Source organism: Burkholderia sp. A2 (assembly GCF_001729305.1).
Lineage (GTDB): Bacteria > Pseudomonadota > Gammaproteobacteria > Burkholderiales > Burkholderiaceae > Burkholderia > Burkholderia sola.
In genome coordinates, this window is record NZ_LZXX01000118.1 from 1 (window position 1) to 57,671 (window position 57,671).

Annotated in this window: 48 protein-coding genes (1 of these 48 running past the window's edge); 16 read left to right on the forward strand and 32 right to left on the reverse strand. The window is 67.0% G+C overall.

Translation table 11 applies throughout. The features are described from left to right. Positions 1-55: 55 nt before the first annotated feature. From A9Z05_RS26755 to A9Z05_RS26770, 4 genes are all read left to right on the forward strand, one after another. Complete coding sequence (locus A9Z05_RS26755) at positions 56-1,420, forward strand: efflux RND transporter periplasmic adaptor subunit (protein WP_084044460.1); 1,365 nt, start codon at positions 56-58, stop codon at positions 1,418-1,420. After that, positions 1,417-2,955 (forward strand): DHA2 family efflux MFS transporter permease subunit, encoded by a 1,539-nt coding sequence (locus tag A9Z05_RS26760; protein WP_069620757.1) that lies wholly within the window; start codon positions 1,417-1,419, stop codon positions 2,953-2,955. Before A9Z05_RS26755 ends, A9Z05_RS26760 begins: the two co-directional genes overlap by 4 nt. A gap of 59 nt (positions 2,956-3,014) precedes the next feature. Continuing rightward, positions 3,015-3,446, forward strand: a complete 432-nt coding sequence (locus A9Z05_RS26765; protein WP_069620849.1) for a hypothetical protein — start codon at positions 3,015-3,017, stop codon at positions 3,444-3,446. A gap of 85 nt (positions 3,447-3,531) precedes the next feature. Beyond that, the gene (locus A9Z05_RS26770; protein WP_084044462.1) at positions 3,532-4,266 is read left to right on the forward strand and encodes an autoinducer binding domain-containing protein; all 735 of its coding nucleotides are present in this window, start codon (positions 3,532-3,534) and stop codon (positions 4,264-4,266) included. Here the strand turns inward: A9Z05_RS26770 and A9Z05_RS26775 are convergent. The 6 genes from A9Z05_RS26775 to A9Z05_RS26800 are packed head-to-tail and all read right to left on the reverse strand — an operon-like array spanning position 4,189 to position 9,622. Then, on the reverse strand, positions 4,189-4,977 hold the full coding sequence (locus A9Z05_RS26775; protein WP_069620759.1) for a glutamine amidotransferase: 789 nt from the start codon (positions 4,975-4,977) through the stop codon (positions 4,189-4,191). The genes A9Z05_RS26770 and A9Z05_RS26775 overlap by 78 nt on opposite strands. A 20-nt stretch (positions 4,978-4,997) precedes the next feature. Continuing rightward, positions 4,998-5,642, reverse strand: a complete 645-nt coding sequence (locus tag A9Z05_RS26780) for a glutathione S-transferase family protein (RefSeq protein ID WP_069620760.1) — start codon at positions 5,640-5,642, stop codon at positions 4,998-5,000. After that, a complete protein-coding gene (gene metC / locus A9Z05_RS26785) occupies positions 5,636-6,874 on the reverse strand; it encodes a cystathionine beta-lyase (protein ID WP_069620761.1) in 1,239 nt (412 codons plus the stop codon). The genes A9Z05_RS26780 and metC overlap by 7 nt, the downstream gene beginning before the upstream one ends. Beyond that, a complete protein-coding gene (locus tag A9Z05_RS26790; protein ID WP_084044463.1) occupies positions 6,865-7,518 on the reverse strand; it encodes a pyridoxal 5'-phosphate synthase in 654 nt (217 codons plus the stop codon). The genes metC and A9Z05_RS26790 overlap by 10 nt, the downstream gene beginning before the upstream one ends. Positions 7,519-7,526: 8 nt before the next feature. Then, entirely contained in the window at positions 7,527-8,429 is a 903-nt protein-coding gene (locus A9Z05_RS26795; protein ID WP_069620763.1) for a CoA ester lyase, read from the reverse strand. A gap of 50 nt (positions 8,430-8,479) precedes the next feature. Continuing rightward, a complete protein-coding gene (locus A9Z05_RS26800) occupies positions 8,480-9,622 on the reverse strand; it encodes an acyl-CoA dehydrogenase family protein (RefSeq protein WP_069620764.1) in 1,143 nt (380 codons plus the stop codon). A 243-nt stretch (positions 9,623-9,865) separates the two neighbouring features. Between A9Z05_RS26800 and A9Z05_RS26805 the strand changes: the two genes are divergently transcribed. Further along, complete coding sequence (locus A9Z05_RS26805) at positions 9,866-10,879, forward strand: hypothetical protein (protein ID WP_069620765.1); 1,014 nt, start codon at positions 9,866-9,868, stop codon at positions 10,877-10,879. A gap of 651 nt (positions 10,880-11,530) precedes the next feature. Here the strand turns inward: A9Z05_RS26805 and A9Z05_RS26810 are convergent. The 14 genes from A9Z05_RS26810 to A9Z05_RS26875 form a co-directional block, all read right to left on the reverse strand. Then, positions 11,531-14,251, reverse strand: coding sequence for a TonB-dependent siderophore receptor (locus A9Z05_RS26810; protein ID WP_069620766.1), 2,721 nt, complete (start codon positions 14,249-14,251; stop codon positions 11,531-11,533). An 830-nt stretch (positions 14,252-15,081) separates the two neighbouring features. Continuing rightward, positions 15,082-18,243, reverse strand: a complete 3,162-nt coding sequence (locus tag A9Z05_RS26815; protein WP_069620767.1) for a multidrug efflux RND transporter permease subunit — start codon at positions 18,241-18,243, stop codon at positions 15,082-15,084. Between the two features lie 46 nt (positions 18,244-18,289). Then, positions 18,290-19,933 (reverse strand): ABC transporter ATP-binding protein, encoded by a 1,644-nt coding sequence (locus A9Z05_RS26820; protein WP_069620768.1) that lies wholly within the window; start codon positions 19,931-19,933, stop codon positions 18,290-18,292. Continuing rightward, the gene (locus A9Z05_RS26825) at positions 19,930-21,045 is read right to left on the reverse strand and encodes an ABC transporter permease (protein WP_069620769.1); all 1,116 of its coding nucleotides are present in this window, start codon (positions 21,043-21,045) and stop codon (positions 19,930-19,932) included. The genes A9Z05_RS26820 and A9Z05_RS26825 overlap by 4 nt, the downstream gene beginning before the upstream one ends. Continuing rightward, on the reverse strand, positions 20,999-22,051 hold the full coding sequence (locus A9Z05_RS26830) for a microcin C ABC transporter permease YejB (protein ID WP_069620770.1): 1,053 nt from the start codon (positions 22,049-22,051) through the stop codon (positions 20,999-21,001). The genes A9Z05_RS26825 and A9Z05_RS26830 overlap by 47 nt, the downstream gene beginning before the upstream one ends. Positions 22,052-22,063: 12 nt before the next feature. Beyond that, positions 22,064-23,938: an extracellular solute-binding protein gene (locus A9Z05_RS26835; RefSeq protein WP_069620771.1), complete on the reverse strand. Its 1,875-nt coding sequence runs from the start codon at positions 23,936-23,938 to the stop codon at positions 22,064-22,066. A 240-nt stretch (positions 23,939-24,178) separates the two neighbouring features. Then, positions 24,179-26,995 (reverse strand): TonB-dependent receptor, encoded by a 2,817-nt coding sequence (locus tag A9Z05_RS26840; RefSeq protein ID WP_069620772.1) that lies wholly within the window; start codon positions 26,993-26,995, stop codon positions 24,179-24,181. Positions 26,996-27,328: 333 nt separating this feature from the next. Beyond that, positions 27,329-27,904: a helix-turn-helix domain-containing protein gene (locus A9Z05_RS26845; RefSeq protein ID WP_069620773.1), complete on the reverse strand. Its 576-nt coding sequence runs from the start codon at positions 27,902-27,904 to the stop codon at positions 27,329-27,331. A gap of 305 nt (positions 27,905-28,209) precedes the next feature. Next, the gene (locus tag A9Z05_RS26850) at positions 28,210-29,400 is read right to left on the reverse strand and encodes a tetratricopeptide repeat protein (protein ID WP_069620774.1); all 1,191 of its coding nucleotides are present in this window, start codon (positions 29,398-29,400) and stop codon (positions 28,210-28,212) included. A gap of 16 nt (positions 29,401-29,416) precedes the next feature. Continuing rightward, positions 29,417-29,848: a biopolymer transporter ExbD gene (locus A9Z05_RS26855; RefSeq protein WP_069620775.1), complete on the reverse strand. Its 432-nt coding sequence runs from the start codon at positions 29,846-29,848 to the stop codon at positions 29,417-29,419. A gap of 81 nt (positions 29,849-29,929) precedes the next feature. After that, a complete protein-coding gene (locus A9Z05_RS26860; protein WP_069620776.1) occupies positions 29,930-30,352 on the reverse strand; it encodes a biopolymer transporter ExbD in 423 nt (140 codons plus the stop codon). A gap of 20 nt (positions 30,353-30,372) precedes the next feature. After that, positions 30,373-31,278: a MotA/TolQ/ExbB proton channel family protein gene (locus tag A9Z05_RS26865; RefSeq protein WP_069620777.1), complete on the reverse strand. Its 906-nt coding sequence runs from the start codon at positions 31,276-31,278 to the stop codon at positions 30,373-30,375. Between the two features lie 86 nt (positions 31,279-31,364). Beyond that, positions 31,365-32,063, reverse strand: a complete 699-nt coding sequence (locus tag A9Z05_RS26870; RefSeq protein ID WP_069620778.1) for an energy transducer TonB — start codon at positions 32,061-32,063, stop codon at positions 31,365-31,367. Between the two features lie 932 nt (positions 32,064-32,995). Then, the gene (locus tag A9Z05_RS26875; RefSeq protein WP_027784485.1) at positions 32,996-33,484 is read right to left on the reverse strand and encodes an aminoacyl-tRNA deacylase; all 489 of its coding nucleotides are present in this window, start codon (positions 33,482-33,484) and stop codon (positions 32,996-32,998) included. 467 nt (positions 33,485-33,951) lie between these two features. On the opposite strand from A9Z05_RS26875, the gene A9Z05_RS26880 reads away from it, so the two are divergent. Continuing rightward, positions 33,952-34,245, forward strand: coding sequence for a YciI-like protein (locus A9Z05_RS26880; protein ID WP_069620779.1), 294 nt, complete (start codon positions 33,952-33,954; stop codon positions 34,243-34,245). 7 nt (positions 34,246-34,252) lie between these two features. On the opposite strand, the gene corA is transcribed toward A9Z05_RS26880, so the two are convergent. Continuing rightward, positions 34,253-35,230: a magnesium/cobalt transporter CorA gene (gene corA, locus A9Z05_RS26885; protein WP_069620850.1), complete on the reverse strand. Its 978-nt coding sequence runs from the start codon at positions 35,228-35,230 to the stop codon at positions 34,253-34,255. Between the two features lie 200 nt (positions 35,231-35,430). Here corA and cydX point away from each other — a divergent pair, with 200 nt between their 5' ends. Both cydX and A9Z05_RS26895 read left to right on the forward strand, forming a co-directional pair. Then, positions 35,431-35,577: a cytochrome bd-I oxidase subunit CydX gene (gene cydX / locus A9Z05_RS26890; RefSeq protein WP_063772904.1), complete on the forward strand. Its 147-nt coding sequence runs from the start codon at positions 35,431-35,433 to the stop codon at positions 35,575-35,577. Next, positions 35,574-36,191 (forward strand): ATP-binding protein, encoded by a 618-nt coding sequence (locus A9Z05_RS26895; RefSeq protein WP_069620780.1) that lies wholly within the window; start codon positions 35,574-35,576, stop codon positions 36,189-36,191. The genes cydX and A9Z05_RS26895 overlap by 4 nt, the downstream gene beginning before the upstream one ends. Before the next feature lie 116 nt (positions 36,192-36,307). Here A9Z05_RS26895 and A9Z05_RS26900 read toward each other — a convergent pair whose 3' ends face one another. Then, positions 36,308-37,408 carry a saccharopine dehydrogenase family protein gene (locus tag A9Z05_RS26900; RefSeq protein ID WP_069620781.1) on the reverse strand — a complete coding sequence of 367 codons (1,101 nt, stop codon included), beginning with the start codon at positions 37,406-37,408 and terminating at the stop codon, positions 36,308-36,310. Between the two features lie 513 nt (positions 37,409-37,921). Continuing rightward, complete coding sequence (locus A9Z05_RS26905; RefSeq protein WP_006481526.1) at positions 37,922-38,386, reverse strand: Lrp/AsnC family transcriptional regulator; 465 nt, start codon at positions 38,384-38,386, stop codon at positions 37,922-37,924. Positions 38,387-38,634: 248 nt separating this feature from the next. Here A9Z05_RS26905 and A9Z05_RS26910 point away from each other — a divergent pair, with 248 nt between their 5' ends. Continuing rightward, positions 38,635-39,186 (forward strand): Spy/CpxP family protein refolding chaperone, encoded by a 552-nt coding sequence (locus A9Z05_RS26910; protein WP_069620782.1) that lies wholly within the window; start codon positions 38,635-38,637, stop codon positions 39,184-39,186. Between the two features lie 126 nt (positions 39,187-39,312). After that, positions 39,313-39,744: a PGDYG domain-containing protein gene (locus A9Z05_RS26915; RefSeq protein ID WP_069620783.1), complete on the forward strand. Its 432-nt coding sequence runs from the start codon at positions 39,313-39,315 to the stop codon at positions 39,742-39,744. Positions 39,745-39,777: 33 nt separating this feature from the next. Here the strand turns inward: A9Z05_RS26915 and A9Z05_RS26920 are convergent, their stop codons facing one another. The 8 genes from A9Z05_RS26920 to A9Z05_RS26955 all read right to left on the reverse strand — a co-directional run bounded on the left by A9Z05_RS26920 (position 39,778) and on the right by A9Z05_RS26955 (position 47,577). Further along, on the reverse strand, positions 39,778-40,140 hold the full coding sequence (locus A9Z05_RS26920; RefSeq protein ID WP_050015466.1) for a DUF3022 domain-containing protein: 363 nt from the start codon (positions 40,138-40,140) through the stop codon (positions 39,778-39,780). Positions 40,141-40,152: 12 nt separating this feature from the next. Beyond that, positions 40,153-40,941 (reverse strand): YhfC family intramembrane metalloprotease, encoded by a 789-nt coding sequence (locus A9Z05_RS26925; protein WP_069620784.1) that lies wholly within the window; start codon positions 40,939-40,941, stop codon positions 40,153-40,155. A gap of 55 nt (positions 40,942-40,996) precedes the next feature. Next, positions 40,997-42,040 carry a LacI family DNA-binding transcriptional regulator gene (locus tag A9Z05_RS26930; RefSeq protein ID WP_069620785.1) on the reverse strand — a complete coding sequence of 348 codons (1,044 nt, stop codon included), beginning with the start codon at positions 42,038-42,040 and terminating at the stop codon, positions 40,997-40,999. A gap of 332 nt (positions 42,041-42,372) precedes the next feature. Beyond that, positions 42,373-43,338: a D-glycerate dehydrogenase gene (locus A9Z05_RS26935; RefSeq protein WP_069620851.1), complete on the reverse strand. Its 966-nt coding sequence runs from the start codon at positions 43,336-43,338 to the stop codon at positions 42,373-42,375. Between the two features lie 4 nt (positions 43,339-43,342). Next, complete coding sequence (locus A9Z05_RS26940; protein WP_069620786.1) at positions 43,343-44,623, reverse strand: MFS transporter; 1,281 nt, start codon at positions 44,621-44,623, stop codon at positions 43,343-43,345. A 112-nt stretch (positions 44,624-44,735) separates the two neighbouring features. Continuing rightward, entirely contained in the window at positions 44,736-45,728 is a 993-nt protein-coding gene (locus tag A9Z05_RS26945) for a sugar kinase (protein ID WP_069620787.1), read from the reverse strand. Positions 45,729-45,756: 28 nt separating this feature from the next. Then, a complete protein-coding gene (locus A9Z05_RS26950) occupies positions 45,757-46,521 on the reverse strand; it encodes a TIM barrel protein (protein ID WP_069620788.1) in 765 nt (254 codons plus the stop codon). A 162-nt stretch (positions 46,522-46,683) separates the two neighbouring features. Further along, a complete protein-coding gene (locus A9Z05_RS26955; RefSeq protein WP_069620789.1) occupies positions 46,684-47,577 on the reverse strand; it encodes a LysR family transcriptional regulator in 894 nt (297 codons plus the stop codon). A 112-nt stretch (positions 47,578-47,689) separates the two neighbouring features. Here A9Z05_RS26955 and A9Z05_RS26960 point away from each other — a divergent pair, with 112 nt between their 5' ends. After that, a complete protein-coding gene (locus tag A9Z05_RS26960; RefSeq protein WP_069620790.1) occupies positions 47,690-48,766 on the forward strand; it encodes a YeiH family protein in 1,077 nt (358 codons plus the stop codon). Between the two features lie 115 nt (positions 48,767-48,881). Next, positions 48,882-50,615 carry a ClcB-like voltage-gated chloride channel protein gene (locus A9Z05_RS26965; RefSeq protein ID WP_212195489.1) on the forward strand — a complete coding sequence of 578 codons (1,734 nt, stop codon included), beginning with the start codon at positions 48,882-48,884 and terminating at the stop codon, positions 50,613-50,615. 27 nt (positions 50,616-50,642) lie between these two features. On the opposite strand, the gene A9Z05_RS26970 is transcribed toward A9Z05_RS26965, so the two are convergent. Continuing rightward, positions 50,643-51,263 (reverse strand): TetR/AcrR family transcriptional regulator, encoded by a 621-nt coding sequence (locus tag A9Z05_RS26970; RefSeq protein ID WP_069620792.1) that lies wholly within the window; start codon positions 51,261-51,263, stop codon positions 50,643-50,645. 189 nt (positions 51,264-51,452) lie between these two features. Here A9Z05_RS26970 and A9Z05_RS26975 point away from each other — a divergent pair, with 189 nt between their 5' ends. The 4 genes from A9Z05_RS26975 to A9Z05_RS26990 all read left to right on the forward strand — a co-directional run. After that, positions 51,453-52,562 carry an efflux RND transporter periplasmic adaptor subunit gene (locus A9Z05_RS26975; RefSeq protein ID WP_050015485.1) on the forward strand — a complete coding sequence of 370 codons (1,110 nt, stop codon included), beginning with the start codon at positions 51,453-51,455 and terminating at the stop codon, positions 52,560-52,562. After that, positions 52,559-55,705, forward strand: coding sequence for an efflux RND transporter permease subunit (locus tag A9Z05_RS26980; RefSeq protein ID WP_069620793.1), 3,147 nt, complete (start codon positions 52,559-52,561; stop codon positions 55,703-55,705). Before A9Z05_RS26975 ends, A9Z05_RS26980 begins: the two co-directional genes overlap by 4 nt. Before the next feature lie 2 nt (positions 55,706-55,707). Further along, a complete protein-coding gene (locus A9Z05_RS26985; protein ID WP_069620794.1) occupies positions 55,708-57,276 on the forward strand; it encodes an efflux transporter outer membrane subunit in 1,569 nt (522 codons plus the stop codon). A 123-nt stretch (positions 57,277-57,399) separates the two neighbouring features. Continuing rightward, positions 57,400-57,671, forward strand: the 5' portion of a protein-coding gene (locus A9Z05_RS26990; protein WP_069620795.1) for a MerR family transcriptional regulator. The gene runs 757 nt beyond the window's last position; 272 of the gene's 1,029 nt are visible here — the first part of the coding sequence; its start codon is at positions 57,400-57,402; its stop codon lies off the right edge, out of view.

Genomic DNA, 57,671 nt, shown 5'->3' on the forward strand with positions numbered 1-57,671 from the left:
GCCGGACGACGTCGCGCTCGCCGCCACTCCCTCCCACCGTCCTTGACATCGAACCATGAGCAGCGACAACACCCTGCAGACTCCCGCGCGGCCCGCAGCCGCCGATCCGGCCCATGCCCGCCAGCCCCCGTCGGCCGACCACACCGGTGCGCCGCGCGCGCCGGGCGGGTCGGACGCCCGCACACAACCGGCGCCGGGCGGCGCCGCACCGGCCACACCGCCGCCCGCACGACGCAAGCACCTCGTGCGGGCGCTCGTCGCCGTGTTCGCGCTCGGCATCATCGGCTGGGGCATCTGGTACGGGATCGTCGGCCGCTGGTACGAATCCACCGACAACGCGTACGCGCAAGGCAACGTCGTCGAGCTGACACCGCAGGTGACGGGCACCGTCGTGTCGATCGATGCGGACGACGGCAATCTCGTTCGCGCCGGCACGCCGCTCGTCCGTCTCGACTCAAGCGACGCGCAGATCGCGCTCGTGGCCGCGCAAGCCGATCTCGCGGCCACGGTGCGCAAGGTGCGTGGCCTGTACAGCAACGAGCGCGGGCTCGCGAACAGCATCGATGGCGCACGCGCCGACCTCGACGCGCGGCGCACCGCGCTCGACAAGGCGAAGGCCGACTACCGGCGCCGCGAGGATCTCGGCCGCTCCGGCGCGATCTCGCGCGAGGAGCTCGCGCATGCGCTCGACACGCTGACGTCCGCGCAAAGCGCGTACGCCGCCGCGCAAAGCGCGCTCGCGACGTTGAGCGAACAGCACCAGACGAGCAAGGCGCTCGTCGACGACACCGCGGTCGCGTCGCATCCCGACGTCCAGGCCGCGGCGTCGCGGCTGCGCGCCGCTTATCTGGCCCGTGCGCGCACCGACATCGTCGCACCCGTCACCGGCTATGTCGCGAAGCGCACAGTGCAGGTCGGGCAGCGCGTGTCGCCGGGCGTGCCGCTGCTCGCGGTCGTGCCGCTGCGCCAGTTGTGGGTCGACGCGAACTTCACCGAAAAGCAGCTCGAGCACATGCGGATCGGCCAACCGGTCGAGCTGACCGCCGACCTGTACGGCGACGCCGTGCGTTATACGGGCCGCGTGCAGAGCCTCGGCGTCGGCACCGGCAGCGCGTTCTCGCTGCTGCCCGCGCAGAATGCGACCGGCAACTGGATCAAGATCGTGCAGCGATTGCCGGTGCGCATCGAACTGACGGACCCGTCGCAACTCGACGCGCATCCGCTGCGCATCGGCCTGTCGATGCATGCGCGCGTCGACCAGCACGACCGCAGCGGTGCGATGCTGTCGCATCGCGCGCAGGATGCGCCGGTGTTCCGGACCGACGTGTACCGCGACGAGCTCGCGCGCGCCGACAGCCTGATCGCCGACGTCGTGCATGCGAACCTGCCGGCGGCCGTGCGTGCGGAGCGTGTGCGATGAGCGGCCCGATGCCGGCCGCCGACGCCGGCTTTCGTCCGTCGAACGTCGCGCTGACGACGTTCGGCCTCGCGCTCGCGGTGTTCATGCAGGTGCTCGACGGCACCGTCGCGAACGTATCGCTGCCGACGATCGCCGGCAACTTCGGCGTCAGCACGACGCAGAGCGCATGGGTCGTCACGACGTTCTCGGTCAGCAATGCGATCGCGTTGCCGCTGACCGGGTTTCTCGTCAAGCGCATCGGGCAGGTCCGGCTGTTCGTGTGGGCGACGCTGGCGTTCACGTTCGCGTCGCTGCTGTGCGGCTTCGCGCAAAACCTGCCGCAACTCGTCGCGTTCCGCGCGCTGCAGGGTCTCGTGGCCGGGCCGATGATCCCGACCACGCAGGCGCTGATGCTGTCGATCTACCCGCCGCAGCGGCGCGGCTTCGCGCTGTCGATGATCGCGATGGTGACCGTCGTCGCGCCGATCGCGGGCCCCGTGTTCGGCGGGTGGGTGACGGAACATTACTCGTGGCGCTGGGCGTTCCTGATCAATCTGCCGATCGGCGTGTTCGCCGCGATGTGCGTGTTCGCGCAGATGCGCGCGCGCGTCGAGACGACGGTCGCCGCGCGTGTCGACTATGTCGGCCTCGCCGCGCTCGTCGTCGGCGTCGGCGCGCTGCAGATCGTGCTCGACAAGGGTAACGAAGCGGACTGGTTCAACTCGACGTTCATCGTCGTGATGTCGGTGGTCGCCGCGTTCGGGATCGCGCTGTTCCTGATCTGGGAGCTCAACGAGCCGAACCCGATCGTGAACCTGCGGCTGTTCGCGCATCGCAACTTCGCGGCCGGCACGCTGACGCTCGTGCTCGCATACTCGGCGTTCTTCGCGGTCAACGTGATCGTGCCGCAATGGCTGCAGCGCACGCTCGGCTATACGGCGTTCTGGGCCGGGCTGGCCGTCGCGCCGATGGGCGTGATCCCCGTGCTGATGACGCCGTTCATGGGCAAGTACGCGCCGCGCTTCAACATGCGCGTGCTCGTGTGCTGCGCGTTCGCGATCCTCGGCACGTCGTCGTTCCTGCGCGCGGGCTTCGTGCCCGACGTCGACTTCACGCACATCGCGCTGATCCAGCTGCTGCAGGGCCTCGGCCTCGCGCTGTTCATCATGCCGATCAACAGCATCCTGCTGTCCGACCTGAAGCCGGACGAGATCGCCGCGGGCTCCGGCCTGTCGACGTTCCTGCGCACGCTCGGCGCGAGCTTCGCCGTGTCGATCACGTCGTTCCTGTGGGACCGGCGCGCGATCCTGCATCACGCGCAGCTCAGTGAACACCTGAGCCAGTTCGATCCGGCCGTTCGCGCCGAACTCGCACAGCTCGGCGGCGGCGATCCGCAACGCGCGGCGACGCTGCTCGGCAACCTGGTCGACGCGCAGGCGTACCAGATTTCGTTCAACGACGTGTCGTTCGCGCTCGGCTGCGTGTATCTCGCCGTGATCGCGGTGGTGTGGCTCGCCCGTCCGCCGTTCGGCCCCGGCGCCGCCGCGAAACGATGAAGCGGGCGCCGCGCGGCCCGTTCCGACCCATGCTGTTCAATTCGATGGAGATTGACCCGATGCCTACCCACCACGCTGAAAACGCCACCTCCGCACTGGCGGCGTTCGCCGTGTTCGACGTCACGGAATTTCCGCTCGTCATCGTCCGCAACGATGCCATTGCATCCCGCGGCTACGCGCAGCGCTGGCTCGACGACATGCACGCGCTGATGCGGCACGGCGAGCCGTTTGTCATGATCTTTCCGCCGGCCCGGCCCGACGAGCAGCATGACGACCGCAAGGAACGCGGCATGTGGCTCAAGCAGAACCGCGCCGCGCTCGCCGCGGTTTGCCGCGCGCTCGTGTCGGTCGAACCGGACCCGAACGAGCGGGAAGCGGCCATCGCCAACGCGGCCGGCATCGAAAAGGCGTTCGGGATTCCGTTCGACGTGACCGCTTCGCTCGACGATGCGAAGCAGGCCGGCCGGCGACGCCTGATGGAGGCGGTCTAGCGCGGCCCGTTCGCGCGCAACGCCTCGAACCGGTTGCGCAAGTCCGCCTGATTGCAGATTCCAACAAATAAACGGGGTGGCTTGTATGAAAGGACTGGATTGTCTGAAATGGTTGGTACCCGGCGACACGGATGCGTCATGGCAGCGGATGACCGACGCGGCCGCCGGCATGGGATTCGACAAGGTCGTGCTGATCGTGTTGCCGTTTACCGGCGCATCGTTCGATCTCGCGCGCAAATGGAGCAGCGGCGTGCCGGGCTGGACGGCGCTGTACCGGCAGCGGCAATTCGACCGCATCGATCCGACGCTGCAACATTGCTTCCGCTCGGCGCTGCCGCTCGTCTGGGACGACACGCTGTTCGGGCTGGCCGGGCAACGGCCATGCTACGAAGCGGCGGCCGCATACGGCATGCGCAGCGGCGTCGTGCTGCCCGTGCGCGGCCCGAAGGGGGAGGTCGGCATGCTGTCGTGCGCGAGCGCGGACGATCTCGCCGCCACGCGCGAGCGCTGCGACCGGCATCTGGCGGCGCTCACGCTGTTGCGCGACATCGCCTGCGAAGCGATCGCGGGCACGCGCTGCCACGCACCGCCCGACAGCGTGCCGCGCCTCAGCCGGCGGGAGGTCGAATGCCTGCGCTGGCATGCGGCCGGCAAGACCTCCTGGGAAATCGGCCACATCCTGAACGTGACCGAGTCGTGCATCAACTTCCACTTCATGAACATCCGTCGCAAGTTCAACGTGTCACGTCGGCACGAAGCCGTGCTGCGCGCGGTGGAGTGGGGGCTGATCAGCATCTCCGACGTGACGGTGTCCACCTGACGCCGATGCCGGCGTCTCGTCGAGCCAGCGGTCGAGAAACGCGCTGAGCCACGCGGCCGTCGTGCGGTCGTGCCGGCGGCCTTCGCTGGCCTGCGTCGCCAGGTCCTGCGCGCCGGGCACCGTCAGCTTGTGCGCGGCCGCCGTGCTCCAGCGCCGCATCATCGGATAGCTCACTTCCGGATGGAACTGGACACCGTACGCGCGCGGCCCGTAACGGACGGCCTGGTTCTCGAAATGCTCGCCGGTCGCGAGGATCTCGAGCCCGGCCACGCGCTCGAAGCCCTCGCGATGCCACTGGTACACGTGCGACGGCCATGAACCGAGTCGCCGGCCGGCCGGCGTCGCGGCGATCGGCCAGTAGCCGATTTCCGCGCGTCCGTCGCGATGCACGTTCACGCGACCGCCCAGGTGGCGAATCATCATCTGCGCGCCGAGGCAGACGCCGAGGAACGGCGCCGCTTCGCGCAGCGGCACACCGATCCAGTCGATCTCGTCGCGGATCCAGCGATCGTCGTCGTTGGCGCTCATCGGCCCGCCGAACACCACGGCGCCCGCATGGTCGGCGAGCGTCGCCGGCAACGGATCGCCGAGCGGCGGGCGGCGGATGTCGAGCGGATGGCCGCGGGCGGCGAGCAGCCGGCCGATCCGGCCGGGGCTCGACTGTTCGCGATGCAGCACGATCAGGATCGGACGAAGGGCTAAGTGCGTCATGTCGGATGGTCGGTAGAAGGTCAGCCCGGCTGGCCGCGCAACGCGTCGAACGACACCATCACCTGTTCGCGATAGGCGGGCCGCCGGCACAGGCGGGCGTACCAGGCCTCGACGTGCGGCAACGGCGGCCGCTCGACGTCGAGCGAGAAATAGCGGAACAGCGTCGTGCCGGCCGGAATGTCGGCCAGGCCCGGCGACGCGCCACCGAGAAACGGCTGGGTCGACAGCAGCCGGTCGAGCAGCCGGTAATGCGTCGCGCTGCGCGCGGCCTTGTCGAGCACCATCGCTTCGTCGCGCCGCTCCGGCGGCGTTCGCACGAGTGCCCAGAACAACCCGGTCATCACGTCGGGTTCGAGCGTGGTCTGCGACCAGTCCATCCAGCGCTCCGCGCGCGAACGGGCGAACGTGTCGCGGCACCAGAACGGATTGTTCGGCACGCGCGCGGCGAGATAGCGCAGGATCGTGTGCGACTCCCACACGACGTCGCCGTCCCAGTCGATCACCGGAATCCGGCAGGTCGGATTCAGCGCGGCGAACGCGGGCGTCTGCAGCGAGCCGTGCTCGCCGCCGACCGCAATATGCCGGTAAGGCAGGCCGAGCTCGCCGATGAGCCACAACACCTTCTGCACGTTGAACGACGTGCGGCGGCCCCAGACGGTCAGCATCGCGCGGCATCCTCGCAGGCGGCGATCGACGCGCAAGCCGCGTAGCGGTCGAGGCCCGCCGCAAGATCGGCGATCAGGTCGTCCGCATCCTCGAGCCCGATGTGCAGGCGCACGCCGCGGCTGCCGGACGGCCAGCGCGCCGCGAGACCGTGCGCGTCCAGCTCGAACGGCAGCGCCAGGCTCTCGTAGCCGCCCCACGAATAGCCAAGCCCGAACAGCGTCAGATGATCGAGAAACGCGTCGATCGCCTGCGCGGGAGCCGGCTGCAGCACGACCGAGAACAGCCCCGACGCGCCGCGGAAATCACGGCGCCACAGCGCGTGGCCGTCATCCCCTGGCAACGCCGGATACAGCACGCGCTGCACCTCGGGACGCCGCGCGAGCCAGCTCGCGACCGCGAGCGCGTTGCGCTGGTGCTGCCGCAGCCGCACGCCGAGCGTGCGCAGCCCGCGCAGCGCGAGATAGACGTCGTCGGGGCCCGCGCACAGTCCGAGATCGCCATGCAGCTGCTTCAGCGCGGGCCACGCGCGCGCGTTGGCCGATACCGTGCCGAGCATCGCATCCGAGTGCCCGACCAGATACTTCGTGCCGGCCTGGATCGACACGTCGATCCCGAACGCATGCGGCTGAAAGAACAGCGGCGTGGCCCAGCTGTTGTCCGCGATGACCTGCGCGCCGTGCGCGTGCGCGAGCCGCACGAGGGCAGGGATGTCGTGCATGTCGAACGTGTAGGACCCGGGCACCTCGACGTACAGTGCGCGCGTGTTCGGACGAAACGCGGCCGCGACGGGCGTGCTGCCGTCGTACCACGTCGTCTCGACGCCGAGCCGCGCCAGCACGCCTTCGCATGCGTGACGCACCGGGCCGTAGACCGACGCGGTCATCAGCAGATGGTCGCCGGGCGTCAGGCACGACAGCAGCGCGAGCGTGCACGCGGACAGGCCCGACGGGCACAGCACCGCGCCGGCGCCGCCTTCGAGGCTCGTCACCGCACGCTCGAGCGCCTCCGTCGTCGGCGTACCGCGACGGCCGTAGATATACGGCTGCGTGCGGTTCAGCAGATCCGACACCGTCGGGCTGAGCACGGTCGACGCATGGTAGACGGGCGGATTGACGAAGCCGTGCCACGCGGCGCTGTCGCGGCCCGCGTGCGCGAGCCGCGTGTCGTCGTGCAGGCGGTCGTGCGCGCCGTCGCGCGGCAGCGACGGCGGTTCGTCACGCTTCACGGCCATAGCGCACACCGCTCCCAGCGCTCGCCGACGCGACGATAAGCCTGCCGCGCGAAACGGCGCGAACTGTCGGCCCGCCAGAACTCGACGTCGTCCGGCGCCAGCGTATACAGGTGCCAGTCGTCCGACACGAGCGCCGGATCCGCGGCCAGCCGTTCGAGCTGCGCGTCGATCGCACGCGTCAGATCGGCCGGATCGTCGAGCCGTTCGCTTTGCCGTCCGGCCAGGATGCTTGCGCGCGACCGCTCGGGGCGACTCGCGAAATCGGCATGGCCTTCGGCGTCCGGCAAGCGCTCGACCGGGCCGCTCAGCCGGATCTGGCTCGCGATCGCGGGCCAGTAGAACGTCAGCGCCGCGAATGGCCGGTTCGCGAGCTGGCGCCCCTTGGGACTGCGCGCGTTCGCCGCGAAATGCCAGCCGCGCGCGTCGAGGTTCAGCAGTACGACGGAACGTGCATCGGGCCGTCCGTCCGGGCGGACCGTCGACAGCGTCGTCACCTGCGGTTCGAGCGCGCCCGCGGTCACGGCCTCGTCGAGCCAGCGCTCGAACTGCGCGTGCGGCGTGGCGGCCCAGTTGTCGGCCGGCACGTGCGGCGCGGCATGCGCGAGGGTTTTCAGCGCCTTCAGGCGCGTGGCGATCGTATCCATGGCGACACTCATGCGATGCCGAATTGCGTCGCGCGGGCGATCAGCCGATGCGCGGCGAGATAGTCGGGGACTTCCGCGAGGAAGCCGTCGACGACGGCGGCGGCCACACGGCGACCGCCGGAGGTACGCCGCGCGTGATCGAATGCGTCGATCACGCGGCGGGCGAGGGCGACTTCATCGGCCGTCGGCGTCAGCACGCGATTGACGACCGGCACGAACTGTGCGTTGACGATCGCTTTCGCCTGGTAGCCGAAGCCGCGCGACACGTGCATGTCGCGTTCCGCGCCTTCGTTGTCGGCATAGCTGTACGGGCAGTCGATCGCGGTCACGCCGACCGCCGCGCATTCGACACGAAAGCGCGAGCGCACGTAGTCGAGCTCGCGGCCCGCACGGGTGCGCTCGGCGCCCATGTCGGCCACCATGTCCTCGGTCGCGACGAGCACGGCCGACACGCGCGGGCTCGAGCGCGCGATCGCCATCGTGTTCACGAGGCCGAGCGTCGTCTCGACGTTCGGCACCAGTTCGGTCGAGCCCGGCGCGATGTCGTATTCGCGCTCGAAGCGCGTGACGGCTTCGTCGAGCGCGACGACCTGCTCGGGCGTCGCGACGTACGACATCATCACGATGTCCGGACGGCCGCGCATCGCGGCGCGCAGGTCGTCGATGCCGCCTGCGTCGAGCGGATTCACGCGCACGGAGGCCAGCACGCCGGCGTCGCGCCAGCCCGTGAGCACCCGCTCGCTCAGTTCGCGCGCAGCCGGGCGCCGGTCGGGCGGGGTAAAGGTTTCGAGTTCCTGGATCAGCACATCCGCTCCGCTCGCGGTGCCGTCAACGAGCGCATCGTGATCGGCGCCGGCGAGAAAGAGCCAGGAGCGGCGCAGGCGGGAAGGGCGTCGGTTCGTCGGTGTCATGCGTGGTTTCCTGTAGGGCGCGGGGCTGCGCGTGGCGATGGCGCGGGCACTCAGCCGGCGCGCATCATCTGGTTGAAGATGTTCTTGCGATGCATTTCCTCGGTGCCGCCGACGCTCATGAAGCCCAGCGCGTCCGACGCGAACGCGGCCACGGGCCCGGCCTGATAGCCGAGACTGCCGTACAGCCGCACGAGACCGATCGCGCCGTCGACGAGATCCTGTGCGCCGACCAGCTTCGCGACCGAGCACGTCATCAACGCCTGCGGGTGATCCGTCAGCAATTGCGCGAGCGCGCCGCGGGCGAGCCACGTACCGCGCTCGATGCCGATCTGCAGGTCGACGAGACGGCGCTGCACGTACTGGTGAGCATCGATCGTGCTGTCGAAGCTGCGTCGCTCGCGGCAATAGCCGATCGCATCGCGCAGATAGGGCGCCGTCACCTGGGCCGCGACGAGGCCGTAATAGAGACGGCCGAGCGAGATGATGTCGATCAGGTTGCCGAGCCCGGCGCCCGGTTCGCCGAGCAACTGGCCGCGCGTGATCGGACAGTCGTCGAAATGCAGCGCCCCGGTGGGCAGGTCGTTGAGGCCCAGCTTGCGGTCGGGCGGGGCCACCGTCATGCCTGGCTGGTCGCGATCGACGATCACGAGCGCGGTGTTGCGCCGGCCCGGCGTTTCGATGCGCGTGACGACGAGGATGAAGCGCGCGAGCGGCGCATGCGCGATATTGAATTTGCTGCCGGTCAGCCGGTAGCCGTCGCCGTGCTCGGCGAGCGTCGTCGCGATGCTGCGCACGTCGGTGCCGGTGCCCGGCTCGGCAATCGCGGTCGCGCTCAGTTCGCCACGCAGGATCGAGCCGAAATAGCGGTCCTGCTGCGCCGCCGTGCCATGGCGCTCGAGTGCGCGCACCATGCCGGCCTGCGCGATCACCGACAGCAGCAGCGCCGGGCGGCGGATCGACGACGCAAGCCCTTCGAGCGCCGCGGAAAAATGCCACCAGCCGTGACCGTCGCCGCCATACGTCTCGGGCACGATCATGTCCCACAGTCCTTCGTGCCCGAGCCGCGTCCAGCCGGTTTCGTCGAATTCGGCGGGCGTGCGGCCGTCCTGCTCCACGGCGATGGCGATCTCCGCGCCGATATCGCGAAACCGCGCACGCGTCGCGTGCTGTTCCTGTGTCCAGTCGAATGGCATCTGTTCGTGTCTCCGGTCGAAGCGGCGCGGCCTTCGACGGCGCGCCAGCGATGACGACAAGGTTACGGGGGCAGGGACAGTGCAGGTACTGGCAGTAGTGGTAGTTGCAGGGTAAATGAGCGGTTTGGCGGGATCGGGAGGGTAGGTCGGCATGCGATACACGTCAGCCGACTGACCGGACGCCGCCTATAATCGCTATCAGCTTGTCCACGAAATCGTGGTGACCGGGGTGAGGGTGTCCAGATGGAAAAGTGCCGTCGCATCTGTTCGCGCTTCATCCTTGCAAGCTCGATCGCTGGTCTGACAATACTGGCGTGCCCGGCACACGCGCACGCCGAGGACGGTCCTTCAAGCTCGCCGATCGGGCCCAAACCATCGGAGCGAGCGCTCAACGTCTATGCGGTGTATGGCGACGGACGCGCGACCGAGGGCGGCGACATGCATTGGCGTGCTTACGAAGTCGGCTTCGGTGACGTCTTGAACGATTACCTGTCGGTCTACCTCGCGTACATGAACGAGGGGCATCCGCTGGATCACCACCGTGACGGTTTCGCCGCCCTGGGTTCGTTTCGTTGGCCGGTCGGCAGTCGTCTGGCGCTCGAATTTTCGGCGGGCCCGTATTTCAGCATGGACACGACACATGTCGACGACCAGCCACGCAATGAAAAGCGCTGGGGCGTGCGTGCGTCGGCAGCGGTGCGGTATTACGTCGTTCCCAACCGCTTCTTCCTCAAGCTGCAGTACAACCACGTCCAGATGATCGGCGGATTCAACTCCGACGCGGTGCTCTTCGGTATCGGCTCGGATTTCGGCGGCGATCCTCGCCCGGCGTTTTCGGACGGCAAGACGCAGGTCGGCGTTTGGGCCGGGACGTCGCAGACGAACCGTCCGCAAGTGCCGATCGAAAAGGGATACATGGTCGAAGTCAAGCGGCCGCTCGGCAATGCGTGGGCGTATTCGGCGAGCTTCATCTATGAAGGCAACAATGGTGTTGCCGGCCGACGAGGCGTGGCCGCGCAATTCTGGTACGTCGCGCCGATCAAGAACAAATGGACGCTTTCGGCAGGCGTCGGTCCGTATCTCTCGCGGGATCGGAACGATGTTTCGGGCACGACACGGCTCAATGCGTTGCTCAGCGCGCAAGTGGCCTATCAGATCACGAACGACTGGGCGGCAAGCTTGCGCTTCAATCGTGTCGCAACCGGCAACGACAAGGACCAGGACATGTTCATGGTCGGCGTGGCGCGCAATTTCTAGTTCCATACTACAAACGATGTCATACCCGGATTCAGATGTCGTAGCGCCAGCTAAATTCAGATGTCGCATGTTTCATCGGCCTTTCCATCCTTTAACTTTAACGTTGAAGCGCCAAGCCCGAAGCAGCAGGGCGCTTACGTTCGCCCGCGGGCCTTCGCAGACCGCCGCTCAGTTTCTGCTTTTGACGCAACTTCCAGATTCAAACCCATATCCACCACGGCCTGGATCACCTTGAGTCGATCAAGCTCTCGCATCGTCAGTGTCACCAATCCGGCTGGCTGCATGGTCGGCTCCCGCGCTTGCTCAACGAGCCGTCCAGCATGCCAGCAGTCAAAAACACGACATCTGTAAATAGCCAGAACACGACATTAGGATATGGCTGCCACAAAATTTGACATTGATAATTGCGATTATGTCAAATTGAAAGCATGAAGAAGATACTCCGGCCACCGTCGTTCGTGCTGCAACCCGGTATTCCCTGGGAAATGCTTCCGCAGAACGCCGACAAGGTGCGCCACAAGAGCGGATCGAACGTGTGTATCTCACCACCGTACTTCTGCTCGATGTAGCCGATCTGATCCCCGCTCATCCTTCGTCGTCCCGGCGCGCGCCGCGCGCCGGGACCGTTGCCGCCTGACGGCTTCCTCGCCGTCAGAACCGGTACGTCGCCCCGATCTGGAAGAATCGGCCGAGGTCCGTGTAGAGCGACTGGTCATAGCCCGTAATGTCGGGCACGGCTTGCCACTCGACGTCGAACGGCGGCTTCTTGTCGAAAAGGTTCGTGATGCCGCCGTAAATCGTCCAATGCTTGAAGCCGCGGTAGTTGAACATCAGGTTGAACTGGCTGTACGACGCCACCGAGCCCGTGCCGCCGTCGCCGAATTCCGCGGCCACGGCGTTCGTATAGGGTCCCGTGTATTGCCAGGTCAGCGTGGTGGTCAGTTGCCGGTAGTCCCAGCTCAGGCTCGTATTGCCCTTCCAGCGCGGGTTGCTCGCGCCGAACGGCTGCAGCAGCGCAAGGTTGTTGCCGGCGAAGTCCTGCGGTGCGGTTCCGGGGCTGTGCAGCTTGAAGTGCCACACATAAGCCCAGTCCCCTGCGAGCGTGAACGTGCCGTACTTGGTGCGTAGCGCCTTGCGGAAGTTGAGATCGAAACCATCGGTGTCGAGCGCGCCGAGGTTCACGAAGTGCTGCACAAGGTAACGCACCGACCCGTCGGCGTTGCGTACGACGCGGGAGGGATCGTTGGCGACGAGCACCGCGTTCGGATCGTCGGTGCCGATGACTCCGTCGATGCGGACCTTGTAGAACGCCGCGCCGATATCGGTCATCGCGTCGGGCGAAAGCTGGAAGCCGATGTTGTAGTTCTTCGTGTGCTCGGGCTGAAGATTCGGATTGCCCGCGACTTGCTCCGTCGTGAAGTGCTTGGTCGGCACACCGCTCGGATCGTTCGGATCGACGAGGTTCTGGTGAGAGAGATAGACGGCCTGCGAGTTTTCGACGAGGGTCGGCGCGCGGAAGCCGCGACTATACGATGCATACGTCGTCAGCATTTGCACGGGCTGGAAACGCAGCGCAAAGCTCGGCGAAAACGCCCCGCCGAAGTCGCTGTAGTGATCGTAGCGGCCCGCCTGCGTGAACGTCAGGTTGTGCAGGATCGGAATGTCGACCTGGTAGAACGCGGCGGCGACGTTGCGCGAGCCCTCCACCGTCTGCACGTTCGCGGGCGCGGATACGCCTTGCGACGCGAGCGTCTGCGGGTTGATCGTCGACGATTCGTGGCGGAACTCGGTGCCCAGGCCCAGACCGACCGCGCCCCCGGGCAGCGTGAAGAGATTCGCCGTCGAGGCCTTGGCCGTCACGCTGTCGACCTTCGAGATGGCCTGCTGATCGTCGTCCGTGAAAACGCCCTTCAGGCCATTTGGCGTGGAGGCCGGGTTCGAGAAGTTGTAGCTGCCGCTGGCGAGCATGTTCTCGAGGCCCGCGACGTTGATCCGGTTGCGATACGTCGTATCGACGGTGCTCTGCGAGTGGCCGTAATCGGCCGACCAGTCCCACGCGCCGAACCTGCCCGCGTCGAACGCCCCCTTGACGCCCGTGTTCGCCATCCAGAACGTCGATACCGTGTCCGCCCCCACGACGTTGCCCGGGAAGGTCAGGTTGATCGCCGTCGGCACGCCGAACGGGTTATAGGGGTTGCTCACCGGTACGGTGCGCGGCAGCGGCGAAACGGACCCGGTCGAAGGGTTGTAGATGTTCGTCGTGCTCGAGATCGAGGCCGGTCCCTGCAACTGGACCGTTTCATCGCGGCTCACCCAGAAGCCCGCATAGGCCTGCGTGTTGTCGTCGATCTTGAAGGTCGCGCGCACCTTCGCGTTCAGGCGCGTCGTGGAGGGAACGAGCGATGTCGAGGCGGCCGGGTTGTACGTGCAATTGGTCGCGCTCGTCTTGCTGCCCGGCGGGCACGGCGAAAGCGGCACCTTCGAGCCGTCCGCCAGCGACCAGTACGACTGCTGGTTCGGCCCGAGCGGCGCGGCCAGCCCGCCGGGATATTGCGTGAAGTCTTGCGCCGACGTCATGTCGCGATCGCCGAGCGTCGAGCCCGAATCGCGGTAATAGCTGGCGGCCGCGGTGACGTTGAAGCGATCCGAATTCAGATCGCCGAAGCCGGCCAGTACGCTGAAGTTGCCTTGCCCGTCGCCCGGATGCTGCGCCTTGCCGAGTTGGCCGTCGATCTGCAGGCCCTGAAAGTTCTTCTTCGTAATGATGTTGACGACGCCCGCGATCGCGTCCGACCCGTAGACGGACACCGCGCCGGTCTTGACGATCTCGACGCGCTCCACCATGTTCAGCGGGATCGCGTTGACATCGAAGAACGTGTCGGTGAAGTTCACCGACTGCGCATAGTTCGCGACACGCTGGCCATCAACGAGCACGAGCGTGTATTTCTCGCTGAGCCCGCGCAACGCCATGCCGGCGCCACCGGGGGCCGAGCTGTTCATCGTCGTCTGGCCCCAGCTGCTTGCGGAATTGGCCGAGGTCGAACGCAGGAAATCGGCGACCGTCGTGTATCCGCTTTGCTGGATTTCCTTCGCGGTGATGACCTGCACTTCGGTGTGGCCGACCTTGTCGGACGTGCGGATCAGCGAGCCCGTCACTTCGAACTTGTCGAGCTTTTTCACGGTCTGCCCGCCCGCGGCGGTGCCCGATGCCGGCGCGGGCGCGGTGGCGGCAGTGCTGCCGGTTTGCTCGGCGGCGACGCTCCCGTCGACTGGCGTTGTCTGCGCGTAAGCGGAGGTACCCAAAGCCGCCGTCAACGCGACTTCAGCCCATGCGATGCTTCGTATTGCCGATCCCAAAGCCGTTGGTTTCATAACACCCCTTTGTCGTCGCAAGGCCTGACCTTTTTGTATGCACGGAGATTCGCCGGCCTTTAAATAGCGTTGCCCCGCGTTGCTGATCCGTCATCTGGTGCTCACAACCATTCCATTCGCTTGCTTATTTCTTTCAAATTTATTTATTCTTTTTCCAAGGAAATTAAGCTTAAGTACAAGAAATCAGTACCTCTAATTACATGGATCGATCCATCCATGCATCGGACGGTTGCATGCCAGCCGCACTACAAGCTGCACCTGGCACATTGTCGCCATCGGCTTCATCAACTACGGCGCATGCGCTGCGCGGGAAGGCAGTCGCCCGTTGAAGGGTTGCTTTACGTCTTCACTTTAAAAGTCTTAATGCACGGAATCTTCGTTACCGTTCACTACCAAAGTTTTACGTTGGACGCGAACATAGCAGGACAGAATAGACGCGTCAAAAAATATTTGATGCCACATAACTTTGTTTAGGTGCATTAAATGCACTGGGTTGGTGCCGAATGGAAATCGATATGGTTCATCAACCGCTACCCTAGCCTTTCTTGCTTGTTCTTCTGCTTTTTTCAACCGATCGCGAATGCGCCGCAATGGAGCACACGGCAGGCGCTCGCCGGTCCGAACTGTTTTGTTTAGCCGAGACGGACACCCGTCAAGAACGGGATTCCCCGGTCGTGCCCGTGTGGTGTTCCCCGAATAGCCGATAGGATTCCTGATAGAACCGCCCTTCGAGCACGTGCGTGGCGTCGCGCACCGCCGAATTGACGGCTTTCGTGTGTTATTCACACATCGTCGTCCCTTGATCCCTCCGCAACACCCCGTCTCGACCATCAATCGACCTCCAGATTCCCAGCCGCTTCCACGCGCTTCGTCACCGCCGCACGTCGCCCGCGCCGACCTAGGGACACGACTACCCGAAACGCCACCGGCGCGAACACGAGCCCGAACATCGTCGCCGCCAGCACGCCCCCGAACGCGCCGGTCCCGATCGAACGCCGGCTTTCCGCGCCCGCGCCGGTCGCCAGCACCAACGGCACGACGCCGAGCAGAAACGCCATCGACGTCATCACGATCGGCCGAAACCGCGCGGCCGCCGCCTCCACCACCGCCGGCCGCAGCGGCACACCGCGCGCGACGAGTTCGCGCGCGAACTGCACAATCAGAATCGCATTCTTCGCCGACAATCCGATCACCGTAATCATCCCGACCTTGAAGTACACGTCGTTCGGCATCCCGCGCGCGAGCGCCGCCGCCAACGCGCCCACGATGCCGAGCGGCACGATCGTCAGCACCGACAGCGGAATCGTCCAGCTTTCATACAGCGCGGCCAGCGCCATGAATACCGCGAGCACCGACAACCCCACCAGCAGCGGCGTCTGCCGCTCGGCGATCCGCTCCTCGCGCGCCGCGTCGACCCAGTCGTAACCGATCCCGGCCGGCAGCATGGCGGCCAGCCGCTCCATCTCCGCCATTGCCGCGCCCGAACTGGTGTGGGCCGCCGCCCGCCCGCTGACGTCGAGCGACGGGTAGCCGTCGTAGCGATTCAGCATCACGGGCCCGACCGTCCAGTGCGGCGCGGCAATGGCCGACAGCGGCACCATGTCCCCCGTCCGGTTTGGCACCGTCAGCGCCATCAACTGCGCGTCGGTCGCGCGCGCGGCCGGATCGGCCTCGATGATCACGCGGCGCATCCGGCCCGACGCCGGAAAATCGTTGATGTAGTTCGAGCCGAACGTGCCACCGAGCAGCCCAGCGATGCGCTCGAACGGCACGCCAAGCGCATATGCCTTCGCGCGATCGACGTCGAGTTCGATGCGCGGCGCATCCGGCAGGTCCTCGACATGCACGGAAGCGAGCGCCGGGTCCGTCTTCGCACGCGCGGCCAGTTGCTCGCGAGCGGCTTTCAGCGCGTCGAGCCCGACCCCGCCACGATCCTCGAGACGGAACGTGAAGCCGTCCGCGTGACCGATGCCGGGCACCGACGGCGGCAGCGTCGCTTGTACGTCGCCGTCGAGAATCGCGTCGAAACGCCGGTTGAGGCGATCGCGCAACGTCATCGCATCGGCGTCGCGCTGCGCCCAGTCCTTCAGCTCGACGAACGCCATCCCGACGTTCTGCCCGCTGCCCGCGAAGCTCCAGCCGATCACGCTCGTCACGTTCGCGACGGCCGGCTCCGCTCGCAGGATCGCCTCGACGCGCTGGACGACCGCGACCGTGCGCGCCTGCGTGGCGCCAGCCGGCAACTGGATCATCACCTGCAGTTGTCCCTGGTCCTCGGTCGGCAGAAAACCGCCCGGCATCATCCAGGACAGCAGCCCGCAAGCGGCCACGAGCGCGACGTAGATGCCCGCGACCGCGCCCGTGCGGCGTACCGCCGACACGGTCATGCGCCGATAACCGGCCTCCGCGCGCGCGAACGCGACGCCGAAGCGGTCGGCCACGCGCGCGCCGATGCCGCGTCGCGGCACGCGGCCACCCCCGCCTTCGCGACGGCCGACCGGTTTCAGCAGATTCGCGCACAGCGCCGGCGTGAGCGACAGCGCCATGAACGACGACACGAGCATCGACGCGATCATCGACACCGCGAACTGCCGGTAGATGCCGCCGACGCTGCCCGGGAAGAACGCCATCGGCACGAACACGGCGGTCAGCACCGCCGTCACGCCGACGATCGCCCCGCCGATCCGCTTCATCGCGCGGCGCGTCGCATCGCGCGGCGACACGCCCTCCTCCATTACGCGATGCACGCTCTCGACCACGACGATCGCATCGTCGACGAGGATGCCGATCGCCAGCACGAGGCCGAACATCGTGAACACGTTGATCGACAGCCCGAACGCCCACATCGCGACGAACGCGCCCATCAGCGTGACGGGAATCACCACGGTCGGCACGAGCGTGTAGCGCAGCTCGCGCAGGAACAGCCACATCACGCAGAACACCAGCACGACGGCTTCGGCGAGTGTCAGCACGACTTCCCGGATGGCGATCGTAACGAAATGCGCGCCGTCGAACGGAATCTCGATCGCGACGCCCGGCGGCAGCGTCTTCGACAGCTCGGCAAGCCGCGCGCGAATCGCGTTCGACGTCTCGAGCGCGTTGCCGCGCGGGCCGAGCTGGATGCCGACGGTGGCCGCGGGACGGCCGTTCAGCCGGGAATAGAACGAATAGTCGTCGCGGCCGATTTCGACGCGGGCGACGTCGGCGACGCGCACCACCGAACCGTCCTGCTTCGACTTCAGCACGATCCGGCCGAACTCCTCCGGCGACGTCAACTGCCCCTTGACGACGATCGTCGCGGTGAGCTGCTGGCCGTGCACGAACGGCGCATCGCCGATCGCGCCGGCCGTCACCGTCGCGTTCTGCACGCCGATCGCCGCGATCACGTCGTCGGCGCCCAGGTCGTATTCGCGCAACTTGTTCGGATCGAGCCAGACCCGCAGCGCCTCGTCGGCGTCCCATAGCTGGGCCGCACCGACTCCCGGCGCACGTTTCAGTTCGCGCAGCACGTAACGGTTCAGATAGTCGCCGAGTTGCGCGGAATCGCGCGTGCCGTCGGTCGACGTCAGCGTGACGAGCATCAGGAACGTGTTGGCGGCCTTGAACACACCGATGCCCTGCTGCACGACCTGCTGCGGCAGCCGCGGCTCGACCTGCTTCAGCCGGTTGTTGACGTCGACGAGCGCGATGTCCGGATTGGTGCCGGGCGCGAACGTCACGTCGATCTCGAGATTGCCGTGACCGTCGCTGCTCGTCTCGTAGTACTGCAGCCCGTCGGCGCCGTCGAGGCTTTCCTCGATGATGCTGCCGACGTTGCCGTCGACCGTCTCGGTCGACGCGCCCGGATAGGTCGCGGTGATCACGACGCGCGGCGGCGCAAGGCGCGGATACTGCGCGATCGGCAATTGCGGAATGGCAAGCACACCCGCGACGACGATCGCGAGCGCGACGATCCACGCAAACACCGGGCGGTCGATGAAGAACGACGGCATCGAGATGCGTCAGCGAACGGCACGGGCGCGCCGCGCCCGGTTCACGTCAATCATCCGCGCCCCCTTCCCGCTGCAGCGGGCCCGGTTCCGGCGCGAGCATCGACGATGCGAGCAGCGCCTGCGTATACGGGTGGGACGGCGCGTGCAACACGTCGAGCGTTTCGCCCTCCTCGACCACGCGCCCCGCCTTCATCACGATGACCCGATGGGCCATCGCGCGCATCACCGCCAGATCGTGCGTGATGAACAGGTAGCTCAGTTCGTACTTCTTTTGCAGGTTCGTCAGCAGGTTCAGCACCTGCTTCTGGATAGACACGTCGAGCGCGCTCGTCGGTTCGTCCAGCACCAGCAGTTCCGGCTCGACCGCCAGTGCGCGCGCGATCGCGATGCGCTGGCGCTGGCCGCCGGAAAATTCGTGTGGATAGCGCAGCATCGCGTCGGCCGGCAGGCCGACCTCCTGCAGCAGGGCCGCGATCCGCGCACGCCGCGCGGCGCCGGCCACCGTCGGCCGGTGCACGGCGAGACCTTCGCCGACGATCTGCTCGACCGTCATGCGCGGCGACAGCGAGCCGAACGGATCCTGGAACACGACCTGCATGCGGCCGTACAGCGCGCGCCGGCCGCGGGTCGTGCGCAGCGATGCCAGCGGCATGCCGTCGATCTCGATGCCGCCCGACGCCGGCCGCTGCAGGCCGAGCACGGCCGCCGCCAGCGTCGATTTCCCCGATCCCGATTCGCCGACGATGCCGAGCGTCTCGCCGCGCCGCAGGCTCAGCTGCACGTCGTGCACGGCCCGGAACGCCGTCTTGCCGAACACCGCGCGCCAGCCCTTCGCCGCGATGCGGTAATCGACGGCGAGTTGCTGGACGTCGAGGATCGTCCGCGCGCCGGCCGCGACCGGTTCGACCGCGCGTTGCGGCGCGCTGTCGAGCAGCCGGCGCGTGTACGCGTGTTGCGGCGCGGCGAACAGCGCGCCGGTCGTGTTCGTCTCCACGAGCACGCCCTGCTCCATCACGGCCACGCGCTGCGCGAAGCGCCGCACGAGGTTCAGGTCGTGCGTGATCAGCAGCACGGCCATCCCGCGCGCGGCGGCCTCCTGCTCCTGAAGCTCGATCAGCAGGTCGACGATCTGCTGGCGCACCGTCACGTCGAGCGCCGTCGTCGGTTCGTCCGCGAGCAACAGCCGCGGCCGGCACGCGAGCGCCATCGCGATCATCGCGCGTTGCCGCTGGCCGCCCGACAACTGATGCGGAAAACTGTCGATGCGCCGCTCCGGCTCCGGAATCCCGGTGCGCCGCAGCAGCGCGATGCCGCGCTCGCGCGCGGCGCCCGGCCGCAGCCCCTCGTGCAGCCGCAGGCTCTCGGCGATCTGCTTGCCGATCGTATAGAGCGGATTGAGTGCCGTCATCGGCTCCTGGAACACCATCGCGATATCGGCGCCGCGGATGCCGCGCATCTGCTGCTCGGTCTTCGCGAGCAGATCCTCGCCGTCGAACAGCATTTGTCCCGACAGCGTCGCCTGCTGCGCGAGCCGCAGGATCGACAGGGCCGTCACGCTCTTGCCCGAGCCCGACTCGCCGACGAGCGCCACGCGCTCGCCGCGCCCGACCGCGAGACTCAGGTCCTGCACGGCGGCTTTCGCGCCGAAGTGCGCGGAGAACCGTCGAATGTCCAACAAAGGGGCCGTCATCGCTGCTCCCCGCCGAAGGCCGAGCCGCGCGCGCGCGTGTCGAGCGCATTGCGCAACGCGTCGCCCATGAACGTGAGCAGCAGCAGCGTAACGACCAGCGCCGAGAACGCGGAGATCGAGATCCACCACGCGTCGAGGTAGTTCTTGCCTTCCTGCAGCAGCTCGCCGAGGCTCGGCGTCGGCGGCTGCACGCCGAGGCCGAGGAAGTCGAGGCTCGTCAGCGACAGGATCGCCGCGCTCATCCGGAACGGCAGGAACGTGATCACCGGCGTCAGGCTGTTCGGCAGCACGTGCCGCCACATGATCTGCCAGTTCGACAGCCCCATCGTGCGCGCGGCCTTCACGTAGTCCAGCGCGCGGTTGCGCAGGAACTCCGCGCGCACGTAGTCGGACAGCACGAGCCAGCCGAACATCGACAGCAGGACGAACAGCAGCCACAGCGACGGCTCGAAGATCGACGCGAAAATGATCAGCAGGTACAGGTCGGGCAGCGCGCTCCAGATCTCGATCAGGCGCTGCCCGACGAGATCGGTGCGTCCGCCGTAGAAGCCCTGCAGCGCGCCCGTCAGCACGCCGAGCGCGACACCCGACACCGTCAGCGCGAACGCCATCAGCACCGACAGCCGAAATCCGTACAGCAGCCGCGCCAGCACGTCGCGGCCGAACTGGTCGGTGCCGAGCCAGTTGCTCGCGGACGGCGGCGCCGGATACGGCCGCGACGCGAAATAGTCGATCGTGTCGTAGCGGTAGCGGTTCGGCGGGTAGATCGCGAAGTTGCCGTGCGATTCGATCTTCGCGCGGATGTACGGATCGAGATAGTTGGTCTTCGCCGGGAAATCGCCGCCGAACTGCGTTTCCGGATAGTTCTTCACGATCGGGAAATAGAAGTGCCCGTCGTAGCGCACCACCAGCGGCCGGTCGTTCGACAATACTTCGGCCAGCAGACTGAGCGCGAACAGCGTGGCAAAGATCACGAGGCTCCAGTAGCCGAGCCGCTGCGTGCGAAACCGCAGCCACGTGCGTCGCCATGGCGACGGGGACGTCGCGCATGCGACGGCGGCCGGATCAGTGATCCAGGCGGTTGAACTGGATGCGGGGGTCGACGAGGACATAGCAGACGTCAGCAATGAGTTTGGTCAGGAGGCCGATGAGCGTGAACAGGAACAGCGAGCCGAGCACCACCGGATAGTCGCGGCGAATCACCGAGTCGTACGAAAGCTGCCCCATGCCGTCGAGCGAGAACAGCGTCTCGATCAGCAGGTTGCCGTTCAGGAAGGCACCGACGAACGCGGCCGGCAGCCCGGTGAGCAGCGGGATCGCGGCATTGCGCAGTACGTGCTTCCACAGCACGTCGCGCTCCGGCGCGCCCTTCGCGCGTGCGGTCAGCACGTATTGCCGGCCGATTTCGTCGAGGAACGTGTTCTTCGTGAGGATCGTGACGATCGCGAAATTGCCGACCACCGAGGCCGTCACCGGCAACGCGATATGCCACAGATAGTCGAGGGCCTTGCCGATCAGCGTCAGCTCGTCGAAGTCGTCCGAGGTCAAGCCGCGCATCGGAAACACCTGCCAGAACGTGCCGCCGCCAAACAGCATCAGCAGCAGCACGCCAAGCACGAAGCCCGGAATCGCGTAGCCGCCGAGCACGAGCACGCTCGTCACCGTGTCGAAGCGCGAGCCGTTGCGCACGGCCTTCGCGATGCCGAGCGGCACCGACACGAGGTACGTGAGGAACACCGTCCACAAGCCGAGCGTGATCGACACCGGCAGCTTCGAGCGGATCACGGCCCATACGCTGCGGTGCGCGAAATAGGACTGCCCGAGGTCGAACGTCGCATAGCTTTTCAGCATCAGCGCGTAGCGCTCGAGCGGCGGCTTGTCGAAGCCGAACTGCTTGCGGATCTGCTCGATCTGCTGCGGATCGACGCCCTGGCTGCCGTGGTAGCCGCCCCCGCCTCCGCCCGCCTCCCCGCCGCGCGCGCTGCCGTGGCGCAATTGCGCGAGCACCTGCTCGACCGGGCCGCCCGGCACGAACTGCGTGACCGCGAACGTGATCGTCACCACCCCGATTAGCGTGGGAATCATCAGCAGCAGTCGCTTGAGTATGTATGCCAGCATGGTCGTTCTCCGTCAGGCCGCCGGAGCGGGTTGGGCCGCCGGCCGCTTCACGTACCAGTAGTCGATGATCCAGTCCTCGTACTGATAGGAAGCCGGCACGACTGGCGGATGGCCGAGCGTCGTCTTGTACGCGATCCGTGCGTTCGGCATGTAGTACTGCGGGACCAGCACGTACAGGTTGATCAGCACGCGGTCGAGCGCGTGCGTGGCCGTCTCGAGATCGTCGAGCGTGTTGGCCGCGAGCGCCGCGCGGATCAGCGCGTCGACGGCGTTCGACTTCACGCCCGGATAGTTCTCCGAACCAGTCTGCGAGGCGGCCGCGCTGCCGAAACGGCGCGTCAGCTCCGCGCCCGGGATCGTCACGGGCGAGTAGATATACGTCGTCATGTCGTACTCGAAATTGTCGAGCCGCTTCTGGTAGAGCGCGCTGTCGATCTCGTGCAGGTACGCGTGGATGCCGAGCGTCGCGAGCGCCTGCGTGTAGGGCAGGATCAGGCGATCCATGCCGGGCTGGTCGTCGATGATCTCGATCGTCATCGGCGTGCCGCTCGCGTCGCGCAGCGCGCCGTCGCGGTAATGCCAGCCGGCCTGCGCGAGCAGGTCGCGCGCTTGCCTGAGGTTCGCGCGCAGCGAGCCCGGCGGCAGCGTCGACGGCTGCTTGACCATCGGGCCGAACACCTCCGGCGGCAGCGTCGAGCGGTACGGTTCGAGCAGCGCGAGCTCCTTCGCGCTCGGCATGCCGGACGCGGCGAACGGGCTCGCGTCCCAGAAGCTGTTGGTGCGGCGGTACTGTCCGTAGAACATCATCCGGCTCATCCAGTCGAAGTCGAATGCCAGCGCGAGCGCATGCCGCACGCGCACGTCCTGGAACATCGGCTTGCGCAGGTTCATCAGGAAACCCTGCATCTGCGCGGGGCCGTCCGGGAATTCCCCCCTCTTCAGCGTGCCGTTGCCGAAATTCTTGCCGACGTACTTGCGCGCCCACTGCGTCGAGCTGTACTCCATCCGCGCGTCGACATCGCCGGCCTTGAACGCCTCGAGTGCCGTGTACTGGTCGAGATACAGCTTGAACGACACGCGTGCGAAACGGAACATCCCGCGCCGCGACGGCAAGTTCGCCGCCCAGTAGTGCGGATTGCGCACATAGGCGATCTGCTTGTCGTTCCTGCGCTGCTCGATCAGGTATGCACCGCTCGCGATCGGCGGCACGTTCGCGATCTGGTCGAACGGCGGCCGCGTACCGTCCGCGCGCTGCCCCCATTTCGGCGAGAACACCGGCAGGTCGCCCGCGATCAGCGCGGCGTCACGCTCCGCGTGCTTGAACTCGAAGCGGATCGTGTGACCGTCGACGACCACCGCGCGCCGGATGATCGAGAACTGCGCGTTGTACAGCGGCGACGCCTGCGGGCTCGTCAGCGTATCGAACGAATACTTGACGTCGGCCGCGGTGATCGGGTCGCCGTTCGAGAAGCGCGCGGCCGCGTTGATGTGGAATGTGGCCGACAGCCCGTCGGGCGCCACCTCGACGTCGTCGGCGATCAACGCGTATTCGGACGCGAGTTCGTCCCAGCTGCGCTGCATCAGCGTGTCGAACATCAGGTTCTTGATGTCCGGTGCGGGCGAGCCGCGGGTCAGAAACGGGTTGAGGGAGTCGTAGCTCTGTGCCTGATCGTAGTTTTCGAAGTTGAGCGTGCCGGTGTCCGGCGCGTCGGGATCGGCATAATCGAAATGCGTAAAATTGGCCGGGTATTTGGGTTGGTCGTATTGCGCGATCGCCGACACCGCGAGCGCCGCACGTGGCATGGCGCTGCCCGACACGAGCAGCACGGCGCATGCGAACAGCGCCGCGCGCGGCACGCCTGCCCATCGCCATTTCAACAGTTTCATGGTCCGTCTGTCCGAAAACGCGCGGGCGCGATGCCTGCGCGCGGTAGATGCCTGTGCAGGATGCCGCGTGCCACCTGCACCCCACTGGTTGTTCGTGCTGAAAACGATCCTGCAAACTGCATCGCCGCACGTCCCGGTTGCAGGCCGTCGTGGCGCCAGGCGAAAAAGGGCCGCTCCAAAAAATGGGGAGGTGGACGTGGAGCGGCCGGTCTAAAGCCCATCAGTGCATCGCAATCGCCATCAGAACTTGTAGGTCGCGCCAACCTGTGCGAATCGACCGACATACGTGTACAGCGACGTGTCGTAGCCCGTCTGGTAACTCGCGTTCATATAAACCGGGTCGAACGGCGGCGCACGATTGAAGATGTTGTCGATGCCCGCGTAGATCGTCCAGTGCTTGAAGCCGGTGTAGCTGACCATCAGGTTGAACTGGCTGTACGAAGCCACGCTGTCCTGCATGTTCGGATATTGGCCCGGCGACAGGATGGCCTGGCTGTACGGCCCCGTGAACATCCACGTCAACGTTGCGTTCCATTGGTTGTGGTAGTTCCAGTTCAGACTCGTGTTGCCCTTCCAGCGCGGGAAACTGCCGCCGAACGGCTCGTTCAGCGAACCGTTGTTGCCCGCGAAGTCGGTCGTCTCGCCGCCCACCGGCATCTTGAAGTGCCACACGTAGGCCCAGTCGCCCGACAGCGTGAAAGTGCCGATCTTGGTCGACACTGATTGGCGGAAGGTGGTCTCGAAGCCGTCCGTATCGAGCGACGACAGGTTCATGTACGGCAGCAGCACGTACGCGATCGAGCCGTTCGGGTTACGGATCACCTTCGACGGATCATTCTGGTCGACCACCGTCTGGATGTCTTCCGTGCCAATCACGTTGTCGATGTGGATCTTGTACCAGTCGAAGCCGAAATCGGTATTGCGGGTGGGCGACAGCTGGAAGCCGATGTTGTAGTTCTTGGTCCGCTCCGGCTGCAGCTTGCTGTTACCGGTCTGCACTTCCTCAACGAGGTTGTATGCGTTCGGGTTGTTAGGATCGTTCGCATCGACCGCGCCTTGCGCGCCGTAGGTCCGCGACGAGGTGTTTTCGATCAGCGTCGGTGCGCGGAAGCCACGGTTGTAGGAACCGTACATCGTCAGCTCGCGGATCGGCTGGAAGCGCAACGCGAAGCGCGGCGAGAACGCGCCACCGAAGTCGCTGTAGTGGTCATAACGCCCCGACTGGCTGAACGTCAGGTTCTTCAGGATAGGAATGTCGATCTGGTAGTAGACCGCCGCGACGTTGCGCTCTCCGTTGACCGATTGCAGCGACGGCTGGATGAGCGTGCCATTCGCGTAGTCCGCGCCCGTACCGATGTACTGGCTCTGGTGCGTGAATTGCGTACCGAGACCCAGGCCGACGTTACCCGTGGGCAACGTGAACAGGTTCGGCGTCGACAGCGTCGCGTCGACAGCGTCGAGCTTCGTGATGGCCTGTGTCGACGTGCTTCCGTACAGCCCGTTCAACCCGTTCGGTGTCGACGATGGATTGGCGAAATTGAATACGCCGTTCTGGACGATATTCTCCAGTGCGGCCGCGTTGATCAGGTTCGAATAGTTGTTCGACACCGTGTCCTGCGAATGCGTGTAGGACGCCGTCCAATCCCAATCCCCCACGCGCGGCGTGCTGAACGAGCCTTTCACGCCGGTCGCGGCACGCCAGAAGTTGGAGCTCGTATGCACGGCCTGCGCGGCCGGGAACGCGTAGACCAGCTTCGCCGGCACGCCAAACGGGTTATACGGGTTGCTGCCCGGTACAAGGTTCGAAATCGGGTTGAGACCGCCCGTCGCCGGATCATAGGTCTGCGTGCTGTTACCGAGGCGGCCGACGAAGTTGTTCGTGACCGTCGTATTGTTGCTTTCCCACAGATCGGCGAACGCCTGCATCGCGTCGTTGATCTTGAAGTCGGCGTGCACCTTCGCGCTCAGACGTTCAGTCCACGGCGACAGCGACGATGCGTACGCGGTGTTGTTTGCGCAGACCGTGCCGGGCCCGTTGACCTGCGCGACGGAGGTGCCCGGCACGGCCTGGCCTCCGTTCGGACACGGGCTCAGCGGCACCTTCGCGCCGGTGGTCGGATTGCGCCAGTAGGAGACGCTCTGGTTCGACAGGCCGCCCGGGAAATTGGAGAAGTTCTGGTTCTGCGTCGTGTCGCGATCTGCGATCGAAATGCCGTTCGACTTGTAGTAGCTGAGCGCCGCCGTCACGTTGAAGCGGTCGGCGTTCAGGTCGCCGAAGCCGCCGAGGATGCTGAACTTCGTCGTGCCCTGGCCGCCTTCACCGTTCGTCGCGCCACCGTAGCTGCCACCCAATTCAAGACCCTGAAAGTTTTTCTTCGTGATGATGTTCACCACGCCCGCGATTGCGTCGGAACCATACTGAGACACCGCACCGGTCTTGACAATTTCGATACGGTCGATGATGTTGAGCGGCAGCGTGTTCAGGTCGAAGAACTGATCGCTGCCGTTCACCGCGAACGCATACGGCGACACCCGCATGCCGTCGATCAGCACCAGCGTGTATTTCTCGCTGAGGCCGCGCAGCGCGATACCTGCGCCGCCCGGCGCGAAGCTGTTCGTCGAGCCTTCGCTCCAGCTGCTTGCCGAATTCGCCGAGGTGCTGCGCAGGTAGTCAGCGACGCTGGTCTGGCCGCTGTTCTCGATGTCCTTGCTCGTGACGGTCTGCACCTGGTTGAAGCCGACCTTGTCGGCCTGCCGGATCAGCGAACCGGTCACTTCGAACCGCTTGATCTGCGCGACCTTGCCCTGTCCATTCGCGCGGGGCGTCGCCACGGGTGCCGCTCCGGATCCCGCAGCCCCCGTGGCAGCGACAGCACCCGCCGCACCGTCCGCCTGTGCAACGGTCATCGGTGCGCCGTTCGCGACTGCGTCCGCGATCGATGCGGCTCCCGGCGCCGGCTGGCTCTGGGCGAACGCGGGCGGCACCAGCGCGGCCGTCAGCGCCAGCTCCGCCCAGACTATCCGCTTGATGGCCAACGCCAAAACTCTCTGCTTCATCTTGTTCCCTCTCGCTCGTAGTAAGACCCCACCTGCTGCACTCCTTGCTCGCCCTGGGCGCCCGTGTAACGGAACCCGCGATAGCCACGCTTCCGACTGCCACGACTCGAACGGATCGGCCTCGGGGTACCCGTGCCACTCAGCATCACCGTCTCTATAATTTGATTCGTCTTACTTACTACATGGAATGAGCGCACTTCCTGCTACTTCCGATTCGATGGACGACGGGCCCGCCCTGTCGGCAGCGAAAATGTTCGCCCGCCGTATTGCGTGCGGCCTTCCATCGATCGGTGACTTCTCCTGCATCGCGGCGTACGGCGCCTGCCGCCTCGGCTAGAACAGCCGCGGCGTACCAACCCAGACGATCACCGCCTCTTCGTCGGCCGTGTTGTGCCACGCATGCGGCATCGTCGACTCGTAGTGCGCGGTGTCGCCCGGGCTCAACACGAACGTGCAATCCTCCAGCGTGAGCGCGACCCTTCCACGCATCACATAGAGGAACTCCTCTCCTGCATGCGTCGTCACTTCCGACGGCGACTGCCCCGCCGGTATTCTGACGAGAATCGCGTCGAGCTTGCGGCCGTCCACGAGATTCGTCAGCCGGGCAAAGGAATTCGCCGAGTTCGTGAACTGGAAATACCGCAGTGCATCGCCGCGGCACACCGAGCGCGCCTCGGTCGGCGTGTCGATGAAGTACTGCATCGTCACACCGAGCGCCTTCGCAATCCGGACCAGCGACGTGATCGACGGCGTCGCGCGCCCGCGCTCGACCTGCGACAGGAACGGCTTCGATATCCCTGCCGTCGTGGCCGCTTCGTCGAGCGTGAGTTTCAGCCGCTGCCGAAGCGCGCGGATCTTGTTGCCGAGCGAAACCGCGACGAGCACCGATTCATCGGGAGGCAAGACCATGGAAGAACGGACCCTCTCAATCGAAATCGGTTTGATGTCGGCAGGCCTTGCCCGACGCCATGAGGCTGCCGCCGCGGCGCGAGGCTCCGCTGCCCTTTGCCGCCGCGCGCACGTCGCACGCCGAGCGAAACGGGATTCCCGCTTCGCGGTCTCGCGATTCGCGCTCATTTCATTCGGCTTACTAATTAACAAGGCTGCCCCTTTTCGTCGTCCAGTCAGACTTCCCTTCCTTCAGGTGGCGCAATGGCACGTGTATGCGGTACGGCGCCCATCCCGCGTTTGGCCCCCGCGTCCCCAGCGTCGCCTTACCGCGACGCGACGACCGTCCAGAGCTTCGCCAGATCCGCCGATCCGTCGGTACCCTTCACCGTATGCAGCACCTGGACCGCATGCGCCTTCTGGCCCGCCACGTAGTACGCCTCGCCGAGCCGCAGCCGCGCCGCATCGGGATGCTCGAGCCCGCCCTTCGCGATCGCCTGCTCCATCATCGACAGCCCCTGCGCCGCGTGGCCCGCGAACACCAGATTCATGCCGGCGTCGATCGGCGCCACCGGGTCGGCAGCGTCCGCGCCCGACTGCGCGCGCCTCGCGGCCAGCGCCTGCAGCCGTTTCTCGCGGTCCGCCTGCGCGTCCTTGCCCAACACGCCGGACGCGAAGCCCTGATCGATCACCTGCCGGCCTTCGGCCGGCGTGCCCGCCACCAGCGCGAGCTGCGTCATCTCCATATAGGCGTCGGCCGTCGTCAGCGAGCCCGTCGCCCTGCGCAGCCGATAGATGTCGAGGTCGAGCGACGACAGATAACCGGGGCTGCCGCGAATGGCCGAAACCATTTCCTCCCAGTACGCGGGGCTCGGATGATAAGCCACCAGCATGCCGAGCGCGCTGCGATACGCACCGGAATCCTTGCTCTTTTGCGCACAGGTCGCCAGCATCTGCAACTGCCCTTCGTCCGGCGCGTGGCCGGCCTTCACCTGTGCGTCCGCGCCCGCCTTCAACTGGCTCACGACCTGGCTGCAATCGTTCGACAAGTAATACGACTGCGTGAGCAGCGTGTGCATTTCCGGATCCGTGCCGCCCGCCTTCAGGTAGCGCTGCGCGACGCGGATCGCCTGCGGATAGTTCTTCTGCTGGAAGTAGATTCCCGCGAGCGCCGCTGTCGTCCGCTGCTCGTCCGCACCCGACAGGCGTCCCGAGTTCAGAACGGTTTCGTAGGCCTGCGCGGCCACGCCGGTATCGCCGGCCGCCATCGCCGCCGCGCCGCGCGTCGCTTCCACCATGTAGGTCTCATACGGCGTGCGGTTGGGCACGGCGGCCGCCTGCGCGATCTTGCCGAGCGCGTCGCGATACTTGTGCGCGCGATACAGGTCCTGCGCCGCCGCCAGCGGCTTCGCCACCTCGGGCCGCAACGCGTCGGCCGTCCACGCCGGCCGGCCGAGCATGCAGGCCGCACCGAGCGCCGTCAGCGCCATCATCCGTTTCCATCGTCGCTGGTTCATCGGTTGGCCCGTTCCGTCATTGCATGAACTGCTCGTTTCCGATCAGGCCGATCTTCGTCGCGCCCACGCGCTGCGCGGACGCCAGTACGGCCGCCACGTCCTTGTACGGCGCCAGCTTGTTCGGTCGCAGATGGATCTCCGCCTGCACGGGCTCGTGCGCGACCTGCGTCAGCTTCGCCTCCAGTGCCGCGCGGTCCGGCACCGGTGCGCCGTTCCACGTCGTCGTGCCGTCGAAGTCGATGTCGATCTGCACGACTTCCGGCTGTGTGGCCGGCGGCGGCGGATTGCCCACCGGCAGGTCCATCTTCACCGAATGCATCTGGATCGGGATCGTGATGATCAGCATGATCAGCAGCACCAGCATCACGTCGATCAGCGGCGTGGTGTTGATGTCGACCATCACGTCCGGCTCGCTGCCGCCCCCGCCCGAAGGCACGTTCATTCCCATCGTCTGCTCCTGTCGATGCCTGCTCCGATCCCTTGCGTCGCCGTCGATCGACAGCGGCGCGCGTGCCGTCCCCACGCAACGTTAACCACCACGCGCCGGCGGTTCCGTAATGAACGACACCTTCGCGATACCTGCGCGCTCGCACATCGTGATGACCCGGCCGATGAACTCGTAGCGCGTGTTCTGGTCGCCCCGCACGTGCACGCTCGGCTGCGGCTGCTGCTGCGACACACCCTTCAGCTTCGCGAGCAAAGCCGATGCGTCCACCCGTTGCTCGCCCCAGAAGAAATCGCCGTCGCGGTTCACCGCGATCTCGACGCTCTTCGGCGTGGTCTGCAGCGGCTGCACGACCTCCTTCGGCAACTGCAGCTGGATCGTGTGCGTGACGACCGGAATCGTGATCAGGAAGATGATCAGCAACACCAGCATCACGTCGACGAGCGGCGTCGTGTTGATGTTCGCGATCACCTCGTCGCTTTCGTCCTGCCCGACGTTCATGCCCATCGCGCGCCTCCGTCAGCCGGTCAGTTCACGAGCGACGCGGCCGCCGACGGCACGCGAGCAGGACGCTTGCTGCCGGCCAGCAGCACGGTATGCAGCTGCGCGCCGAAGTTGCGGACCCGCTCCATCACCGACTTGTTGCGCCGGACCAGGAAGTTGTAGCCGAGTACGGCAGGCACGGCGACCGCCAGGCCGATCGCCGTCATGATGAGCGCCTCGCCGACCGGGCCCGCGACCTTGTCGATCGACGCCTGGCCGGCAATCCCGATCGCCGTCAGCGCGTGATAGATCCCCCAGACCGTGCCGAACAGCCCGACGAACGGCGCGGTCGAGCCGACCGTCGCCAGGAACGCGAGCCCGTCCTGCATGCGGTTCGACACGTTCGTGATCGAGCGCTCGACGGACACGTCGATCCACGTGTTGCGGTCCACTGCTTCGAGCAGCGCCTCGTCGTGATGCTCGCCCGCCTCGATCGCCGTTTCGGCGATGAAGCGGAACGGCGATGCCTCGTCGAGCAGCTTCGCGCCCTCGGCCAGCGACGGCGCGCTCCAGAGCTGCGCGTCCGCAAGCTTCGCGCGGCGGTTCGCTCGCAACTGCTCGACGAACTTCGTGACCATGATGTACCAGCTGCCCATCGACATGATCACGAGCAGGATCAGCACGAACCGCGCGACGAAGTCGCCGTTCTTCCAGAGCGCCCCGAGCCCGTACGGATTCTCGACGGCTTCGGTCGCGGCCGGCGCCGGCGGCGGGGCCGGCTCGGCGGCGGACGGCGCCGGCGTCGCCGTCGCGGCCTGTGTCGACGCGTCGGATGCCGCCGTGGCTCCGCTCGCTTGCGCGTAAGCGAATTGCGGTGCAACGAGCCCGTCGATTGCAGCGACGGACATCAACAGGCTTGCCGCCAGCGCGGCCAGAGAACGCTTGGTCATACCCCACTCCAATTATTTCGTTGAACTTACAATGAAGGTTCAAGCCGGTTTTCCCCGGTCCGGCGCCCGCCGGACCGCCCACTGCATCAATTCAGGTTGAACGAGAACGGTACCTGGACCCGCACTGCCTGGCCTTGCGCCACGCATTTGAACCGCTTCACGGTGTTGTAGGCCGCACGATCGAGCACCGGATCGGCCGACTGGGCCACGCGCTCGTTCGTGATGTTCCCTTCCGCATCCACGACGAACTCGATCGTCACGTCACCCGTGATGTTGTTTTCCTGCGCTTCCTTCGGGTACTGCATCGACGCGCGAATCGTGTCCGAATTCGGGCAGACGACCCCGACTTCGTGACTGACCGGCTTGGCAGGCGCGGGCGGTGCGATGACCGGCGCCTGCACGGCCGGCGCGGACGGCGCCGGTGCCGACTGGTGCGTGATGGTCGCCTGCGGCGGCGCCTGCACCGGCACTTCGGGCGGAGGCACGAACGGCGGCGGCGGCGGCGCGAACTTCGGCGGCGGAAGCTTGACGACCGGCATCGGCGGCGGTGGCGGCGGCTTCACCGGCTCGATGATGCGGGTTTCGATCGGATGCTGGATCACCTGCACGACTTTGGTCGCGAGGCCATTGAGCAATGCGTAGATCAGCACTGCATGCAACAGGAGGACGACTGCGATGCCGCCGAAACGGCGCACCGGATTCTGCTGCTTCTTGCCGAATTCCCGCGGACGCCCCAGCGTGGCCAGTCCGCTGTTCGAAGCAACCAGATGCTCTTCGACTTTCATGCCCACTATCCTTCCCCCAAGCGAATCGCCCAGTTTCGCGATGATGGCCGACGCCGGAACCCGGTCGGTTCCGTCTCCGCCTCAACGCGAAATTTCATTTTTAATTCAATCTGCAATCCGAATCGAAAGCATCGAATCCGGATCCCGATTTATTCAATTTCAAGGAATCGTTTCAACCGCAACGGGATAGCCGCCCTATCCGGCGTCTACCCGCACCAGCGTGGTCAGGCAATTGTCAGCTACGTCGACACGGGCACATTTCTCGTATGACGGTTGGATCCTTCGTTACACGCCGATGTCAGCCGGGCCGTTCGTCTTGGGTGCAGAAGATAGCAAGGAAAAAATTTGGGCGTCAAACTTTATTTGATGCCCGAATACAAAGTTTGGAGACATTACTCGAATAACGAGTTAGTAAACTTCATTAACCATTTCCGATTGATTTAGTAATTGATTTGTATGGTTATCGCACTCATTCGGTGATTCGCGCACAAATAATCACCACTTTAGTGCGTCGCACCGAATTGACACGCGCGTAAGAATTTTCCGGATGCGTTTCGTTGGGGGCGGCGAGGGACGGCAGCCAGTGACCCACTGCCGCGCATGCATCCCGTGTGAGGTCACGGCCCACGCATGCCAAGAAGGGCTTGCATCAGCGCGAACAGGCTCTAGCCGATTCCACGGCGGCCCCACGATGCGCGGATGGCGCTCGCATCGCCTATATATCAAGGATTACAAATCAAATCCGATAAATCCGGTCGCTCGTCCGCGCTCCGTTAAATGATTTGCACAACCAATCTATTTTTCGAAGCAGAACACCACTGCATCAGCATGAATCCATTGCCCGCCCCCCCTGCGCGCACCGGCATCTCCCCTCACCTAACCCGGCGGCAAATGCCTGCGCGCATGCTTCCTCGACGAACCACCGGCATCGCTCAGGACAGCATCATTCCCTGCATCCTGTGCGAGAAATGCGCGCGCTCGGCCGTCTCCATCAGCATCAGGAATTCGTCCTGCGTCATGTGAATCAGCGCCTCGTGATCGCCGGCCTCGAAATAGACTTCCGGCTGCTGCGCGAGACGCTCCTCGAGGAACGTCTTCATCCCGTACGCCATGCAGACCGGCGGCAGCGCGCCCATGTCGCAATCCTTGAACAGCTCGCGCAATTCGACCTCGCGGGCGAGCACGAGATGGCGTCCCGTCTTCACCCAGAGATCCGACAGACGCACGGCATGCGTCGTCGGCAATACGGCGGCGACGTAGCCCTCGGCGTCCTCGAGGAGCACGGTTTTCGCAAGACGGTCGCCGGGAATATGCGCGGCGGCGGCCGTCTCCATGCTCGTATGGCTATAGGGGTGGTACACGACTTCGTACCGCGATGACTTCTGGCGCAGGCAATCCTGCAGGGTGGCTGAGACCGGCATGGCGCACCTCGTCTGGGCGAATCGGGTCAATCGGGCGAACGGCGTTCGCTCCGGATTCGTTCAGCATAGGTCGCATTTCGGCCCAATGGAAACGCTCACGTGCGACGCCCGACGGAGATGGCCGGCCGCCGGCCGCCTGTCGCTTTTCATCCGCTCGCCGCCCTCGCCGGCTTGCGAAATCCGGACCGGCACAGGCTTGGAGGGCCCTCATTTCTGTAGACGAACTTTAGGGGACGCCTATGTAAAGGCGGATAAGCTCGACAATTGGATGATGACGAGATGCTAGACTGTTAGTTGCATTTTTTGCAGAAACCAACGAGATCCCCGCCTGGATGCGTTGTTCAAAAAAGCGAGCCGCCAATGCCCGCACGCACGCCGGCCAACCCCGTCGCCAACGGCTTTCCCGGTGCCCTATACTGACCCGGCCGCCCACTGTCCCGCGGCGGAAACCGACTCCTGGAGCGACCATGCATTACCAGTTGATCTACGAACTCGTCGACGATTACCTGTCGCGGCGCGAGCCGTTCCGTGCGGAGCACCTCGCGCTCGCGCAGGCCGCGACCGAGCGCGGCGAACTCGTGCTCGCGGGTGCGCTGGCGGAGCCGGCCGATCAGGCCGTGCTCGTGTTCGAAGGCGATTCGCCGGAAGCGGCCGAATCGTTCGCACGCGCCGATCCGTACGTGCAGAACGGCCTCGTGAAATCGTGGCGCGTGCGGCCGTGGCGCGTCGTGGTCGGCAAGCACGCGCCGCGTCCTGCGTGAAATCGGGCTACAGCCACCCTGCCCGCTTGAAGCGCCACCACAGCGCGAGATCGGCGATGGCCATCACCGCGATGCAGCCGTAGAACCCGTATTTCAGGTGCAGCTCGGGCATGTTCGCGAAGTTCATCCCGTAGATGCCGGCAATCATCGTCGGTATCGCGAACAGCGCGGCGAACGAGCCGAGCCGCTTGGTCACCTCGTTCTCCGCGAGCGATATCATCCCGAGGTTGACCTGGATCGCGGTGACGACCATCTCGCGGCGCCCTTCGATCGTCTTCACGATCCGCTGCAGATGGTCGTACACATCGCGGAAGTAGGCCGCCATCCCACTGCAGACCTGCGGCACGCGCCCGCCGGTGAGCTTCGCGAGCGGCTCCATCAGCGGTGCCGTGTGCTGGTACAGCAGCACGAGCCGGCGCTTCAGCGAATAGAGATCCTCGATGATCGCGCGCGACGACGCGGGCGTCGCCTTCGCGAAGATGCGATCCTCCAGTTCCTCGAGCTCGGCGCCGAGCGTTTCGAGAATCGGGAAATACCGGTCGACGACCTGATCCATCAACGCGTAGAACACGAACGCCGAACCTTCCCGCAGCAGATGCGGCTCCCGCTCGCAGCGCTTGCGCACGTCGCGGAAGTCGTGCTCGGTATGGTTGCGGATCGACAGCACGTAATTCGGGCCGACGAACACGTTCAGTTCGCCGACCTTGAATTCGTCGTCGTCGTCGAGTTCGACGGTATGCAGCACCGCGAACAGCGAATCGCCGTATTCCTCGATCTTCGGCCGCTGATGCCCCTTGCGGGCGTCCTCGAGCGCCAGCTCGTGCAACCCGAACTCCTCGCCCATCAGGTCGATTTCCTCGGGCGTGGGATCCTTCAGCGCGACCCATACGAAGCATTCGGGCTTCGACACGTAATCGCTGATGGCATCGATGTCGATATCGGCCAGCTTGCGGCCGTCCTGGTAAGCAGCGCAGTTGATCAGCATGTTGTTCACGATGTTGCGGTTTGCGCATCAGTTTACCGGTTTGCTGCACGGACGGCCCGGCTTGCGCGGCACGCCGATATTGGTCATGATCGTGCTGCGTGCGCCGCAGCACGCGCGTCGGGGCACGTCGACAGGCCCGCCGGGTCTGCGTTGCGCAGTGCACAACGGCCGTGCGGCCCCACCGTCAAGGAGGCAGACCTATGTGGTATTTCTCGTGGATACTCGGCATCGGCGTGGCGCTCGGCTTCGGCATCATCAACGCGATGTGGCTGGAAGCGGAAGTGTTCTCGCGTGGCGACAAGCGCAGCGACACGTCGCGCCAGGAGGCGGGGAGCCGGTATTCGTGACGCATCTCGTGTTCTTCTGCGGTCACGCCGGCACCGGCAAGACCACGCTCGCGAAGCGGCTCATCGGGCCGCTGATGCGCGCGACCGGCGAAGCGTTCTGCCTGCTCGACAAGGACACGCTGTACGGCCGCTACAGCGCGGCCGCGATGGGCGCGCTCACGGACGATCCGAACGACCGCGACAGCCCGCTCTACCTGAAACATCTTCGCGATCCCGAATACCAGGGCCTGCTCGACACGGCCCGTGAAAATCTCGCGCTCGGCATCGGCGCGCTAGTGGTCGGCCCGCTGTCGCGCGAAGTGCGCGACCGGCGCATCCTCGATCGCGCATGGCTCGGCATCGCGCCCGACGTCACGCTGACGGTCGTCTGGGTCCACACGTCGGAAGACGTCGCGCATCAGCGGATCGTCGCGCGCGCCAATCCGAACGATGCGTACAAGCTCGCGCATTGGGACGAATACCGGCAGCGCCGCTTCGTGCCGACCGGCCGCGAATGCGACGGCATCGTGATGTTCGACAACACCGCGCCGTCCGATGCGGACATCGACGCGCTGCTGTACCGCATCGTGCCGCCGCCGCAACCGGCGACGATGGTCCCGCCGCTGCCGGCCTGAGCGCGCCGCCCGGCGCCCTTCCGACTTCTTCAAAAAACAACGCCGGAAGCGCTGCTGCGCTCCCGGCGTCGTACGGCCCTCGTGCCGCAGATAGGCGAATGGTGCGGCGACCGCGGTCAGGCAACCGCGTGCACGCGCTCCATCGTGCCGCCGTCGTACAGCTTGCCGAAACGGTTCGACAGGAACGCCTTCAACGACACCTTTTCCTGCGGGATGAAACCGCTCTGCGGCAGCTTCTTTTCGCGGAACAGATCGAGCACCGCGCACATCGCGCCGGCCGTCGTGATCTGGATCGCGCTCATGTGCATCCCGCACACGTCCTTCGCGAAGATCTTGCGCGTGAACACGTCCTGCACCAGCTGGCCGTCCTTCACGCCCGTCACCGTGACGAACACGAGCACGACGTCCTGCTTCGTCGACGGCACCGCGCGGCGCATGATCGACTTCAGCGTGTCGCGATCGGTCGACAGGCGCAGGTCTTCCAGCAGGAACTGGACGAGCTCGCGGTGGCCCGGGTAGCGCACCGACTTGTAGTCGAGCGTCTCGACCTTGCCCGACAGCGTCTCGCACAGCGTGCCGAGGCCGCCCGACGTGTTGAACGCTTCGTATTCGGTGCCGTCGAGCGAGAAGTGCTCGAGGCCTTCGAGCGGCTGCACCCACTGCTTGCGGCCGTCGAGGATCGCTTCGCACGGCTGGCAGTATTCGTTGATCAGGCCGTCGACGCTCCACGTGAGGTTGTACTTCAGCGCGTTGGTCGGATATTCGGGCAGCGCGCCGACGCGCATCTTCACGTCGCGCACTTCGCTGAAGCCGTTCACGAGCTCGTGCGCGGCGATGCCGATGAAGCCCGGCGCGAGGCCGCATTGCGGCATGAACGCGCGGTCGGAGCCGTCGGCCAGTTCGCGGATCGCGTGGGTGGCGCGCACGTCTTCGGTCAGGTCGAAGTAATGAACGCCCGCGGCCTTCGCGGCGGCGGCCACGTTGACCGCGAGGTAGTAAGGCAGCGCGTTGACGAGCGCATCGAAGCCCTTCACCGCTTCGCGAATCGCATTCGCGTCGGCCGAATCGACCCGTTGCGTCGCGATGCCTTCGCGCGACAGCTTCGCGAGCGCATCCGCGTCGCGGTCGAACGCGACGACTTCGTAGTCGCCCGTTTCGCGCAGCATGTGAGCAATGGTGTGGCCGATCAGACCTGCGCCGACGATGGCGATTTTCATGCGCTTATCTCCTGATGATGGGTTGGTGTTGTGGACGGCGTTGAGCCATGGACACAGTGTAGGGACGCTCAAAATCAGTTCCAAGACGAAGAATGATGCGAAACGACCTGTAGTTTCGACGTTATGACGATACATTTCGTCGAAGTGACCAACTCATCTAAAAATCGTGCAAGGCGCTGTGGCAAACCGGTCGTTGCCGGGCGGTTGCGCATTGCAACGACGAAGACGGGGCACGGCGTGGAGCGTGACGCGCGAACTGCCGATGCGTCAGGTGCGGCGCGCCGGTCGCGGCGGAATACGAAAGGAGATTCGCGAGAGAGGCGCGAAGTACGCGGAAGGATGGCGACGAGCGCCTGTGCCAATCATGATGGTCAGCGAAGGTCGATGCGAATGCGTGCGGGCACGTAGCCGATGCCAGTCCAGGCGCACGTGACACAACGGCACCTGCGCGGCACCTGCGCGGCGCATGCGCTCGCGCCGTCCGTCATGCACGGCGCCGCGTGCGGCAATAAGTCAGCCGCCGATCGTCCCGCGATCGATCTTGCGCGACAGGATGATCGACGTCGTCGTGCGCTCGACGCCTTCGAGCGTGCCGATCTGATCGAGCAGGTCGTTGAGCCGTTCGGGCGAATCGGCGCGCAGCCATGCGACGTAGTCGTACTCGCCGCTCACCGCGCACAGCAGCTGGACTTCCGGCATCCGGTCGAGCTTGCGCAATACGTCCTTGCCGAACTTCGGCGTGAGGATGATGCCGACGTATGCATAAATGCTGGCGTCGAGCACGTCCTGCCCGAGCCGCACGCTATACCCGGCGATCACGTTGGTGCGTTCGAGCCGCGCGATGCGCGCGACGACCGTCGTGCGCGCCACGTCCAGCTGGCGCGCGAGATCCGCGACGCTCGCGCGCGCATCGGCTTGCAGCAGCGCGACGAGCTGCCGGTCGAGATCGTCGAGTTGGTCGAGGCGGGGTGGACGCATGACGCTGGGCCGGTACGCATGTGCCGGCGGAGTGGAAAGTGACGCGATGATAGCGCCGAACGCCGGCGCGCCCAACCGGCATGGCCCGGATTCGAGACTTCGATTTCGATTCGTATCGGATGTAAGCAAGTGTCGCATTCACTGCCGCACCGGAGGCAACGTGCTACTAATAATGGGCGACGCGAGAGTCGCGCCGGCGGCGATGGCCGCCGCGCCCGCTCGCAAGACACCACCCCGGAGAGCCAACCATGAAGAAAATCTCGCTCACCCTCGCTACGCTCGTCGTTGCAGCCAGCGCATTCGCGCAAACCCCGGCGCAGCCGCAAGCACCGGCCCAGGCGCCGGCCACGACGGCCGCGGCGTCGGGCCCGAGCGCCGAGCAGCGTGCGGCACGCCACGAAGCGCGCATCGAGCAGCGCATCAAGTACCTGCACGACCAGTTGAAGATCACGTCGGCGCAGGAGCCGCAATGGAAGGCGTTCGCCGACACGATGCGCGACAACGGCGCAACGATGGGCCGCCTCTACAGCGAACGGATGGCCAAGCACGACGTGTCCGCGCTCGACGACATCAAGCAGTATGCGGAACTGTCGCAGGCGAACGCCGACGGCGCGAAGAAGCTTGCCGACGCATTCGCGCCGCTCTACGAGAGCTTCCCGGCGGAACAGAAGGCGCTGGCTGACACCACCTTCCGCAGCTGGCTGCACCACGGCGGCGAGCATCACGGCAAGGGCAGGACGAAGGGCAAGGAAGGCAAGGCGGGCGCCGCGCCGGCCGCGAGCGCGCCCGCGCAGCCCTGACGGCCTCCCCGCCGGCGCCGTGCCGGGCCGGACGGCGCCGTGCCGCGATCGGCGACGGCGCGTCACACGGCGCGCCGAATTCGGGATAAGCTCCCGGCTTTTCCCGCTTTCCCGCCCTTCCCCGCCATGCTCGAACTCAAGCAACTCGATCTGCGTACCGATCCGCAGGCCCGTCATGTCGTCAAGGACGAAACCGTCGCCGTGTCCTTCGCGGATGCCGACGGCGAACTGATGAGCCTCGAAGGCCCGAACCGTTACGTCGCGGGCGACGCGCTGATCACCGGCTCGACCGGCGACCGCTGGGTCGTGTCGCGCGCGCGCTTCGACGCCAAATACCTGCCCGCCGATCCGGCGCTCGCGCACGGCGCGCCGGGCGCCTACCGCAACCGGCCGGCCGTCGTGCTCGCGCGCCGGATGGACGAACCGTTTACGATCGCCCGCTCGGAAAACGGCGACACGCTGCGCGGCATGGCCGGCGACTGGGTGATGCAGTACGCGCCCGGCGACTACGGCGTCGTGCAGGCGCAGCGCTTCGCGCAGGTCTACCGCGACGCGTAACGCACCGCGCCGGCCCGGTGCCGGCGCCGCCGCTCACGCAAAATCTTCGTCGAGTTCGAGTTCCGCATCGCGCTCGACGGCCTCGCCGGCCGCGTGCCGTTCCTCGAGCGACCCGAGCATCGCTTCCGTATACGCATGCAGCACCGCATGGCTGCGCGCGCGCTGCATCGGCTTGAGCGCCAGGTAGCGCGCGAGCGCGGCCGGCACGATCCGGATGTCGAGCGTCATCCGCTTCGGCGTCGCGCCAAACCGCATCGCCAGCCAGTGCACGGACAGGAAGCGCCCGCGCGCGTCGCTGCTTTCGGCGAAGCGCGTCTGCTCCGGAAACAGATCGCAGATCACGCGCGCGAGCGCGTCGAATTCCGCGCTCTGGCATTCGATCAGATAGTCGTCCATTCCGTCTCTCCGTCAGGCCGCCGCACGCGACGGCCGGCACGTCTTCACCAGCACCGCCACCAGGACCGCGGCCAGCACGAAATACGCGGCCTCGACCCACACGGCCGGCAGCACGCGCACCTGGTACAGCAGCGTCGGCGTCGCCGCGAGCGCATGCAGTACGATCGCGAGCGGCAATACGGCGATTCGGCCGGCCCCCACGCCGCGCCACACCAGCACCGACAGCGCCAGCTGCACCGCGAACGCCGCGCAGCGTTCGAGCAGCAACAGCAGGATCGACTGGGCCGACAGCGTCGCGAGCATCATGTGCAGCCGCACCACGGTGTCGACCGGCAGGTCGGCCAGCTGCGTCTCGAGCTGGCCGCGGCTCGCGAGCCACGCGAGATACGACCACTGGCCCCACACGAGCACGCCGACGAACCACGCTTCGGCGCCACCGTGGCCGATCCCGTAGCCGATCCCGCGAGCGTCGCCGGCCGATGCGCCGTAGCGGCGGTTCAGAAAACGCATCCCGAGATAGCGGCCGACTTCCTCGAATACGGCGGTCGCGAGCGCGCCGTACGCGACGAACGCGAGCGGTTGCGTCAGCCAGCCGTCCTCGGGCGTGCGGCTCAGCACGAGCCCGTGAAACGCGCGCTCGAGAATCATCGCAAACAGCGTGAAGACGGCCACGCCGACGATCGTATCGCGGCGATTGAGCGCAAGCGGCTTGCGCAGGATGCGGTAAAGGACGAGCGGCAGCAGCGCGATGATCAGCGTGGCGGCGATCAGCGCCGCCAGCGTGACGGGAGCGACAGTCATGTATTTCCTTGGTTCGAGGCAGCGCACCCGGCGCGCTGCGTGCCCCGAATGATACTCAGCTTGCAGTCGACGCGCGCGCAATCAACGCGCCGGGCAGCATCGCGACGCGCACGTCGCCCGCCGCGCCGTCGATCCGCTCGTGCACGAATTCGACGGCCTTGTAGCCGATTTCGTAGGTCGGCTGACGGATCGTCGTGATGCCGATCAGCTCGGCCCATTCCGGATCGTCGATCGACAGCAGCGCCGCCTGCTGCTGCCACGCGGCGCCGAAGCGCGCGCGCAGATGGCGCGCGATCGCCAGCGCGACCGGCGCGTTCGCGGCGAACAGCGCGGCGCGCACGCCGCGCCGGGCCGCATCGTCGATGCGGGCATCGACGTCGGCGAGCGCCGCCGCGGCCGCGTCGGCTTCGTTCAGGTCGAGCACGACCGTCGGCGGCACCGGCAGCCCGCGCGCCGCCAGCGCCGCACGGAACGCAGTCTCGCGCACGCGCCGCGAGCTGACGTGCTCGAACGGCTGCACGACGAAATGGATCGCGTCGAAACCGTGTTCGACGAGGTGCGCGAGCGCCGTCTCGATCGCGTCGGCGTTGTCGAGGCCGATCAGGTCGGCCTCGAAGCCCTCGACCGTGCGGTCGACGAGCACGGCCGGAATGCCGGCGCCGCGCAGCGGACGCAGCACGTCCTCCTCGGCGCCGAGCGCGTTGACGATCAGCCCTTCGACGCGGTAGGTCGTGAGCAGCTGCAGGAAGCGGCGCTCCATCTCGACTTCGTTCGCCGCGTGACAGATGAGCGGCATGTAGCCGAGCGCATGGCACGCGGCCTCGACGCCCTGCAGCACTTCGACGGTGTAAGGATTGGTCAGGTCGGCCGCGAGCATGCCGAGCAGCCGGTTGCGGCCGCGCTTGAGCCCGCGCGCCATCTGGTTCGGCCGGTAGTTGAGCCGCGCGATGGCCGCCTCGATCCGCTGGCGCAGATCGACGGACAGCACATGCGTCTCGCCGTTCAGATAGCGCGAAACGCTGGTCTTGCCCGTGCCGGCCTCGCGCGCGACGTCGCTGATCGTCGCCGGACGCGTCGTGGAAGGTTGCGAATCGGTCACTGTCGTGCCTCGCGACGTACGATCCGCGCCGCTTCGTGAGCAGACGGACCATTGTTGTTGGGAACGTAAGCCAACCGGCGGCCTCCCCTGTCGTGGCGCGTGGGCGCCTGCGCTGGCCCGGTGCTGCGCGGTCGAGCCGCGCCCGCCAGCAGCGTGCTACGGCAGTCGGCCGCACCGGACCTGGCGCGGATGCCCGTCGCGCGACACCGCCGGCCGCGTGGCCGGTCGTCGATGCGACGAGCGCGGGCGATCATAACGCAGCCAGCCCTCCGGCACCAAGATCATCGACTCTAACGGCGCCGGCGCCGCGCCGGCCCGTTGCGGGAGGCGGCTCAGGCGTGCGCCAGCGCATCCGGATTGACGAGATTCGTGCGCAGCGTGCCGGCCAGCGCGCCGACCAGGTTTTCCGCGGCGCAACGCGCCATCGCGTGGCGCGTCTCGTGCGTCGCCGAGCCGATATGCGGCAGTGCGACGACGTTCTTCATCCGCAGCAGCGGCGAATCCGCCGGCAGCGGCTCCTTCTCGAATACGTCGAGGCCCGCGCCGCGGATGGTCCCCGCGCGCAGCGCGTCGACCAGCGCGGCTTCGTCGACGACGGACCCGCGCGATGCGTTGATCAGGATCGCGCCGCGCTTCATCTTCGCGAATTCGGGCGCGCCGATCAGGTGGCGCGTGTCGGGCGACAGCGGCACCTGCAGGCACACGAAATCCGACTGCGCGAGCAGTTCGTCGAGCGTCACGCGCCGGGCGCCGTACTGCGCCTCGGCCTCGGCATGCGCGGACCGGTTCGCGTACAGCACCTGCATCCGGAAGCCGAGCGCCGCGCGGCGCGCGACCGCGCCGCCGATCCGCCCGAGCCCGACGATGCCGAGCGTCTTGCCCTGCACGTCGGTGCCGTACAGGTCCGGCCCGATGCTGCGATGCCAGTGGCCGGCCTTCACCCACTCGGCCAGTTCGACCACGCGCCGCGCGGAGGCCAGGATCAGCGAAAACACCGTATCGGCCGTCGACTCGGTCAGCACGTCCGGCGTATGCGCGAGCACGATGCCGCGCCGCGTGAGATCGGCGACGTCGAAGTTGTCGTAGCCGACCGAGATCGTCGACCACGCCTTCAGCCGCGGCGCGCGATCGAGCATCTGCGGCGTGACCTTCAGGCTCGCGCCGATCGCGCCGTCGGCGTCGCCGAGCGCGGCGGCGAGCGCGTCGGCGCCGTCGGCCTGCACGACGTCCGCATGCTCGCGCAGGTACGCGAGAACGTCATCGGGCAGCGGCTTGTACGCGACGATACGGGGCTTCATCGTTTCATTTTCCTTGCAGCGGCGCGGCGAGCGGATGCGCATCGCGCGCCTGGGGTTTGACGGACAGCGTGAGGATCACCGCGGCGACGAGCGCGGCGCTCATGAACGCGTACGACGCGACGGGCGAGCCGGTCGCGCCGTTCAGGTAGCCGACGAAATACGAGCCGACGAACGAGCCGAGCGCGCCCATGCTGTTGATCAGCGCCATCGCGCCGCCGGCGACGTTCCTCGGCAGCAGTTCCGGCACGATCGCGAAGAACGGGCCGTACGGCGCGTACATCGCGGCGCCCGCGACGACCAGCAGCGCATACGAGATCCAGAAATGCGACGAGCCGAGCGCATACGACGCGGCGAACGCGGCGGCGCCGACCAGCAGGAACGGCCACACGAAACCGCGGCGCGAACCGACCTTGTCGGACGCCCACGACGCGGCGAGCATCGCGATCGTCGCCGCGAGGTACGGCAGCGCGGACAGCCAGCCGGTCGCGACCATCCCGAGGTCGGAGCCGTTCTTCACGATCGACGGCAGCCACAGCACGAAGCCGTACACGCCGATGCTCCAGCAGAAATACTGCGCGCACAGCTTGATCACGGCCGGCGAGCGGAACGCCTCGCCATAGTTGCGCACCGGCTTGATCGCCGCCTGCTCGGCCGCGAGCGCGGCGTCGAGGTCGCGCTTTTCCTGTGCGCTGAGCCACGGCGAATCGGCCGGCTTGTCCTGTACGAGGACCCACCAGCACACGGCCCAGATGATGGCCGGCACGCCTTCGGCGATGAACATGTGGCGCCAGCCGAATTCATGCACGAGATAACCGGACACGATCGACATCCACAGCACGGTGACCGGGTTGCCGAGGATCAGGAACGTGTTCGCACGCGAGCGCTCGTTCTTCGTGAACCAGTTGCTGATGTAGATCAGCATCGCCGGCATCACGGCCGCCTCGACGATGCCGAGCACGAAGCGGATCGCCATCAGCGACGGAATGTTGCTGACCACGCCGGTCAGCGCCGCGCAGCCGCCCCACAGCACGAGGCTGGCGAACACGAGCTTCTTCACGCTGCGGCGTTCCGCGTAGATCGCGCCGGGGATCTGGAAGAAGAAATAGCCGAGGAAGAACAGCGCGCCGATCAGCGACGACAGGCCCTTGCTGATGCCGAGATCCTGGTTGATGCCGGCCGCCGCCGCGAACCCGTAGTTCGCGCGATCGAGGTAGGCGAGGCTGTACGTGATGAAGACGATCGGCATGATCGTCCACCAACGTCGAGCTGCGAGATTGGCTGCCATCAGAGTGTCTCCTGAGTAGACCGGCATCGGCGCATCGTTGCGTCGCCCGGTCTCATGCAAAACCGTGCATGAAGCACGAAATGGATCCGCGGATTGTGCCGTGTCCGGCCTCTCATTGCGCGGTGACGGTTTCCTCTAAGCGATCGGCGTGATTGCTGACCTTTTCGAGCCGGTCGAGCGCGTCGCGCGTCGGCAACCCTTCCGAATCGCCGATCACCTGGATCGCGAGCGCACCGATCCGGTTGCCGCGCGCGACCGCCTGCTCGATGCTGCGCCCGTCGAGCAGCGCGCTGACCACGCCGACCGCGAAGCCGTCGCCGGCGCCGACCGTATCGACGACCTTCTCGACGCGCTCGCCGGCGACCGTGCCTTCGCGGCCGTCGGCCGTGCGGAAATACGCGCCTTGCTCGCCGAGCTTGATCACGACGCCGCACGCGCCCTGCGCGAGATAGAAGCCCGCGATGTCGGCCGGCGTGTCGTGCCCGGTGAGCTGCCGCCCTTCGGACAGGCCCGGCAGCACCCAGTCGGCGAGCGTCGCGAGCGCATTCAGCGTCTTCGCCATCACGTCGGCGGACGGCCACAGCGTCGGGCGCAGGTTCGGGTCGAACGAGATCGTCTTGCCGGCCGCACGCATCTCGCGCGCAAGCCGGAACGCGAGTTCGCACGACGTCGCCGAGATCGCCGGCGCGACGCCCGTCAGGTGCAGATGGCGCGCGCCGAGCACGTAGTCGGCCACGTAGTCGTCGCACGACAGATGGCTCGCCGCCGAACCCTTGCGGAAGTATTCGACGGTCGGGTCGCTGCCGTCGTCGTTGCGCGACTTCAGCTGGAAACCGGTCGGGTAGCGCGGATCGACGGTCACGCACGACGCGTCGATGCCCTCGCGCGCCAGCGTGTTGAGCACGTAGCGGCCGAACGAATCGCTACCGAGCCGGCTCATCCAGCCGACCCGGAAGCCGAGCCGCGACAGACCGATCGCGACATTGAGATCGGCGCCGGCGATCCGCTTCGCGAATTGCCCGGCGTGTGCGAGGTGGCCGGGCTCCGTCGCGACGAACATCGCCATCGCTTCGCCGTAGGTCACGACATCGAGTGCTGCTTTCATGACTGAACTCCTCAGGATCCTGCTGCCGTCACGCGGTCGCGAGCCACGCGACGCGTCGGCAGGCATCGCCGGCCAGGTCGGCCGCGTCGAACGGGAACTCGATGCCGCGCGGCGCATGCTGCGGCAGCGCCGCGAGCACGCCGGTCACGAGCGGATCGTTCGGCGCCGGCGCGGTGGCGAACCGACGCGCGCCCTCGCCTTCCGTGGCCTTGCAATGAATGTATTCCACATGCGGCGCGAGCACCTGTGCGCAGTCGAGCGGCGCTTCGCCGCGCCACTGCCAGTTGCCGATGTCGAACGTCATGCCGAGCGCATCGCGCATGCCGGCATCGGCGAGCGCGGCGAACAGCCCACGGAACTGCGCGAACGCGCCGCCGACCTCGAGCTGGCCGTTCTCGACCACCACGCGGGCCTGCGCGCCGCGCGACAGCGCGACGATCTCGGCCGCATGCGCGTCGCCGGCGAAGCCGCCGAGCTGGAATTTCACGAAGCGCGCGCCGAGCGCGTCGGCTTGCGCGAGCCCGTCGCGCAATGCGTCGGCATCGAGCGCGCCCGTTTCCGTATACAGCGCGTCCGGCGTCGAATAGACCGACCACAGCCCGTGGCCGGCGATCTGCGCCCCGAGCGCGGCCAGCGCGCCGGGCGCCGTGTCGTCGTCCGACGCGAACAGTTCGCGCCGTACCTCGAAACCGGTCGCACCGGATGCCGCCACGGTCGCGAGGAATGCACTGTGGCCCTCCTGGCGCACCCGATCCATCCCGAATGCGCTCGCCACGATCACGATGTCTGCCATGTTGCCCTTTTTCACCGGAATGGAACCGGTTCCATTTGCTTGAGACGGATGGTGCGCTTCGCTTCGAACGCACGCCATAGAGGAAATCCCTAAGGCTCCGTTATCGCACGAATGCGCGCGCCGACCGCATGCAACGCATGTTCCCGGCGCGGCTTCGCGCGCCTACGCGAGGTCCTGCGCGAGGCTCATTTCGAGGAATTGCGCGGCGAGCCGCGACGGCGCGCCGCCATGCGGCACGAGAATGGAGAAATGCCGCGTGAGCGGCGCGGGCGCCAGCGAGCGCAGCACGAGCGCCGCATCGTCGTGACGCAGCGACATCGCGGACACGAACCCGACGCCCATCCCCGCGCGCACGGCTTCCTTCACGGCCTCGACCCCGGCAATCTCGAACGCGACGCGCATCGGCGCGCCGCCATGCGCGAACGCGCGCTCGACGAGCTGCCGCACGGCGGAGCCCGCCTCGCGCAGCACGAGCGGATACGCGGCAAGCGCGTCGAGCGTCACGCCCGCGCCGTAGCCGGGCGCCGCGAGCGGATGGCCGGCCGGCACGATCGCGACGATCTCGTCCTCGTGCCACGCATGCGCGGCCGTACCGGGCGGCAGCGCCTCGCCGGCCGGCCCTTCGATCAGCGCGATGTCGAGCGACGGCAGCGCCGCGACCACGTCGGCCGTGTTGCCGCTCATCGTCTGGATCGACACGCGCGGCGCGCGCGGCTGGAACGCCGCGATCAGGTAGGGCAGCAGGTAGCTCGCGGGCGTCGTGCTCGCGCCGATGCGCAGCGTGCCGGCTTCCAGCCCGCGCACCGCGTCGCGGAACGCACGCGCCTGCGCGAACGTGTCGCGCTGCGCCTTCGCGTACTGCGCGAGTTGTTCGCCGACCGGCGTCAGCCGGATGCCGCGGCCGTCGCGCTGGTACAGCGGCTCGCCGAACTCGTCCTGCAGCAGCCGCAACTGGCCCGACACGGCCGGCTGCGACAGATGCAGCGCCACGGCGGCGCGGCTGATGTTCAGATGCTCGGCGACGGCGGCAAATGTTATCAGTTGATCCGGGGTCATGGAGATAAATTATCGGATTTCCGGATAGTTTACGTCACAAATCACAATTTTTCATATCGATATAACGAAATTAGGATTACAGCATCGCCACACGCTCCATCACGGTGCTTCCATGTCCACTGCTCCGACTTCCCCTCTCAGCCACGCCGCGCCGTCGATGCGCGGCCAGTTGAACGGCGTGCTGTTCGTCGCGCTGTTCGCCGCCGCCGTCACCAGCCTGTCCGAGCTTCCCGCGATCGCGGGGCTCGGCCTGTCGCCACTGATCGTCGGCATCGTCGCCGGCGCGCTGTACGGCAACGCGCTGCGCGACGGCATGCCGGCCAGCTGGGCGGCCGGCGTCAATTTCTCCGCCCGCAGGCTGCTGCGCATCGCGGTCGCGTTCTTCGGCTTGCGCGTGAGCCTGCAGGAAATCGCGCAGGTCGGGCTGCCGGGCCTCGCGGTATCGGTGCTGGTCGTCGTCAGCACGCTCGCGATCGGCACCTGGGTCGGCATGAGGCTGATGAAGCTCGACCGCGATGCCGCGCTGCTGACCGCCGCCGGCAGCGCGATCTGCGGCGCGGCCGCCGTGCTCGCGTTCGAATCGACGCTGCAGTCGAAGCCGCATCAGAGCGCGATGGCCGTGGGCAGCGTCGTGCTGTTCGGCACGCTGTCGATGTTCCTGTATCCGCTCGCCTATCATGCCGGGCTGCTGAACCTCGATCCGGCCGGCCTCGGCCTGTTCTTCGGCGGCACGATCCACGAAGTCGCGCAGGTGGTCGGCGCGGCGAGCGACATCAGCCCGCAGGTCGTGCACGTCGCGACGATCGTGAAGATGACGCGCGTGATGCTGCTGGTGCCGGTGCTGCTGGCGCTCGGCTGGTGGCTCGCCCGTTCGGCACGCTCGGCGCACGACGCGGCCGGCGGCACGCAACGCCAGCGCAAGGTGGCGGTGCCGTGGTTCGCGCTCGGCTTCCTCGGCTTCGTGATCGTCAATTCGCTGAACGTGCTGCCCGCGGACGTCACCCATGCGCTGAACGTGCTCGACACCTTCGCGCTGACGATGGCCATGACCGCACTCGGCATCGAAACGCGCGTCGCGCAGATCCGCGCGGCCGGCCCGCGCGCGCTGATGACCGGCCTGATCCTCAACGTGTGGCTGATCGCCGGCGGCTACGCGATCACCTGGGCCGTGCAGCACTGGCTTGGCTGAGCCGCACGTCCGCGACGGTTCGCGCGCCGCGCCCGATGAGACGCCCGATGGGGCGGTCCCGCGGGCGCGGCGCAGTGCTATGCTTCGCGTCGTTTTCCATCGCCCCCTTTCAGCCGTGCTCTCGTTCCTGCTGAAGCTGCGCACTCGCGCCCGAACGCTGCTCCGCCTGTCGGACGCCCATACGATGCTGATCTGGTCGGCGATCGTCGGCGTCGGCGGCGCCTTTGCCACGATGGCGTTCCGCGAGGGAATCGACCTGATGCAGCGCCTGATCTCGGGGCACAGCGGCAGCTTCGTGCAGATGGCGAAGAGCCTGCCGTGGTACGTGCGATTCTGGATGCCGGCCGCGGGCGGCTTCCTCGCCGGCTGCGTGCTGCTGCTCGCGACGCGCGGCGACAAAGCGGCCGCCAAGACCGACTACATGGAATCGGTCGCGCTCGGCAACGGCGTCGTGCCGGTGCGGCAGAGCCTGTGGCGCAGCGTGTCGTCGCTACTGACGATCGGCAGCGGCGGCTCGATCGGCCGCGAAGGCCCGATGGTGCAGCTCGCGGCGCTCGCCGCGTCGCTCGTCGGCCGCTTCGCGCACTTCGACCCGCCACGCCTGCGTCTGCTGGTCGCGTGCGGAGCCGCGGCCGGCATCACGTCCGCGTACAACGCGCCGATCGCCGGCGCATTCTTCGTGTCGGAGATCGTGCTCGGCACGATCGCGATGGAGAGCTTCGGGCCGATGGTCGTCGCGTCGGTCGTCGCGAACATCGTGATGCGCGAATTCGTCGGCTACCGGCCGCCGTACGAGATGCCGGTGTTTCCGGCCGTGACGGGCGCCGAGGTGCTGCCGTTCGTCGTGCTCGGCGCGCTGTGCGGCGTGCTCGCGCCGCAGTTCCTGCATCTGCTCGACGCGTCGAAGACGCAGTTCAAACGGCTGCCGGTGCCGCTGCCCGTGCGGCTCGCGCTCGGCGGCCTCGTGGTCGGCGTGATCTCGGTGTGGATTCCGGACGTGTGGGGCAACGGCTACAGCGTCGTGAACCACATCCTCCATTCGCCATGGACCTGGCAGGCGCTCGTCGCGGTCCTCGTGTTCAAGGTGATCGCGACCGCCGCGACGGCCGGCTCGGGCGCGATCGGCGGCGTGTTCACGCCGACGCTGTTCGTCGGCGCCGTGTTCGGCTCGCTGTTCGGGCTTGCGATGGACGCGCTGTGGCCGGGCCATACGTCCGCGTATTTCGCGTACGCGATCGTCGGGATGGGCGCGTTCATGGCGGGCGCCACGCAAGCGCCGCTGATGGCGATCCTGATGATCTTCGAGATGACGCTGAGCTATCAGGTCGTGCTGCCGCTGCTGGTGTCGTGCGTGTTCGCGTATTTCGTCGCGCGCGCGACGGGCACGACGTCGATGTACGACATCACGCAGCACCACTACCAGGACGCGCAGGAGCGGCAGCGGCTGCGCACCACGCAGATGCGCGAGCTGATCCAGCCCGCGCAGACGGTCGTGCCGCTCACCGCGAGCGTCGCCGACATGACACGCGTGTTTCTCGAATATCCGGTGAAGTACCTGTACGTGACCGACGATGCCGGGCGCTTCCGCGGCGCGGTCGCGCTGAAGGACATCACGTCGGACCTGCTCGACAAGCGCGACACGACCGACAAGACGGCCGCGCACTACGCGCATACGCCGTTTCCGCTGCTCACGCCCGACATGCCGCTCGCGACCGCGCTCGAGCGCTTCATGGCGTTCCAGGGCGAACGGCTGCCGGTGATCGAGAGCGAAGCCGAGCCGACGCTCGCCGGCGTCGTCTACAAGACGTCGCTGCTCGACGCGTACCGGCGGATGACCGGCGAGCGCTGACGCGCATCGCCGCACGGCGCGTGCCGGTCAGTCCGGCGCACGCCCCAGCACGACCCGCGCGAAGAACCCCGCCAGCACCGTTTCTGCGACGTCGGCCGACACGTGCTGCGGATCGGCCGTGTAGTACGACTGCACACCGTCGCACAGGCACATCAGCCCGAACGCGAGCGTGTCGGCCGGCAGCAGCAGCGGCGTGCCCGAGCGCTCGGCGAAACGCTCGATGAATTCGGCCATCTGCACGCGCTTGCCGTGCAGGAACTGGTTGAAGCGCACGCGGAACTTGGCGTCGCGCGCCGCCTGCAGCTTCGCCTCGCCCCACAGCAGCGAGTATTCGTCGTCGCGAAACAGCGTCCGGTAATACGCGAGCGCCATCGATTCCATCTGCTCGCGCGTGCCGCCGCCTTCGAAAATCGCCTCGAAGTCGGCCTGCACCTCCGCGTGATCGCGCTCCAGCAGCTCCAGCAACAAATCGGACTTGCTGCGGAAATTCGAGTAGAACGCGCCACGCGTATAGCCGGCCGCCGCCGCGATGTCCTCGACGCTCGCGGCCACATAGCCTTTCTTCATAAAAATGCGATGCGCGGCTTTCAGCAGACGTTCGCGCGTCTGGTCCCTGCTCTGCTCGCGAGTTAAGCGCTGTGGTTTCATGGCGCGCAGTCTAGCATCCTTTCCCTTTCGGATTCATCTTTGCATTCGGATACAGGTGTGTATTAGAATCCGCCACAGTTTCTCAAAATGTTGTCCGTCTGTCCGCGTGCGCCGATGCCGGCGCCGTTCTGGGGCAAGCGCGCGCCGCGCTTGCCGGCCTCGTTCCGCTCCACCTCACCTGGGGGTTTCGTGAATCGCTCCGGTTCCCGCGCCGCGCTGCTGATCGGCGCCGCGCTCGTCCTTGCCGCCTGTCATCCGAAAGAATCCGCGCCGCCCGCCCCGCGCCCCGTCGTCGCGCTGCCCGCGCGGGCCGACACCGTCGCGGCCGCGCGCACGTTGCCCGGCGACATCCAGCCGCGCTATGCCACGCCGCTGTCGTTCCGCATCGCCGGCAAGATCATCGAGCGCCGGGTGCGGCTCGGCGATACGGTGAAGGTCGGCCAGGTCGTCGCGCTGCTCGATCCGTCCGACGTCGAGAAGAACGCCGCGAGCGCGCAGGCGCAATTCGACGCCGCGTCGCACAGCCTCGCGTTCGCGAAGCAGCAGCTGGACCGCGATCGCGCGCAGGCCCGCGAAAACCTGATCGCGACCGCGCAGCTCGAACAGACGCAGAACAGCTACACGTCGGCGCTCGCGCAGCGCGACCAGGCGCAGCAGCAACTCGCGCTCGCGAAGAATCAGCTCCGCTACGCGACGCTCGTCGCCGATCATGCGGGCACCATCACCGCCGAACAGGCCGATACCGGCCAGAACGTGTCGGCCGGCCAGCCGGTCTACCAGCTCGCGTGGTCGGGCGACGTCGACGTCGTGAGCGACGTGCCCGAAGCCGCGCTCGCGTCGCTCGCGCCCGGCCATGCGGCGACGGTCACGCTGCCGTCGCTGCCGGGCCGACAGTTCGCCGCGAAGGTGCGCGAAATCGCGCCGGCCGCCGATCCGCAAAGCCGCACCTACCGCGTGAAGCTCACGCTGGGCGCGCCCGATCCGGCGATCCGGCTCGGGATGACCGCGGACGTCGCGTTCGACGGCGCGCCGGCCGCCGGCGATACGCAGCCGATCACGCTGCCCGCGACCGCGCTGTTCCACGACGGCGCGCAACCGGCCGTGTGGGTCGTGCGCACGAAGGACGACACGCTCGAACTGCGCCGCGTCGACGTCGCGCGCTTCAACGAGCGCACGGTCACCGTGTCGCACGGGCTGCAGCCGGGCGAGCGCGTCGTGCTGCAGGGCGTGCATACGGTCAGCGCGGGCGAGAAGGTGCGCGCGATCGCGCCGCTGCATCCGGAGGACTTCGCATCGTGAGCGTCTCCCACGAAGAAGGCCGCTTCAACCTGTCCGCATGGGCGCTGCGCCACCAGGCGCTGGTCGTCTACCTGATCGCGCTCGCGACGCTCGCGGGCATCCTCGCCTACACGCGGCTCGCGCAATCGGAAGACCCGCCGTTCACGTTCCGCGTGATGGTGATCCGCACGTTCTGGCCCGGTGCGAGCGCGCGGCAGGTGCAGGAACAGGTGACCGACCGGATCGGCCGCAAGCTGCAGGAAACGCCGGCCATCGACTTCCTGCGCAGCTATTCGCGCCCCGGCGAATCGCTGATCTTCTTCACGATGAAGGATTCGGCGCCCGTGAAGGACGTGCCCGATACCTGGTACCAGATCCGCAAGAAAGTGGGCGACATCGGCTACACGCTGCCGCCCGGCGTGCAGGGCCCGTTCTTCAACGACGAATTCGGCGACGTCTACACCAACATCTGGACGCTCGAGGGCGACGGCTTCACGCCCGCGCAACTGCACGACTATGCGGACCAGTTGCGCACCGTGCTGCTGCGCGTGCCGGGCGTCGGCAAGGTCGACTATTTCGGCGACCCCGACCAGCGGATCTTCATCGAGGTGAACAACGCGCAGCTCACGCGGCTCGGCATCTCGCCGCAGCAGCTCGGCCAGGCGATCAACGCGCAGAACGACATCTCGTCGGCCGGCGTGCTGACGACCGCCGACGATCGCGTGTTCGTGCGGCCGAGCGGCCAGTTCGACAACGTCGATGCGATCGCGAATACGCTGATCCGCATCAACGGCCGCACGTTCCGGCTCGGCGATCTCGCGACGGTGAAACGCGGGTACGACGATCCGCAAGTCACGCAGATGCGCATGAACGGCAAAGCCGTGCTCGGCATCGGCGTGACGATGCAGCCGGGCGGCGACGTGATCCGGCTCGGCAAGGCGCTCGACGCCGAATCGAAGGACTTGCAGGCGCAACTGCCGGCCGGCCTGAAGCTGACCGAGGTGTCGAGCATGCCGCACGCGGTGTCGCACTCGGTCGACGACTTCCTCGAAGCCGTCGCCGAAGCGGTCGCGATCGTGCTGGTCGTGAGCCTCGTGTCGCTCGGGCTGCGCACCGGGATGGTCGTCGTGATCTCGATTCCGGTGGTGCTCGCGGTCACCGCGCTGTTCATGTACCTGTTCGACATCGGGCTGCACAAGGTGTCGCTCGGCACGCTCGTGCTCGCGCTCGGGCTGCTCGTCGACGACGCGATCATCGCGGTCGAGATGATGGCCGTGAAGCTCGAACAGGGCTACAGCCGCGCGCGCGCCGCCGCGTTCGCGTACACCAGCACCGCGTTCCCGATGCTGACGGGCACGCTCGTCACGGTGTCGGGCTTCCTGCCGATCGCGCTCGCGAAATCGAGCACCGGCGAATACACGCGCTCGATCTTCGAGGTGTCGGCGATCGCGCTGATCGCGTCGTGGTTCGCGGCCGTCGTGCTGATCCCGCTGCTGGGCTTCCACATGCTGCCCGAGCGCAAGCGGCACGCGCACGAGGCGCACCTGCCCGACGATCACGAGCACGACATCTACGACACCCGCTTCTACCGGCGGCTGCGCGGCTGGATCGACTGGTGCATCGAGCGGCGCTTCGTCGTGCTGCTGATCACGGGCGCGCTGTTCGTCGTCGCGCTGATGGGCTTCACGCTCGTGCCGCAGCAGTTCTTCCCGAGCTCCGATCGGCCCGAGCTGCTGGTCGACCTGCGGCTGCCCGAAGGCGCGTCGTTCGCGGCGACGCTGCGCGAGACCGAGCGGCTCGAGAAAGCGATCGACAAGCGTCCCGAGATCGACCATGCGGTGAACTTCGTCGGCAGCGGCGCGCCGCGCTTCTACCTGCCGCTCGACCAGCAGTTGCAACTGCCGAACTTCGCGCAGTTCGTGATCACCGCGAAATCGGTCGAGGATCGCGAGAAGCTCGCGACGTGGCTCGAAACCACGCTGCGCGACACCTTCCCGGCCGTGCGCTGGCGCCTGTCGCGGCTCGAGAACGGGCCGCCGGTCGGTTATCCGGTGCAGTTTCGCGTGAGCGGCGACAGCATCGCGACGGTCCGCTCGATCGCCGAGAAGGTCGCGGCGACGATGCGCGGCGATGCGCGCACCGTGAACGTGCAGTTCGACTGGGACGAGCCGGCCGAGCGTTCGGTGCGCTTCGAGCTCGACCAGAAGAAGGCGCGCGAGCTGAACGTCACGTCGCAGGACGTGTCGAACTTCCTCGCGATGACGCTGTCCGGCACGACCGTCACGCAGTATCGCGAGCGCGACAAGCTGATCGCCGTCGACCTGCGCGCGCCGCGCGCCGACCGCGTCGATCCGGCGAAGCTCGCGGGCCTCGCGCTGCCGACGCCGAACGGCCCCGTGCCGCTCGGCTCGCTCGGCCGCTTCACGCCGACGCTCGAATACGGCGTCGTGTGGGAGCGCGACCGCCAGCCGACCATCACCGTGCAGTCGGACGTGCGCGCCGGCGCCCAGGGCATCGACGTCACGCATGCGGTCGACGCGAAGCTGAACGCGCTGCGCGCGCAGTTGCCGGTCGGCTATCAGATCAACATCGGCGGCTCGGTCGAGGAAAGCGCGAAGGCGCAGGCGTCGATCAACGCGCAGATGCCGCTGATGGCGATCGCCGTGTTCACGCTGCTGATGATCCAGCTGCAGAGCTTCTCGCGCGTGCTGATGGTCGTGCTGACCGCGCCGCTCGGGCTGATCGGCGTGGTCGCGACGCTGCTGCTGTTCGGCCAGCCGTTCGGCTTCGTCGCGATGCTCGGCGTGATCGCGATGTTCGGGATTATCATGCGCAACTCGGTGATCCTGGTCGATCAGATCGAGCAGGACATCGCGGTCGGCCACGGCCGCGTCGACGCGATCATCGGCGCGACCGTGCGGCGCTTCCGCCCGATCACGCTGACGGCCGCGGCCGCCGTGCTCGCGCTGATCCCGCTGCTGCGCTCGAACTTCTTCGGGCCGATGGCGACCGCGCTGATGGGCGGCATCACGAGCGCGACCGTGCTGACGCTGTTCTACCTGCCTGCGCTGTACGCGACGTGGTTCCGCGTGAAGCGCGACGAACGCGACCCGCAGGACGGCCCGCCGCCAGGCGGCACGCCTGCCGCGCCGTCGGGAGCCTGACCATGGATCGATCGATGACCCTGAAAAAGAAAGCCGTGCGGGTGCTCGCCGCGGCGAGCGTCGCCGGCCCGCTCGCGGGCTGCGCATGGTTCGCGCCGAGCGGCGAGCCGCCCTCGATGCCGTCGCCCGCGCACTATGGCGCCGTGCCGCAAGTCCAGCAGACGGTGTCCGCGCAAGGCGTCGCGCAGCAGTTCGAGGTCGGCGCGCAGCCGGTGCCGGACTGGTGGAAACAGTACCGTTCCGAGGCGCTGAACGCGCTCGTCGACGAAGGGCTGCGCGACAGCCCGACGCTGAGCGCGGCGTCGCACTCGCTGGATGCCGCGCGCGAGCAGTTGCGCGGGCAGATCGGCAGCTCGATGCTGCCGTCGATCGACGCGGTCGGCCAGGCCACGCGCCAGCGCGCGCTCGGCGTGCCGATCCCCGCGCTCGGCGCGCCGACGCTGCTGTACGACACGTTCGTCGGGCAACTGCAGGCGAGCTATACGGTCGACCTGTTCGGCGTGTCGCGCTTCGCGAACCGCGCGCTTGCGAAACGCGTCGACGTCAGCGCGTTCCAGCTCGAATCCGCGCGGCGCGCGCTGGCCGCGAACATCGTGACCGCGTCGATCACCGTGTCGGTGCTCAATGCGCAGATCGACACGACCGAGCGGCTCGTCGCGCTCGCGAACGACCAGGCGCACGACGCCGAGCGCCGCCATGCGCTCGGCTCGGCATCGCGCAGCGACGCGCTCAATGCCCGGCAAAGCGCCGACACGTTCGCGGCCAGCCTGCCCGCGCTGCGCCAGCAGCGCGACTCGGCGCGCCACGCGCTGGCCGTGCTGGTCGGCCGCACGCCCGACCGGCCGCCGGCCGATCTCGCGCTCGCCGATCTGCATCTGCCCGAGCAGGTGCCCGTCGTCGTGCCGTCGGACCTGCTGCAAAGCCGCCCGGACATCCAGGCCGCCGACGCGGGGCTGAAAGCCGCCGCCGCCGAGGTTGGCCTCGCGACCGCCCAGATGTTTCCGCAACTGTCGCTGTCGGCGGCGATGGGCAAAGGCGGCTTCAGCTGGCCGGCGATGCTGTCGGGCGCCGGCGCGATCTGGAACGTCGGCGCGTCGCTGAGCCAGCCGATCTTCCACGGCGGCGCGCTGCTCGCGCAGCGCCGCGCGGCGAAGGCGACCTACGAGGCCGCGGTCGACCAGTACAAGCAGGCCGTGCTCGGCGCGTTCCAGAACGTCGCCGATTCGCTCGCGGCGCTCGAGCACGACGCGGAGGCGCTCGATGCGTCGTCGCGCGCCGCGCTGTCCGCCCGTGGCGCATACGACGACGCGGCCGCCCGCGTGCGGCTCGGTGCGTTGCCGCCGTCGGCCGCGCGCGCGAGCGAGTTGCAGTACCGCAATGCGCGGCTCGACGAGATTCGCGCGACCGGTGCACGGTTCGCGGATACCGCGCGGCTTTACCAGGCGATGGGCACGCCGCCGGCCGACCACGGCGACACGTCCGGTAAAACCGGCCAAGCCGCCGGCGACGGCACGACCGGCACGCAGGCACGCGCCGCCGCGCCCGCCCCTTCGGCGCAATTACCGCAATAACCGCCCCTCCGATCGGCCGCGGGTGCGACTCCCCGCCACGCGCGTCCGATCGCCGATCTTCCGCTTGACCCTCACGTAGCGTAACGTTCGAGACTCCAGTGTGCGCACCGAACGGAGGAACGAATGCGGCTGAAAGTGGGAGACCTGGCGAAACGCAGCGGACTGACCGTCCGCACGCTTCATCACTATCACGCAATCGGTCTGCTGACGCCTTCGGCGCGCGCCGACAACGGCTACCGGCTGTACGACCGCGACGACATCGCCCGGCTCCACCAGATCCAGGCCCTGCGTCGCTTCGGACTGTCGCTCGCCGAAATCGGCGACTACCTGAACCAGCCCGGCACGCCGCTCGTCGATCTCGTCGCGAAGCAGATCGCATCGCTCGACCGCCAGCT

Bases quoted from the DNA above. Each gene is read 5' to 3' on its own strand.
- A9Z05_RS26755 (WP_084044460.1), top strand. From the start codon at position 56: ATGAGCAGCGACAACACCCTGCAGACTCCCGCGCGGCCCGCAGCCGCC.
- A9Z05_RS26760 (WP_069620757.1), top strand. From the start codon at position 1,417: ATGAGCGGCCCGATGCCGGCCGCCGACGCCGGCTTTCGTCCGTCGAAC.
- A9Z05_RS26765 (WP_069620849.1), top strand. From the start codon at position 3,015: ATGCCTACCCACCACGCTGAAAACGCCACCTCCGCACTGGCGGCGTTC.
- A9Z05_RS26770 (WP_084044462.1), top strand. From the start codon at position 3,532: ATGAAAGGACTGGATTGTCTGAAATGGTTGGTACCCGGCGACACGGAT.
- A9Z05_RS26775 (WP_069620759.1), bottom strand. From the start codon at position 4,977: ATGACGCACTTAGCCCTTCGTCCGATCCTGATCGTGCTGCATCGCGAA.
- A9Z05_RS26780 (WP_069620760.1), bottom strand. From the start codon at position 5,642: ATGCTGACCGTCTGGGGCCGCCGCACGTCGTTCAACGTGCAGAAGGTG.
- metC (WP_069620761.1), bottom strand. From the start codon at position 6,874: ATGGCCGTGAAGCGTGACGAACCGCCGTCGCTGCCGCGCGACGGCGCG.
- A9Z05_RS26790 (WP_084044463.1), bottom strand. From the start codon at position 7,518: ATGGATACGATCGCCACGCGCCTGAAGGCGCTGAAAACCCTCGCGCAT.
- A9Z05_RS26795 (WP_069620763.1), bottom strand. From the start codon at position 8,429: ATGACACCGACGAACCGACGCCCTTCCCGCCTGCGCCGCTCCTGGCTC.
- A9Z05_RS26800 (WP_069620764.1), bottom strand. From the start codon at position 9,622: ATGCCATTCGACTGGACACAGGAACAGCACGCGACGCGTGCGCGGTTT.
- A9Z05_RS26805 (WP_069620765.1), top strand. From the start codon at position 9,866: ATGGAAAAGTGCCGTCGCATCTGTTCGCGCTTCATCCTTGCAAGCTCG.
- A9Z05_RS26810 (WP_069620766.1), bottom strand. From the start codon at position 14,251: ATGAAACCAACGGCTTTGGGATCGGCAATACGAAGCATCGCATGGGCT.
- A9Z05_RS26815 (WP_069620767.1), bottom strand. From the start codon at position 18,243: ATGCCGTCGTTCTTCATCGACCGCCCGGTGTTTGCGTGGATCGTCGCG.
- A9Z05_RS26820 (WP_069620768.1), bottom strand. From the start codon at position 19,933: ATGACGGCCCCTTTGTTGGACATTCGACGGTTCTCCGCGCACTTCGGC.
- A9Z05_RS26825 (WP_069620769.1), bottom strand. From the start codon at position 21,045: ATGTCCTCGTCGACCCCCGCATCCAGTTCAACCGCCTGGATCACTGAT.
- A9Z05_RS26830 (WP_069620770.1), bottom strand. From the start codon at position 22,051: ATGCTGGCATACATACTCAAGCGACTGCTGCTGATGATTCCCACGCTA.
- A9Z05_RS26835 (WP_069620771.1), bottom strand. From the start codon at position 23,938: ATGAAACTGTTGAAATGGCGATGGGCAGGCGTGCCGCGCGCGGCGCTG.
- A9Z05_RS26840 (WP_069620772.1), bottom strand. From the start codon at position 26,995: ATGAAGCAGAGAGTTTTGGCGTTGGCCATCAAGCGGATAGTCTGGGCG.
- A9Z05_RS26845 (WP_069620773.1), bottom strand. From the start codon at position 27,904: ATGGTCTTGCCTCCCGATGAATCGGTGCTCGTCGCGGTTTCGCTCGGC.
- A9Z05_RS26850 (WP_069620774.1), bottom strand. From the start codon at position 29,400: ATGAACCAGCGACGATGGAAACGGATGATGGCGCTGACGGCGCTCGGT.
- A9Z05_RS26855 (WP_069620775.1), bottom strand. From the start codon at position 29,848: ATGGGAATGAACGTGCCTTCGGGCGGGGGCGGCAGCGAGCCGGACGTG.
- A9Z05_RS26860 (WP_069620776.1), bottom strand. From the start codon at position 30,352: ATGGGCATGAACGTCGGGCAGGACGAAAGCGACGAGGTGATCGCGAAC.
- A9Z05_RS26865 (WP_069620777.1), bottom strand. From the start codon at position 31,278: ATGACCAAGCGTTCTCTGGCCGCGCTGGCGGCAAGCCTGTTGATGTCC.
- A9Z05_RS26870 (WP_069620778.1), bottom strand. From the start codon at position 32,063: ATGAAAGTCGAAGAGCATCTGGTTGCTTCGAACAGCGGACTGGCCACG.
- A9Z05_RS26875 (WP_027784485.1), bottom strand. From the start codon at position 33,484: ATGCCGGTCTCAGCCACCCTGCAGGATTGCCTGCGCCAGAAGTCATCG.
- A9Z05_RS26880 (WP_069620779.1), top strand. From the start codon at position 33,952: ATGCATTACCAGTTGATCTACGAACTCGTCGACGATTACCTGTCGCGG.
- corA (WP_069620850.1), bottom strand. From the start codon at position 35,230: ATGCTGATCAACTGCGCTGCTTACCAGGACGGCCGCAAGCTGGCCGAT.
- cydX (WP_063772904.1), top strand. From the start codon at position 35,431: ATGTGGTATTTCTCGTGGATACTCGGCATCGGCGTGGCGCTCGGCTTC.
- A9Z05_RS26900 (WP_069620781.1), bottom strand. From the start codon at position 37,408: ATGAAAATCGCCATCGTCGGCGCAGGTCTGATCGGCCACACCATTGCT.
- A9Z05_RS26905 (WP_006481526.1), bottom strand. From the start codon at position 38,386: ATGCGTCCACCCCGCCTCGACCAACTCGACGATCTCGACCGGCAGCTC.
- A9Z05_RS26910 (WP_069620782.1), top strand. From the start codon at position 38,635: ATGAAGAAAATCTCGCTCACCCTCGCTACGCTCGTCGTTGCAGCCAGC.
- A9Z05_RS26915 (WP_069620783.1), top strand. From the start codon at position 39,313: ATGCTCGAACTCAAGCAACTCGATCTGCGTACCGATCCGCAGGCCCGT.
- A9Z05_RS26920 (WP_050015466.1), bottom strand. From the start codon at position 40,140: ATGGACGACTATCTGATCGAATGCCAGAGCGCGGAATTCGACGCGCTC.
- A9Z05_RS26925 (WP_069620784.1), bottom strand. From the start codon at position 40,941: ATGACTGTCGCTCCCGTCACGCTGGCGGCGCTGATCGCCGCCACGCTG.
- A9Z05_RS26935 (WP_069620851.1), bottom strand. From the start codon at position 43,338: ATGAAGCCCCGTATCGTCGCGTACAAGCCGCTGCCCGATGACGTTCTC.
- A9Z05_RS26940 (WP_069620786.1), bottom strand. From the start codon at position 44,623: ATGGCAGCCAATCTCGCAGCTCGACGTTGGTGGACGATCATGCCGATC.
- A9Z05_RS26945 (WP_069620787.1), bottom strand. From the start codon at position 45,728: ATGAAAGCAGCACTCGATGTCGTGACCTACGGCGAAGCGATGGCGATG.
- A9Z05_RS26950 (WP_069620788.1), bottom strand. From the start codon at position 46,521: ATGGCAGACATCGTGATCGTGGCGAGCGCATTCGGGATGGATCGGGTG.
- A9Z05_RS26955 (WP_069620789.1), bottom strand. From the start codon at position 47,577: ATGACCCCGGATCAACTGATAACATTTGCCGCCGTCGCCGAGCATCTG.
- A9Z05_RS26960 (WP_069620790.1), top strand. From the start codon at position 47,690: ATGTCCACTGCTCCGACTTCCCCTCTCAGCCACGCCGCGCCGTCGATG.
- A9Z05_RS26970 (WP_069620792.1), bottom strand. From the start codon at position 51,263: ATGAAACCACAGCGCTTAACTCGCGAGCAGAGCAGGGACCAGACGCGC.
- A9Z05_RS26985 (WP_069620794.1), top strand. From the start codon at position 55,708: ATGGATCGATCGATGACCCTGAAAAAGAAAGCCGTGCGGGTGCTCGCC.